49 protein-coding genes, 2 tRNA genes, 1 rRNA gene, 4 pseudogenes and 1 other annotated feature (1 of these 57 only partly in view) are annotated in these 50,830 nt (G+C 37.8%); of the genes and pseudogenes, 4 read left to right on the plus strand and 52 right to left on the minus strand.

What is annotated here, in order from left to right:
* The 21 genes from AC4PG0_RS13425 to AC4PG0_RS13525 all read right to left on the minus strand — a co-directional run.
* A protein-coding gene (locus AC4PG0_RS13425; protein ID WP_194320394.1) for an L-threonylcarbamoyladenylate synthase crosses the window boundary here: on the minus strand, nt 1–127 show its beginning. It extends 911 nt beyond the left edge of the window; 127 of the gene's 1,038 nt are visible here — the first part of the coding sequence; the start codon lies at nt 125–127; the stop codon falls past the left edge of the window.
* 299 nt (nt 128–426) lie between these two features.
* Nucleotides 427–1,278: a peptide chain release factor N(5)-glutamine methyltransferase gene (gene prmC, locus AC4PG0_RS13430; RefSeq protein WP_010991332.1), complete on the minus strand. Its 852-nt coding sequence runs from the start codon at nt 1,276–1,278 to the stop codon at nt 427–429.
* Nucleotides 1,265–2,341: a peptide chain release factor 1 gene (prfA, locus tag AC4PG0_RS13435; protein ID WP_003764009.1), complete on the minus strand. Its 1,077-nt coding sequence runs from the start codon at nt 2,339–2,341 to the stop codon at nt 1,265–1,267. The genes prmC and prfA overlap by 14 nt, the downstream gene beginning before the upstream one ends.
* Before the next feature lie 22 nt (nt 2,342–2,363).
* The gene (locus AC4PG0_RS13440; protein ID WP_003764010.1) at nt 2,364–2,939 is read right to left on the minus strand and encodes a thymidine kinase; all 576 of its coding nucleotides are present in this window, start codon (nt 2,937–2,939) and stop codon (nt 2,364–2,366) included.
* Between the two features lie 121 nt (nt 2,940–3,060).
* Entirely contained in the window at nt 3,061–3,927 is an 867-nt protein-coding gene (gene thrB, locus AC4PG0_RS13445; RefSeq protein WP_003772274.1) for a homoserine kinase, read from the minus strand.
* Nucleotides 3,927–4,982 carry a threonine synthase gene (gene thrC / locus AC4PG0_RS13450; RefSeq protein ID WP_003768378.1) on the minus strand — a complete coding sequence of 352 codons (1,056 nt, stop codon included), beginning with the start codon at nt 4,980–4,982 and terminating at the stop codon, nt 3,927–3,929. The genes thrB and thrC overlap by 1 nt, the downstream gene beginning before the upstream one ends.
* Nucleotides 4,983–4,984: 2 nt before the next feature.
* Nucleotides 4,985–6,271 (minus strand): homoserine dehydrogenase, encoded by a 1,287-nt coding sequence (locus AC4PG0_RS13455; protein WP_003768381.1) that lies wholly within the window; start codon nt 6,269–6,271, stop codon nt 4,985–4,987.
* Nucleotides 6,272–6,497: 226 nt separating this feature from the next.
* Entirely contained in the window at nt 6,498–6,743 is a 246-nt protein-coding gene (locus AC4PG0_RS13460; protein ID WP_003726356.1) for a type B 50S ribosomal protein L31, read from the minus strand.
* A gap of 101 nt (nt 6,744–6,844) precedes the next feature.
* Complete coding sequence (gtcA, locus tag AC4PG0_RS13465) at nt 6,845–7,282, minus strand: cell wall teichoic acid glycosylation protein GtcA (RefSeq protein ID WP_003772268.1); 438 nt, start codon at nt 7,280–7,282, stop codon at nt 6,845–6,847.
* 32 nt (nt 7,283–7,314) lie between these two features.
* On the minus strand, nt 7,315–8,586 hold the full coding sequence (gene rho, locus AC4PG0_RS13470; RefSeq protein ID WP_003772265.1) for a transcription termination factor Rho: 1,272 nt from the start codon (nt 8,584–8,586) through the stop codon (nt 7,315–7,317).
* A 114-nt stretch (nt 8,587–8,700) separates the two neighbouring features.
* Entirely contained in the window at nt 8,701–9,972 is a 1,272-nt protein-coding gene (murA, locus tag AC4PG0_RS13475; RefSeq protein WP_010991336.1) for a UDP-N-acetylglucosamine 1-carboxyvinyltransferase, read from the minus strand.
* A gap of 116 nt (nt 9,973–10,088) precedes the next feature.
* Entirely contained in the window at nt 10,089–11,162 is a 1,074-nt protein-coding gene (locus tag AC4PG0_RS13480) for a lysylphosphatidylglycerol synthase transmembrane domain-containing protein (protein WP_203574115.1), read from the minus strand.
* A gap of 4 nt (nt 11,163–11,166) precedes the next feature.
* Nucleotides 11,167–12,192, minus strand: a complete 1,026-nt coding sequence (locus tag AC4PG0_RS13485) for a glycosyltransferase family 4 protein (protein WP_003772260.1) — start codon at nt 12,190–12,192, stop codon at nt 11,167–11,169.
* Nucleotides 12,185–13,468, minus strand: coding sequence for a glycosyltransferase family 4 protein (locus AC4PG0_RS13490; protein WP_194317613.1), 1,284 nt, complete (start codon nt 13,466–13,468; stop codon nt 12,185–12,187). The genes AC4PG0_RS13485 and AC4PG0_RS13490 overlap by 8 nt, the downstream gene beginning before the upstream one ends.
* 322 nt (nt 13,469–13,790) lie before the next feature.
* Nucleotides 13,791–14,645, minus strand: coding sequence for a class II fructose-1,6-bisphosphate aldolase (fba, locus tag AC4PG0_RS13495; RefSeq protein ID WP_003764027.1), 855 nt, complete (start codon nt 14,643–14,645; stop codon nt 13,791–13,793).
* A gap of 168 nt (nt 14,646–14,813) precedes the next feature.
* Nucleotides 14,814–15,734: a diacylglycerol kinase family lipid kinase gene (locus AC4PG0_RS13500; protein ID WP_194321682.1), complete on the minus strand. Its 921-nt coding sequence runs from the start codon at nt 15,732–15,734 to the stop codon at nt 14,814–14,816.
* A gap of 211 nt (nt 15,735–15,945) precedes the next feature.
* Nucleotides 15,946–17,544, minus strand: a complete 1,599-nt coding sequence (gene pyrG, locus AC4PG0_RS13505; protein ID WP_003772255.1) for a CTP synthase — start codon at nt 17,542–17,544, stop codon at nt 15,946–15,948.
* 365 nt (nt 17,545–17,909) lie between these two features.
* On the minus strand, nt 17,910–18,446 hold the full coding sequence (gene rpoE, locus AC4PG0_RS13510) for a DNA-directed RNA polymerase subunit delta (protein ID WP_003728401.1): 537 nt from the start codon (nt 18,444–18,446) through the stop codon (nt 17,910–17,912).
* Between the two features lie 366 nt (nt 18,447–18,812).
* Nucleotides 18,813–20,483: an arginine--tRNA ligase gene (argS, locus tag AC4PG0_RS13515; protein WP_003772252.1), complete on the minus strand. Its 1,671-nt coding sequence runs from the start codon at nt 20,481–20,483 to the stop codon at nt 18,813–18,815.
* A complete protein-coding gene (locus AC4PG0_RS13520; protein WP_003723610.1) occupies nt 20,480–20,929 on the minus strand; it encodes a YwiB family protein in 450 nt (149 codons plus the stop codon). Before AC4PG0_RS13520 ends, argS begins: the two co-directional genes overlap by 4 nt.
* Nucleotides 20,930–21,006: 77 nt before the next feature.
* Entirely contained in the window at nt 21,007–21,660 is a 654-nt protein-coding gene (locus AC4PG0_RS13525; RefSeq protein WP_033533659.1) for a site-2 protease family protein, read from the minus strand.
* Nucleotides 21,661–21,734: 74 nt separating this feature from the next.
* Here AC4PG0_RS13525 and thmT point away from each other — a divergent pair, with 74 nt between their 5' ends.
* Nucleotides 21,735–21,920 carry a 2-hydroxymuconate tautomerase gene (gene thmT / locus AC4PG0_RS13530; RefSeq protein ID WP_492167776.1) on the plus strand — a complete coding sequence of 62 codons (186 nt, stop codon included), beginning with the start codon at nt 21,735–21,737 and terminating at the stop codon, nt 21,918–21,920.
* Nucleotides 21,921–21,958: 38 nt separating this feature from the next.
* Here the strand turns inward: thmT and AC4PG0_RS13535 are convergent, their stop codons facing one another.
* From AC4PG0_RS13535 to AC4PG0_RS13590, 12 genes are all read right to left on the minus strand, one after another.
* Nucleotides 21,959–23,281, minus strand: a complete 1,323-nt coding sequence (locus tag AC4PG0_RS13535; protein ID WP_492167777.1) for an HD domain-containing protein — start codon at nt 23,279–23,281, stop codon at nt 21,959–21,961.
* A 23-nt stretch (nt 23,282–23,304) separates the two neighbouring features.
* Nucleotides 23,305–24,141, minus strand: a complete 837-nt coding sequence (gene lipL, locus AC4PG0_RS13540) for a lipoyl-[GcvH]:protein N-lipoyltransferase (protein WP_033533660.1) — start codon at nt 24,139–24,141, stop codon at nt 23,305–23,307.
* A gap of 317 nt (nt 24,142–24,458) precedes the next feature.
* Complete coding sequence (locus tag AC4PG0_RS13545) at nt 24,459–24,662, minus strand: hypothetical protein (protein ID WP_003764046.1); 204 nt, start codon at nt 24,660–24,662, stop codon at nt 24,459–24,461.
* A gap of 23 nt (nt 24,663–24,685) precedes the next feature.
* On the minus strand, nt 24,686–25,009 hold the full coding sequence (locus tag AC4PG0_RS13550) for a YxeA family protein (RefSeq protein ID WP_003764048.1): 324 nt from the start codon (nt 25,007–25,009) through the stop codon (nt 24,686–24,688).
* 155 nt (nt 25,010–25,164) lie between these two features.
* Nucleotides 25,165–26,826 carry a peptide ABC transporter substrate-binding protein gene (locus AC4PG0_RS13555; RefSeq protein ID WP_072218672.1) on the minus strand — a complete coding sequence of 554 codons (1,662 nt, stop codon included), beginning with the start codon at nt 26,824–26,826 and terminating at the stop codon, nt 25,165–25,167.
* A 135-nt stretch (nt 26,827–26,961) separates the two neighbouring features.
* Nucleotides 26,962–27,576: a DUF1648 domain-containing protein gene (locus AC4PG0_RS13560; RefSeq protein ID WP_003764052.1), complete on the minus strand. Its 615-nt coding sequence runs from the start codon at nt 27,574–27,576 to the stop codon at nt 26,962–26,964.
* 23 nt (nt 27,577–27,599) lie between these two features.
* Complete coding sequence (locus tag AC4PG0_RS13565; protein WP_492167778.1) at nt 27,600–28,232, minus strand: nicotinamidase; 633 nt, start codon at nt 28,230–28,232, stop codon at nt 27,600–27,602.
* Nucleotides 28,233–28,757 (minus strand): dihydrofolate reductase family protein, encoded by a 525-nt coding sequence (locus AC4PG0_RS13570; protein WP_003768405.1) that lies wholly within the window; start codon nt 28,755–28,757, stop codon nt 28,233–28,235.
* Nucleotides 28,758–28,759: 2 nt separating this feature from the next.
* On the minus strand, nt 28,760–29,758 hold the full coding sequence (locus AC4PG0_RS13575; RefSeq protein ID WP_045552603.1) for a zinc-binding alcohol dehydrogenase family protein: 999 nt from the start codon (nt 29,756–29,758) through the stop codon (nt 28,760–28,762).
* A gap of 96 nt (nt 29,759–29,854) precedes the next feature.
* Entirely contained in the window at nt 29,855–30,127 is a 273-nt protein-coding gene (locus tag AC4PG0_RS13580) for a hypothetical protein (RefSeq protein ID WP_003772239.1), read from the minus strand.
* 48 nt (nt 30,128–30,175) lie between these two features.
* Nucleotides 30,176–31,087 (minus strand): cation diffusion facilitator family transporter, encoded by a 912-nt coding sequence (locus AC4PG0_RS13585; RefSeq protein ID WP_492167779.1) that lies wholly within the window; start codon nt 31,085–31,087, stop codon nt 30,176–30,178.
* A gap of 130 nt (nt 31,088–31,217) precedes the next feature.
* The gene (locus AC4PG0_RS13590) at nt 31,218–32,045 is read right to left on the minus strand and encodes a Cof-type HAD-IIB family hydrolase (protein ID WP_033533662.1); all 828 of its coding nucleotides are present in this window, start codon (nt 32,043–32,045) and stop codon (nt 31,218–31,220) included.
* A gap of 114 nt (nt 32,046–32,159) precedes the next feature.
* Here AC4PG0_RS13590 and AC4PG0_RS13595 point away from each other — a divergent pair, with 114 nt between their 5' ends.
* Together AC4PG0_RS13595 and AC4PG0_RS13600 are read left to right on the plus strand one after the other, a co-directional pair.
* Nucleotides 32,160–33,035, plus strand: a complete 876-nt coding sequence (locus AC4PG0_RS13595; RefSeq protein WP_010991350.1) for an alpha/beta hydrolase — start codon at nt 32,160–32,162, stop codon at nt 33,033–33,035.
* Between the two features lie 12 nt (nt 33,036–33,047).
* The gene (locus tag AC4PG0_RS13600) at nt 33,048–33,332 is read left to right on the plus strand and encodes a putative quinol monooxygenase (protein WP_010991351.1); all 285 of its coding nucleotides are present in this window, start codon (nt 33,048–33,050) and stop codon (nt 33,330–33,332) included.
* 215 nt (nt 33,333–33,547) lie between these two features.
* On the opposite strand, the gene AC4PG0_RS13605 is transcribed toward AC4PG0_RS13600, so the two are convergent.
* The 12 genes and pseudogenes from AC4PG0_RS13605 to fdhF all read right to left on the minus strand — a co-directional run bounded on the left by AC4PG0_RS13605 (nt 33,548) and on the right by fdhF (nt 44,900).
* Nucleotides 33,548–33,745, minus strand: a complete 198-nt coding sequence (locus AC4PG0_RS13605) for an LPXTG cell wall anchor domain-containing protein (RefSeq protein ID WP_231849124.1) — start codon at nt 33,743–33,745, stop codon at nt 33,548–33,550.
* A 123-nt stretch (nt 33,746–33,868) separates the two neighbouring features.
* A pseudogene (locus AC4PG0_RS13610) lies at nt 33,869–34,678 on the minus strand (InlB B-repeat-containing protein); the annotation flags it as partial.
* A 27-nt stretch (nt 34,679–34,705) separates the two neighbouring features.
* A pseudogene (locus AC4PG0_RS13615) lies at nt 34,706–35,773 on the minus strand (InlB B-repeat-containing protein); the annotation flags it as partial.
* Nucleotides 35,753–35,998: pseudogene (locus AC4PG0_RS13620) on the minus strand (InlB B-repeat-containing protein); the annotation flags it as partial. The pseudogenes AC4PG0_RS13620 and AC4PG0_RS13615, both read right to left, overlap by 21 nt.
* Nucleotides 35,981–36,301 (minus strand): annotated as a pseudogene (locus tag AC4PG0_RS13625) (InlB B-repeat-containing protein); the annotation flags it as partial. The pseudogenes AC4PG0_RS13620 and AC4PG0_RS13625, both read right to left, overlap by 18 nt.
* 350 nt (nt 36,302–36,651) lie before the next feature.
* On the minus strand, nt 36,652–37,323 hold the full coding sequence (locus AC4PG0_RS13630) for an ABC transporter ATP-binding protein (protein WP_045554262.1): 672 nt from the start codon (nt 37,321–37,323) through the stop codon (nt 36,652–36,654).
* On the minus strand, nt 37,323–38,411 hold the full coding sequence (locus tag AC4PG0_RS13635; RefSeq protein ID WP_010991354.1) for an ABC transporter permease: 1,089 nt from the start codon (nt 38,409–38,411) through the stop codon (nt 37,323–37,325). Before AC4PG0_RS13635 ends, AC4PG0_RS13630 begins: the two co-directional genes overlap by 1 nt.
* 78 nt (nt 38,412–38,489) lie before the next feature.
* Nucleotides 38,490–39,869, minus strand: a complete 1,380-nt coding sequence (locus AC4PG0_RS13640) for a sensor histidine kinase (RefSeq protein ID WP_492167780.1) — start codon at nt 39,867–39,869, stop codon at nt 38,490–38,492.
* On the minus strand, nt 39,866–40,543 hold the full coding sequence (locus AC4PG0_RS13645; protein ID WP_003768425.1) for a response regulator transcription factor: 678 nt from the start codon (nt 40,541–40,543) through the stop codon (nt 39,866–39,868). Before AC4PG0_RS13645 ends, AC4PG0_RS13640 begins: the two co-directional genes overlap by 4 nt.
* A 46-nt stretch (nt 40,544–40,589) precedes the next feature.
* The gene (gene fdhD / locus AC4PG0_RS13650) at nt 40,590–41,375 is read right to left on the minus strand and encodes a formate dehydrogenase accessory sulfurtransferase FdhD (protein ID WP_112120020.1); all 786 of its coding nucleotides are present in this window, start codon (nt 41,373–41,375) and stop codon (nt 40,590–40,592) included.
* Nucleotides 41,376–41,436: 61 nt separating this feature from the next.
* Nucleotides 41,437–41,913 (minus strand): helical membrane plugin domain-containing protein, encoded by a 477-nt coding sequence (locus tag AC4PG0_RS13655; RefSeq protein WP_492167781.1) that lies wholly within the window; start codon nt 41,911–41,913, stop codon nt 41,437–41,439.
* Nucleotides 41,913–44,900: a formate dehydrogenase subunit alpha gene (fdhF, locus tag AC4PG0_RS13660; protein ID WP_492167782.1), complete on the minus strand. Its 2,988-nt coding sequence runs from the start codon at nt 44,898–44,900 to the stop codon at nt 41,913–41,915. Before fdhF ends, AC4PG0_RS13655 begins: the two co-directional genes overlap by 1 nt.
* Nucleotides 44,901–45,080: 180 nt before the next feature.
* Nucleotides 45,081–45,330: a binding site (T-box leader), on the plus strand.
* A gap of 68 nt (nt 45,331–45,398) precedes the next feature.
* Here fdhF and AC4PG0_RS13665 point away from each other — a divergent pair.
* On the plus strand, nt 45,399–46,241 hold the full coding sequence (locus tag AC4PG0_RS13665) for an SAM hydrolase/SAM-dependent halogenase family protein (protein WP_010991358.1): 843 nt from the start codon (nt 45,399–45,401) through the stop codon (nt 46,239–46,241).
* Between the two features lie 48 nt (nt 46,242–46,289).
* Here the strand turns inward: AC4PG0_RS13665 and mdrT are convergent, their stop codons facing one another.
* The 7 genes from mdrT to rrf form a co-directional block, all read right to left on the minus strand.
* Entirely contained in the window at nt 46,290–47,771 is a 1,482-nt protein-coding gene (mdrT, locus tag AC4PG0_RS13670) for a cholic acid efflux MFS transporter MdrT (protein WP_010991359.1), read from the minus strand.
* A 100-nt stretch (nt 47,772–47,871) separates the two neighbouring features.
* Nucleotides 47,872–48,759, minus strand: coding sequence for a bile-regulated transcriptional regulator BrtA (gene brtA, locus AC4PG0_RS13675; protein WP_003769200.1), 888 nt, complete (start codon nt 48,757–48,759; stop codon nt 47,872–47,874).
* Nucleotides 48,760–48,892: 133 nt separating this feature from the next.
* Nucleotides 48,893–49,540 carry a hypothetical protein gene (locus AC4PG0_RS13680; protein ID WP_409353823.1) on the minus strand — a complete coding sequence of 216 codons (648 nt, stop codon included), beginning with the start codon at nt 49,538–49,540 and terminating at the stop codon, nt 48,893–48,895.
* 16 nt (nt 49,541–49,556) lie between these two features.
* Nucleotides 49,557–50,093: a matrixin family metalloprotease gene (locus tag AC4PG0_RS13685; RefSeq protein ID WP_010991362.1), complete on the minus strand. Its 537-nt coding sequence runs from the start codon at nt 50,091–50,093 to the stop codon at nt 49,557–49,559.
* A 430-nt stretch (nt 50,094–50,523) separates the two neighbouring features.
* Nucleotides 50,524–50,596: transfer RNA gene (locus AC4PG0_RS13690), tRNA-Thr, on the minus strand.
* A 24-nt stretch (nt 50,597–50,620) separates the two neighbouring features.
* Nucleotides 50,621–50,696, minus strand: a tRNA-Asn gene (locus AC4PG0_RS13695).
* Nucleotides 50,697–50,706: 10 nt separating this feature from the next.
* Nucleotides 50,707–50,822, minus strand: a 5S ribosomal RNA gene (rrf, locus tag AC4PG0_RS13700).
* Nucleotides 50,823–50,830: the final 8 nt, after the last annotated feature.

Consider the following 50,830-nt stretch of genomic DNA (forward strand, 5'->3'; position numbering starts at 1 on the left):
CTCCCAGCCCATAAACAGTTTCGGTCGGAAAAGCCACACATTCTCCATTTTGAAGTAGTTCTGCTGCTTTTTGATAGATTAAATTATTTGATTGTTGCTTATTTATTTTCCAATGGATGGTTTGCATGATTTCCAGTCCCCTTTACATAACTTCTATTATATTTTAACGTTTTCTAAGCTATTTTTACAGTATTGTTTTTTATTTTGGAAAATGCTAAGTTTTGAACACGAGTTATCCCCAAACTGTGGATAATAACTTTGTCAATGGGGATAACTTCTTGTGAAATGTGGATAATTCTTAAAACTAAGTAAAAAAGCCATTTTCTTTATTAAGATTTGATTAAAATATTTTTTTGCACAACATTTTATCCACAGTTTTGTGGATAACTTTCATTAAAAAAAGACGTCCCTTTTACAGAAACGTCTTCATACCAGTATATTAGAGCATGTTACGTAACGATCTTTTGAATTAATATCTTTGTGGATAAGGACCGTTGCGTGTGGATAACTTTTTTCAAATAGTTGTTTTACTCGTTCACCTTGTGTATAACCTATCTCCACACCCACCCAAAAGGACGGATTCAGCACATATTTTAAGTTATCCACAAAACGTTCATAAATTGCTAGCCCATCATTTTCGGCAAATAAAGCAATCGATGGCTCATTTTTTAAGACATAATCCGACATTTCTGCTTTTTCGGCTTCAGAAATATATGGAGGATTAGCAACAATCATATCAAATCGCTCGTTATTTTGTTTGAAGGATTCGAGTAAATCAGTTTCTACAAAACGCACATCGGCATTTAGTAATAAAGAATTTTTTTTAGCAATCGCAAGTGCTGCGGCCGATATATCCGAAGCTGTCACTGTCATATCCGGAAATGCTTTTTTTAGCGCAATGGCAATAATCCCGCTTCCAGTACAAACATCAAGCAAACTCCTAAGCGGATGTTGTTTCAAAAAAGCTTCTGCTGTGGCTACAAGTTCCTCTGTTTCAGGTCGTGGAATTAGCACATCTTCTGTTACTAAAAAATCATATCCATAAAAAGGCGCTGTCTTCAAAATATATTGAACCGGTTCTCCCGCTAAATATCTTGCAAAGTCCTCTTGAAACTGTTTTTCGTGATTCGGTTCAAGTTCGCGGCTCATTTCCATCCAAAGTTCAGAACGCGTAAGTCCCATTCTCGTTTCTAGTAAAATTTCCGCTGCATTTTGATCCAATCCTTTTTCAAGAAGGATGGCTTCTGCATTTTTTAGCAATTGATTAATTTGCGTCATTTAAATGCTCCAATTTACTTGTTTGATCTTCTAGGATAAGCGCGTCAATGATTTCATCGAGTTTACCTTCCATAATTTGATCTAGTTTTTGGATAGTCAAGCCAATACGGTGATCGGTTACGCGGTTTTGCGGATAATTGTAAGTACGGATTCGCTCTGAACGGTCACCAGTTCCTACAGCCGATTTACGGTTTGCATCATATTCTTCGCGAGCTTCACGTTCAAATTTATCGTAAACACGTGCGCGCAATACTTTCATCGCTTTATCTTTGTTTTTTAACTGGGAACGTTCATCTTGCATCGAAACAACAATCCCGGTTGGAATATGGGTTAGTCGGACTGCTGACATCGTCGTATTGACACTTTGACCACCTGCACCAGTAGAAGCAAATGTATCTGTGCGAATATCTTTGTCGTGTAGCTCAATCTCCACTTCTTCCGCTTCTGGCAAAATGGCTACTGTCGCTGTGGAAGTATGAATTCGGCCACCAGATTCGGTTTCTGGAACACGTTGAACACGGTGAGCCCCATTTTCATATTTCATGCGAGAAAAAGCATCATTGCCGTTCATCATCGCAATAATTTCTTTGTAACCGCCAATACCAGTTGGGTTAGCGTCCATGATTTCGACTTTCCAACCACGAGATTCAGCGTACTTGCTATACATCCGGAATAAATCGCCTGCAAATAAAGCTGCTTCATCTCCACCAGCTGCCCCGCGAATTTCTAAAATAACGTTTTTATCATCGTTAGGATCTTTTGGAACGAGTAATAGTTTTAGGCGTTCTTCTAGTTCAGCTTTTTCTTTTTGAAGTTCCGCGAATTCTTCTTTTGCCATTTCTCGCATTTCATCGTCTAATTTTTCTCCTAGAAGTTCTCTTGTTTCATCAATTTGTTCATTCACGTTTTTGTATTCACGGTAGGTTTCGACTGTTGCTGTGATTCCTGACTGTTCTTTGGAAAGGTCGCGTAGTCGTTTTGGATCAGATACTACATCTGGATCGCTTAATAATTCATTTAATTCATCGTAACGGTCTTCCACCGCCTGTAATCGATCATACATTGTATTTCAACACCTCTTTACCTTATTTTATTGGTGGATTGGCATGGCATTTGCGACACACTGGATAATAGTGGTCATTTCCGCCAATCATAATTTGTTCGCCTGTATAAACTGGTTTTCCTTTGTCATCCACGCGTAGAACCATCGTTGCTTTTTTTGCACAAAACCAGCAAATTGTTTTCATTTCTTCTAATTTATCCGCGTATAGCAGCAGGTATTTCGAGCCTTCAAATAATTCATTTCTAAAATCATTTTTCAGACCGTAAGCAATTACTGGGATATTTAAGTCATCCACTATTTTTGCTAATTGAAAAACATGTTCTTTTTCTAGAAATTGGGATTCATCTAAAAGAACACAATTTGGTTTCGGTTTAATATTCGCTACGATTTCAAAAATATTTGTGTCACTAAAAATAGGGGTTGCTTCTCGTTTCAGTCCAATTCGACTTGAAATGAAACCTACTTGGTCTCTATCATCAATACCTGAAGTAAAGATAGCGACTGTTTTATTTTGTTCTTCATAATTATGTGCGACTTTTAGAATTTCAATGGTTTTCCCACTATTCATGGAACCATAACGGAAAAATAACTGTGCCATTAAGACCGCTCCCTTTAACTTTATAAACTCTTTTCCTATTTTATCATAGAGCCGTACAAATTGGGACATATAGTTTTGTCTTCATGAAAAAAGCTATGCCGCAAGTGGACATAGCTTGATTTTAACGAAAAACTTCTGCGCCGCTTCCTTCAACATCAAGAAGAAGAACGTCTGCATCAATTTCAAGTGTTTGTAAAGATGTTTGAAGCGTATCTGCAACGTCTCGCGGAGCAAATACTAAGACAGTTGGGCCAGCGCCACTTAAACAAGCAGCATAAGCACCATTGTTTTTAGCAACTTCTCGAATTTGTGTTAAATGTGGCACTAATTTACTACGGTATTTTTCATGCCATAAATCGCGTTCCATCATTTCTCCAGCAAGAGTCATATCATTGCGTAGTATAGCTGCAATCATAACGTTCGCAATACTACTTGCTTTGACCGCTTCTTTGAAAGGAAGTGTTTCAGGAAGAACGCCGCGACTTTCCGAAGTTAACAGTTCTGCTTTTGGAATAAAAGCAATTAAAGCACAATCGGGAAATAAATGACGTACGTAGAAATCTTCTCCGTCCAATTTTGCTCCAACTACCCAGTTTCCAAGAACAGCTGGCGCTACATTATCAGGATGACCTTCTATTTCAGCAGCTATCCGGACTTTTTCCTCTTTTGAAAGGTTAAGTTCAGCAAGTGTATTGGCTAATTCAATTCCCGCAACAACTGCTGCCGAACTACTACCAAGTCCACGAGCGGGCGGAATATCACATGTCATCACTAAATGGTGCGGCGTTAAATTCGGCGCTAGATTTAAGGCAGTTTCGATAATCACATTGGTTTCATCATGCGGAATCCCGCCGCCAATATTATGTTCGATATACCAAGAATCCGCTTTTTCGCCAATGTCTAAAGTAAGATATAACGTTAATGCTAAACCACACGAATCAAAACCAGGCCCAAGATTAGCCGTTGTTGCCGGGACACGAATACGCATTAAGCTTTCACTCCTGAACGTAAATGTGTACGCATTGCTTCAATATCATCTACATGGGAAATCGGAATTTCATGTACGCTCATTGCTGTATCTGGATCTTTTAAGCCATTTCCAGTAAAGACACAAACGACTTTTTCCCCTTGTTTAATTGTTCCATTCGCCACATGTTGAATAACTCCAGCTAGTGATGCAGCAGAGCCAGGCTCGATGAAGACACCATCTTGTGCTGCAATTTTTTTATAAGCATTAACAATTTCATCATCTGTTACAGAATGGATATATCCGCCAGATTCGTCGCGAGCTGCTTCTGCAAGCTCCCAACTAGCTGGATTTCCGATACGAATCGCTGTTGCAATTGTTTCCGGGTTATCAATCGGTTTCCCTTGGACAATTGCAGCCGCTCCTTCTGCTTCAAATCCATGCATCCGTGGAAGTCCAGAAGCTTTGGCCTCATTCCACTCTTTAAAACCTTTCCAGTATGCAGAAATATTTCCGGCGTTACCGACTGGAATTGCAAGAACATCTGGAGCAGAACCTAATTGCTCACAGATTTCGAATGCAGCTGTTTTTTGTCCTTCTAAACGATAAGGATTTACTGAGTTTACAAGCGTTACTGCTTCTGTTTCAGCAAGTTCACGAACAGATTTTAAAGCTTCATCAAAATTACCTTGAATCGAGATAATGTCAGCGCCATACATGACTGCTTGTGCTAATTTTCCTAAAGCAACTTTACCTTCTGGAATAACAATATATGCTTTTAATCCCGCACGTGTTGCATATGCCGCAGCCGCTGCTGAAGTATTCCCAGTCGATGCACAAATAACCGCTTCCGCACCTTCTTCTTTCGCTTTAGCCACAGCCATAACCATTCCGCGGTCTTTAAAAGAACCAGTTGGATTTAACCCTTCATATTTTCCATATAAAGTTACTCCAAGTTCTTTTGATAAGTTTGGTAATGGGATAAGTGGTGTGTTTCCTTCCGCAAGTGAGATCATTGGCGTTTTTTCAGTTACTGGTAGATATTCTTTATATTTTTCTAGTAAACCTTTATACATAATTAACCCTCCACAACGGAATATTTTGCGAGCATTTGCATTTCTGGCTCATTTTTCACTCTAGTAATAGCTTGTTCTAATTGCGCTTGACTTGTTGAGTGTGTGACGATAACAACTGTCGCTGTAAAATCATCATATGGTTGTTGTAAAATTTTATCAAAACCGACGCCTGCTTCTGCAAAAATTTGTGTTAACTTAAGGAAAGTTCCTGTTTTATCATCCATTGTTAGACGTAGATAATATTTTGAGAAAACTTGTTCTTTCGGCGTATGTTTCGTTTCGTGTTTATAACTATTGAAAGCATTGCCGTTTGTACCTAGACGGCTGTTTTTTGCGACGGTAATTAAATCACTAACAACACTGGTTGCTGTTGGTAATTCGCCAGCTCCGGGACCATAAAACATGGTTTCCCCAACGGCTGCACCTGTTACAAATACAGCATTATTTTCATAGTTAACGCCTGCAAGCGGATGTGCTTTTGGTAGTAACACTGGTCCGACATTTACATTAACTGTTCCATTTGTTTCTTCTGCTGTACCTACTAGTTTAATTTTATAGCCTAATTGATATGCCACTTCAATATCTTCTGGAGAAATTCCGCGGATACCACTAGTTTCTACATTATCTAAATTCACATTCATACCAAATGCAAGTCTTGTCATAATAACCATTTTTCTCGCTGCATCAATGCCGTCCACATCATTTGTTGGATCGGATTCTGCAAAACCTAATGCTTGGGCTTCTGCTAAAACTTCTTCATATGACTTTTTCTCTGTCGTCATTTTTGTTAGCATGAAATTGGTCGTCCCGTTGACGATTCCCATTACTTTTTGAATTTTATCAGCTGCAAGGCTATTTACGATTGTACGTAAAATTGGAATTCCACCTGCAACGCTTGCTTCATAAAACAAATCACAGTTATTAGCTTGTGCAACTGCCACCAATTCGTCGCCGTGTAGCGCAATCAAATCCTTATTCGCAGTTACAACATGCTTTCCAGCTTTCAAGGCCTGCAAAATGTATTCCCGCGCAGTTGTGATGCTGCCCATAACCTCGACAACAACAGCAATTTCTGGATCATCCAGTACATCAGACGGATTGGTGGTTAGTTCAAAACCTTTTGTTTCATAACGGCGATTTTTCTCTAAGTCACGAACTAGCACTTTCTTTACAGAAATATGATAGCCAGTTACTTGACTAATTTTTTCTTGATGCTCTTCTAAAATATGAATAACACCGCTACCTACCGTTCCAAATCCTAACACACCTACTTGTAACTTTGCTTCCACTTGAAAACCTCCTTATTATTGTTTAACAAAACAGAAAATTTAACTTTTTTATTACCTACTCATAAAAAAAGTAATTAGTGATATTATACGCAACTTCACAGGGAAAAGTAAACCCTTGAAGGAAAAGTTTTTATTTTTAGTAGTCTCACTCAGGAAATAATTCCATAAAAAAAACACACCCAGCAAAAGCTGAGTGCGCAAATTATTTCGTTCGTTACATACAGTCTTATTTGAGACCGTATTTTTTGTTGAAGCGGTCCACACGGCCGTCTGCAGTCGCATGTTTTTGTTTACCAGTATAGAACGGGTGCGAATCAGAAGAGATTTCGACACGAAGTAATGGATACTCGTTGCCATCTTCCCATTTAATTGTTTCGCTTGAGCTCTTAGTAGAACCTGACAAAAATTTGAAATCAGTACTAGTATCAACAAATACCACTGGACGGTACTCAGGATGAATTCCAGTTTTCATTTCTTTTCAACTCCTTCGCCCTGAATCATCTGAAACAGAGTAATTAAGTGCTTTTACACACAGTATAAATATTATAACAATGTTGAAGCAAACAAGCAAGATTATTTTTGCACTTTAAAGATTATCCATTTGCTAAACACATAGTTCAGTACAAGCACAATAATATTGGTCCAAATTTTCGCCCATAATTCGTCTACAGATAGATAACTGATTAAAAGAATCATGACTAAAATATCTATTATATAAGTTAAACACCGAAAACCAAAAAATGAACTCGCTTCACGAAGACGATCTTTCCAAGTAGGCGTATAACTTTCAAAAACAAATTTTTTATTAGAAAAGTAGGCAAAAAGTACAGACGCGATAAAAGCGATTGTGTTTGCAATACGATAATCCCAGTTCAAGATATACGTACATAACCAAAATGTCACGATATTAATAACTGTTGCAAAACCGCCCATAATTAAGTACATCAAAATACTATGTATCTGATCGGTATACCACGGTATTTTGTTTAATAATTGTCTTATTTTACTCATAAAATAACTTCTTTCTTAGTAAGGTATTTGGTTTATTTTTTAAACATTTCCTCTTGTAATAATTCATAAAACGCTTCATTGTTTTCGGTTTTTTTCAGGTATCTGACAAAGCGTTCTGAAATATCAAGTCCATCGCTTTGTTTTGGCATTGCCTTCCGAATTTTCCAAAGTTGTTCTAAGCGTTCTTTAGATAATAGCAATTCTTCTTTTCTTGTTCCAGAACGGCGCATATCGATGGCAGGAAAGACGCGGCGCTCAGCAAGTTGTCGGTCAAGATGTAATTCCATGTTACCAGTACCTTTGAATTCCTCGTAAATAACATCATCCATTCGTGAACCGGTATCAACTAGTGCTGTTGCAAGGATAGTCAAACTTCCGCCTTCCTCAATATTACGTGCTGCACCAAAGAAGCGTTTAGGACGATGGAAAGCAGCTGGATCAATACCACCAGAAAGTGTACGACCACTTGGCGGAATGACAAGGTTATAGGCTCTTGCTAATCGAGTAATACTATCCATTAAAATAACAACATCTCGTTTTTGTTCTACTAAACGCATCGCACGTTCCAGTACTAATTCTGCTACTTTAATATGATTTTCTGGAACTTCATCAAAGGTAGAGCTAACAACATCCGCTTTTACAGAGCGTTCAATATCAGTTACTTCTTCAGGTCGTTCATCTATTAGTAAAACGATCAGTTCAGACTCAGGATGATTAGTTGTAATCGCATTCGCAATTTCTTTTAATAAAACAGTCTTACCTGCTTTTGGTGGCGCTACAATCAGCCCACGTTGTCCAAAACCAATTGGCGAAATCAAATCAATTGTCCGCGTCGAAATTGGCATTTTTCCAGTTTCCAAATGAATTTGACGATCAGGATAAAGCGGAGTAAGTCCTGGAAAATGCACTCTTTCTTTGGCTACTTCCGGATTTTCACCGTTAACTGCTTCCACATGTAGCAAGCCAAAATAGCGTTCATTTTCTTTCGGAGGACGTACTTTTCCAGAAACCTTATCCCCAGTCCTTAATTCAAAACGTCTAATTTGAGAAGCCGAAATATAAATATCTTCCGAACTAGAAGAATAATTAATTGGCCGTAAAAAACCAAAACCTTCATTTGGAATAATCTCTAAAACGCCTTCCATAAAAAAGAAACCTTCTTTTTCGGCATTTGATTTTAGTAAAGCAAAAATAAGTTCTCTTTTTGTTAGTTTGCTATAATATGCGATTTTATGTTCTTTTGCCAAAGCGTAAATATCTTTTATTGTTAAACTTTCTAAGTATGCAATGGACAGTTTTGCCATATGTGTACCACCTTTTTGAGTTAATAATATTTTATAAGTTTTTAGGAATAAGTGGAAAATGAGGTGAAATCGAGGGAAGGCTGAAGCGAACTGATTCGCTCAGCCTCTCTTTTTTTATAATTTAGTTTCTGCTGCAGTGCTACGAGTGATATCAGCGCCAATTGCAGAAAGCTTTTCGATAATTTTACTATAACCGCGTTCTATATGTTCAACACCATGAATTTCTGTTGTTCCTTCCGCCAAAAGCCCCGCAATAACTAGAGCAGCTCCGGCACGTAAATCAGTTGCTGTAACTTTAGAACCTTGGAGTTTAACAGGCCCACTTACAACCGCCGATCGACCTTCTAACTTGAACTTCCCGCCCATTCGCTCAATCTCAGCTATATGCTTAAAACGGCTCGGGTAAATCGTGTCGGTAACAACGCTGCTACCTTCTGCACGGGTTAAAAGTGCGGTTAACGGTTGTTGCAAGTCAGTCGGAAAACCTGGATACGCATATGTTTTAATATCTACTTTTTTGATTTTTTCTACTTCCCCAACAAAAATAGCGTCTTCTTCAATATCCATCGGAATTCCCATCTCTGTCATTTTTGCGATAATTCCTTCTAAATGAGTTGGGATAACATTCTCAATTCGTACGCCTTTCCCCGATGCTGCGGCAAGTACCATAAAAGTTCCTGCTTCAATTCGGTCAGGGATAATTGTATGATGACAGCCATGAAGATGCTCCACACCAGTGATTCGAATAGTGTCTGTCCCAGCACCTTTAATAATCGCTCCCATATTGGAAAGAAGCGTTGCAACATCAATAATTTCTGGTTCTTTTGCAGCGTTCTCAATAATTGTTTTTCCTTTTGCGCGAACAGCTGCTAACATAATATTTATAGTCGCACCTACACTTACAACGTCTAAATAAATACGAGCTCCTTTTAATTCATCGGCCCGCAAATAAATAGCCCCTTGTTCATTCGTTACTTTTGCGCCTAATGCTTCAAAACCTTTAATGTGTTGATCAATTGGACGCGGACCTAAATAACAGCCACCTGGAAGCCCGATAACTGCTTTTTTAAACCGACCTAGCATTGCTCCCATTAAGTAATAAGACGCACGCAATTTCTTCACATTTCCTGTTGGAAGTGGCATAGAAATCATATCTGCTGGATCAATTACCGCTGTTTTATTATCATAACGGACACTGCCGCCAAGTTCTTCTAAAATATCATAAAGTGTATAAACATCTGAAATATCTGGTAAACCTTCTAAAACTACTTCAGATTCCGCTAAAATTGCAGCTGGAATCAAGGCAACTGCGCTATTTTTTGCACCGTCTACTTGCAAAGTTCCGGCTAATTTTTTGCCACCTTGTATAATCAATTTATTCGTCACAAATGTACCCTTCTTTCCTGAAGCATGTAATACTTTTTCATTATCCATTAAATTGTTTTACTTTGCAAGATTCTTTCTTCAAAAAAAGCCGGGAACAGTTCATTCCAAGCTTTTCATTACGACGAAATATTTTTTACGGGTGCTTTTGTTAATGCTTCTATATGAGGTTTGATTTTTTTAGAAGCTGTATCTTTAATTAATAAGGCTCCTGCCCCAAAAACAATGCAACTATAATAGGTAATAATTCGCCATAAAACGAGCGCCATCAATAGTTTTGCTGGTCCAAGCAACATACCAAACAACAACGTAAATGTATACTCAGCACCACCTGCGCCTCCAGGAGTTGGCATAACAGTAGCAAACATAATAATAAAGGCGTGATAAGTAATCGCCATATACAGCCCAATGCCAGTTACACCAATTGCTTGTAAAATGAAGAAAGGTATTGAGAAATATATCCATAATTGGAGCGTCGTATAAAAACAACAGCGCACAATTAATTTCCAATCTTTCCCAATCCGACTACTTTCTTCATGGAAAGTAATAATTTTTTCGTCTAGTGTATTTTTTAAATTCGCAACTTTTTCTTTTTTCATAAATAATCTAGTCGGAAGTAATAGCACATGTACTAATTTTGTGGTGAATTTCTGACTTCTACCGACTAAAATTAAGGCTACGATAACTACCACGTGGACGCCAAAACCAAGCAAAACAAGAAATTTAAGTTGCGTTACCCCTGTCATCAAGTAATGAATACCGAAAATCAAAATAACTAAAAAATTAAGTACAACCATCGCTTGATAAATAATAAATTTCACGAGTAAAACAGAACTTCCTCGTCCAGCATCCATGCCTTGTTTTGTTAACATTACGAGCTGTGCCGGTTGTCCACCCGTCGCCATCGGAGTAATCGTATTAAAAAATTGACCAATCATCGTTATCCGAAAAGAAGAAAAGAATCGTTGGTCTTTATTTGCAGGCTTTGAAGCGGTTTGTAAAACGACTGCTTCTAAAAACCAATAAATAAACATCGCCGCAAATGCTCCTAGAAGCCACCACGGATTGACTTTTAACATCGAAGCAAAGAATGTGGAAATATCTACGCCTTGAAATTGCCAAATAATGAAGCCGATACTAATCGCCAGTACAATAGCTATATTAAATAGATTCTTCTTCGCGCCTGCACTCATATGCTCACTCCTTCGTTAATAATCCTTGATAAAAGGCAAACCATATTTTTGCCAAACGATCTTCTGAATAATAGGTTGCGCCCTCTTTAGCGGCTTGCAACATTTCGTTATAATAATCAGTATCATGTTCTAAGCGTTCTATAGCCCGTATAAAACCAGGATTATCAACTTCTTTTACATAATAGCCAGTTAAAATTTCTTCATATAATTCTAAATTTCGAAGCAAAATAGGAACATCCGCGCTCATTGCTTCTAAAATCGCCATTGGAAACAGCTCATTATACGATGGCATAAAGAATAAATCCGCCATATTAATACAAGCATTCATTTCTGAACGATCGACAATGCCAATAAATTTCACATTTGCTGGCGGATTATCATAAATTTTCTTAAGTTCTTCATACCCCGAAGTAATCTTCCCAAAAGAAAATCCTCCCGCCCACACGAACTGGATATGCGGTAATTGTTTTGCCACTTCAATAAAGTCGAGTACACCTTTTCGATGTTGAACTTGCCCTATCCCAATTACGGTGAATTTATCAGCCGGAATTCCATATTTTTCACGAGCAAGCTTTTTTTCTGCCGTAGAAATTGGGAAAAAAGTTTTTTTCGAGACAAAATTAGGTATATAATGGATTTTTTCTTCCGGGATGTCATATGCAGTTAATTTTGGAATGAACGAGGGATTAACAACAACTATTTCATCCATTCGCTTATAAAAACTAATTAAATATTTATAAAACACAACGCGAGCAATCCAAGGTAATTTCAAACTACCTTCCATTGTTTCTGGCAAAAAGTGCACATAACCAACTCGGACTCCGCGTTTCTTCTTAAAAAAGGTCGAAAGAAAAAAACGGAAATCAACGGTATGATAATGCGTGATATCCGATTTCTCAAAACTATTAATCTTCATATCAATCTCATTTGTATATCTTTCTTCTAGTAAATTCACAAGTTCGCGATAAGCTGATGCTACACCTTGTCCTTTTACTTTTTCTGCTGAAGATAGCATTGTCAACTTAATCACGCCGCGATGACCTCTCTTTCCTTTGTACATGCGTAGAGGACGAAAGTGAAAATACTTGAGAAGCAATTTTACTTTTTATTAATGTCGGCTTTACTTTAATCGTGCCGTTTTGTCGCTTTACACGGTATATTTCGCGAACCTCATTGTATGTAGACTCAACATTGATGCCAAATTGTTCCGCGGAAATTGATTCTACTTTTACTCTTCCATTTGTAGCTACTAAAGTCGCCATTTCTTTATCAGAAAATATTTTAATTAATAGGCTTGCTAGTTCGTCATCTTTATCGAATAAAAAGGCTGTTTCTTTATCTGCTAAAAAGCCTTCAATACTTTCATCGCGTTTTGCAACAACTGGTAACGAGGCCGCCATTGCTTCTGCGTAAGTTAAACCTTGTGTTTCTGTCGTTGAAGCACTAACAAATAAATCACCTAATTGATAATATAAACTAATGTTTTCCCAGTCAACTGCCCCTGTGAAAATAACATGATTTTCTAATTGTTTGGTTTCTACTAATTTTTCTAAGTCTTTGCGTACCGGCCCGTCTCCAACAATCACTAGTTTTGCATTAGGTTTCGTTTCAAGGACTTCTGGCATCGCATTAATAATGGCATCGATATTTTTTTCATGAGCAATTCTTCCAAGCGAAAGAATTACAGAATCATCTTCTTCAATTCCAAGTGATTGTTTCAAATCCAGAATTCGCTGTTTTTCAACCGGAGCAAATGACGAAATATCTGTACCAGTTGGAACTGTATACATTAATTTATGAATGCCTTGCTCTTCTAAGTGATGTCTTACTTTTGCAGTTGGAGTGATTATGGCATCATAGCTATCACAAAAAGATTTTGTCATTTTGCCAACCATTGAAGGCGTTAAAATTTTACCTTTTGCGATATAGTGCAAGTAATCAACATACATTGTATGGTAGGTATGGATAGATGGAATATTATATTTTTTAGCAATTCGCTTACCCAAAAGACCTAATGAAAACTCTGTATGTGTGTGGATAATATCTAAATTTAAGCGACCTACTAGCTTAATAAACTTATTCATTCCTGCAATTGCTACGCGACGTTCCGGAAAAAAGACAAACGGTATACTAGGTAAACGAAACACACGTCCTTCTTCGCTTTCTCTATCAGCGTTAGGATCCGTCGTTGTAAAAATATATACAGTGTGCCCTTGTTTTCTTAGTTCGTTTTCCATAATCATTATCGATGTAGCTACACCGCTAATTTGCGGACTGTAGGTATCCGTAAAAATCCCTATATTCATTACTATCGCCTACTCTCTTCCTCGTTGGTTCATTCATCATTTAATATACTATTATAACATAACTATAGTAAGTCGTATCACATAACTAACTACATTATGGCTCATTTATCTAGATAAAACATGCGCCTGAAGCATGATTTTTAATCGGGAAATTACAAATCTTGATTTCTTTTGACCGAAAGCTATAGTTATCATACCATATTCATCTTGATAACGATAATTAATTTCCTTCTATAAGTACTTAAACTTTACATAAAAAATAACTGGCCAAATCAACAAGTGATTCTAACCAGTTATTTTTTATATCATCATAAAGTTCGTCTTACGCTTTACCGTTAGAACCAAACTCTTGAATTTTTTCTGTTACAGTTTTGATAATCGCGTCCACACCAGGGCCGATTACTTTACGTGGATCATAAACTTTGTCATCAGTAGCTAATTTTTCGCGAACAGCTGCAGTCCAAACGATTTGGCATTCAGTGTTAACGTTGATTTTGCTGTGACCAAGTTCAATTGCTTTTTTAATTTGGTGTTCAGGAATTCCAGAACCGCCGTGAAGTACAAGTGGAGCACCTGTAAGTTCGGAGATTTCTTTCATTTCGTCAAAACCAAGAACTGGTTCGCCGTGGTAAGGACCGTGAACAGAACCTAATGCTGCAGCAAGTGCATCAATGTTAGCTTCTTTAACAACACGTAAACATTCTTGTGGATCAGCATAGTTGATTCCACCAGTAACGCCGTCTTCATCTCCACCAACAGTTCCAATTTCAGCTTCTACAGATACACCTTTAGCATGCGCATAATCAACAACTTGTTTAGTCATTGCAATATTATCATCAATTGGGTGGTGAGAGCCGTCGATCATTACAGAAGAGAATCCTGCATCGATAGCTGCTTTACAAGAATCAAAGCTTGAACCATGGTCAAGGTGAATCGCAACAGGTACAGTGATTTTCAGGTCTTCTACAAGTCCTTCAGTCATTTTTACAACTGTTTTGAATCCTCCCATGTATTTAGCAGCTCCTTCAGAAACTCCTAAAATAACTGGTGATTTTTCTGCTTCTGCAGCTTTCAAAATAGCTTGAGTCCATTCAAGGTTGTTGATGTTGAATTGACCAACAGCATATTTTCCAGCTAATGCTTTTTTCAGCATGTCTGTCATGTTAACGATAGGCATAATACAATTTCCTCCCTCAGGAATTTAGGAAAACCATTTTTGATTTCCCCTAAGATTTGAATTTCCGCCGTGAAAAATAGTGGCAGCTATTTTCCCCTAACAAACTTATGATAACAGATTTGTGATGAATTTACCATAAAAACTAGAAAATTTTCTGGTGAAAACGCTTTAGCCTCTAAGACGGGCTGAAATTCTTTTTTCATCAGCAAATACTTCTAACGCTTCTGGAATCACCTCTAACGTATAAGGCGCTTTTCCACCATAAACCCCATCGTAACTTACATTTAAATCTGCGTCACTTTTAATAGTAACTTTATTTGTACGGGCATGAATAACATGAGGACTATTTAGATGTGTCCCTTTTTTTATAGAAGCAAATAATTGGAATAATTTTTTAGGAGAAACCTTCTTTAAAATTAAAAGCTCAAACATACCGCTATTTAATTGAGCTGGTGGACATAACGTTTCCATCCCGCCAACAGAATTGGTTTTATTTACGAAAAATAGTAATATCTCACCTTTAAAAGTTTCTTCATTGTAAGTTATTTCAACGTTAACAGGGGACAACTTAGGAAGAACGGTTAATCCACTAAAGAGATATGCAAGTCTGCCCCATTTAGACTTCATTGATTCTTTTACCGCATAAGTTATTTCCGTAATTCGTCCACCTGCTGCATTATTAATAAAAAATTCCGTCTCATTTGCTTTTCCAATATCTACTCGGATTGTTTCTTGCTTAGCTATTATTTGAAGCGCTTCTAGCGGATCTTTTGCAAAATTTAGTGCTCTTGCGTAATCGTTTGTTGTACCTACTGGCAAGATACCTAATTTTGGTCTTTTCTCTACTTGCATTAGTCCGTTAACAACTTCATTCACAGTTCCATCTCCACCTGCTGCAATCACTACTTCATACCCTGCTTCTGCTGCTTGTTTCGCGATTAAAGTTGTGCTTTTTAGCGCTGGTGTTGACGGGACTAAAGTTACTTCAAAATCCGCATTTGTTAAAATTTTTTCGGCATCTGGAAGTAATTTTCTGAATTTATTTTTCCCCGCTGCTGGGTTATATATAATCATCGCTTTCTTCTGCAAATTGCTGCTCCCTCTTTCCTTTAGATATTGTTTAGTTTCCTATTTTAAATGGGCGATGTCAACTTGTTTGACTGGATGTGGGAGCAAATTTTGCCAAAAACGATCTAAAAAATCCACATTATTCACGAAGTCCTAGTTTATTTAATATAAAAACGACTTATTTTCTGTCAAAATCAGAAAATAAGTCGCTAAAATAAATGCTTCTATTATTTTATTTATTATTAAGTGATGCGCCAACAAAATCTTTAAACAGGCTTTGTGGACGATTTGGACGGGAAATGAATTCTGGGTGATATTGACAAGCGACAAACCAAGGATGGTCAGCTAATTCAACTACTTCAACTAGGCGGCCATCTGGGCTCGTTGCAGACACAATCATGCCAGCTTCTTCCATTTGTTCTCTATATTCGTTATTAAACTCATAACGATGACGGTGACGCTCTTCTACAAGAGTTGTACCATAAGCAGCCTCAGCTTTAGTGCCTTGCTTAATACGTGCTGGATACAGTCCTAGACGAAGTGTTCCACCCATGTTTTCGATGTTCTTTTGTTCTGGTAATAAATCAATGATATTATGTTTTGTTTCAGGTTCGATTTCTGCTGAATGTGCTCCTTCAAGGCCAAGCACGTTACGAGCAAATTCGACTGTTGCTAGTTGCATACCTAAACAAATACCAAAATAAGGCACTTTATTTACGCGTGCATATTCGATAGCAGCAATTTTACCTTCGATGGCACGATCTCCAAAACCACCAGGAACTAAAATACCATCAACGTCTTTCATGATTTCAGCAACATTTTCTTTTGTTACTTTTTCGGAATCAATCCAGTCGATTTCGATTTCCGCATCGTGCTCATATCCTGCATGACGAAGTGCTTCTGCTACAGAAAGATAAGCATCTTGTAATGATACATATTTACCAACTAGACCGATACGAACTTTTTTGGATAGATTTTTCACGCGGTGTACTAAGTTTTTCCAATCAGTCATTTCAGCTTGCGGTGCTTCTAATTGCAAGTGTTCTAGGACAATATCATCCATTTTTTGTTTTTGTAAAGAAAGCGGTACGTTATAAAGTGTTTCTTCATCACGAGATTCAATAACCTCTGAAGCTTTAATATCACAAAATAGCGCAATCTTATCTTTCATTTCTTGAGAAACTGGTTGCTCTGTACGAACAACGATAATGTTTGGTTGAATTCCTAGACTGCGAAGTTCTTTAACGCTATGTTGAGTTGGTTTAGTTTTCATTTCACCAGCTGCTTTGATATAAGGAATTAAAGTTGTGTGGATGTAAAGTACGTTTTCCGCACCAACATCACTTTTAATTTGACGAATTGCTTCTAAGAATGGTAATGATTCGATGTCTCCAACAGTTCCACCAATTTCTGTGATAATAATATCTGAATTGGTCATGCGAGCTGCACGGAAAACACGATCTTTTAATTCGTTTGTAATGTGTGGAATAACTTGCACTGTTCCACCTAAGTAATCCCCGCGACGTTCTTTTTTAATAACTTCTGAGTAAACTTTCCCAGTTGTTACATTGCTGTATTTATTTAAGTTAATATCGATAAAACGTTCGTAATGGCCAAGGTCTAGGTCTGTTTCTGCGCCATCATCTGTCACATAAACTTCCCCGTGTTGGTATGGGCTCATTGTTCCTGGATCCACGTTGATGTATGGATCAAATTTTTGAATGGTAACACTAAGTCCACGATTTTTCAGCAAACGTCCGAGCGATGCTGCTGTGATTCCTTTTCCGATTGACGAAACTACGCCACCTGTAACGAAAATATACTTTGTCATGTTAAAAAAATCTACTCCTTCCTGAAATGAAAAACTTGCAGGGTCTGACGATTTTCCTGCTGGGGTGGGAAATTGCCAGATAAAACAATATTGTGATTATCTTGCTAGCGTACTAATCACAATTTCAAGTATTTTGTAAACCAAAATAAAAAACACTCCGCCTACTTTTTAAAAGTAAGGGAGCGCTGATTCTCATAAATATCCGTCCCTATAAAAGGGAGCCCAAATAAAATACTACTAATGATAGCGAGATAAGTCAAGCCTTTATTTTTTGAAACCGCCATCAACCCATTAAACACGTTAAAAAAAATCAGATAGACGCTTTCCATAAAAATGGATGTATCTATCTGATTAACATTTAGTTATTATTTATCTTCTGGGTCTTCTGTGTAATCCCCATCAGTATAATCATCTTCTACTGTAGCTAAATCGCCTTCGATACCGTCTGGCAAGTGGTCATCGTCATCTTCGTCTTCATCAAGTAAGACATCCGCAAGAGAGATTTCTTCTTCACCAAGTTCTTCCACGATTTCTTCATCATCGTAGTCCACGTCATCATCCAGGATTTCTTCATCTTCATCGTCATCATCATCTGATTTACGTTTTTTCTTCGGAGTTGTTTGCGTTTGAACTTCCTCATCAATTGCATCCATTGGATACCATGCACGAAGTCCCCACGTATTATTTCCTAGTGAAATGAAGTTACCATCAATATTCATATCTGTATAAAATTGAACAAGACGCTCCCTTATTTCTGCATCTTTCAAACCTAGGAACGCTTGAATCTCTTTCACTAATTCAGGGAAAAGAATGGTTTCTTTCCGCTGTTCCAAAATAAAATGTGCAACATCAATTAAAGATAGTTCACTACGTTCTTCTTGCGTTAAGTTCTTTAAATCCAAAACTGGCACGCCCTTTCTATCGTAATTCCAATTTATTTAGCTGTTATTTTTTCGTTCAGCCCAACTTCACTATTTTACATGTTATTTCTGGCAAGTACAACCTAAATTTTCTTAATTACATCAATTCTTCTTGACTATTTTATATCCGATGTAAAAGAATAGGATGGCCATTAAAAGAATTGGGATTGATCCAAGTTGAAAGTCGTAGAGAATATAGACTGCGACGCACAGAAACACGAAAAGCAGCGCCAAAATTATTAATCGCTTCATCATATGCTCTCCCCGTTTTTTTCAATTACCTATGTTTCTTTTAACTTTAGTACATTTTGGTTATGACGTCAACGAGTAACCTATATTTTTAGGATATCACATTTTTTCTGGTGCAGATACACCAAGAAGGGTCAAACCATTTCGAAGGGTAATTTGTGCTGTTTTAATCAGTGCTAGTCTCGCTTTTGTAACTTCTAGGTTATCCATATCGAGCACTTTATTACTATTATAAAAACGGTGGAATGCTGTCGCTAAATCATTTAAGTAGCGAACGATACGGTGTGGCGCTCTTTTTACTGCGGCTTCAGCAACAACATCTGCGAACTCACCTAATACTTTTAATAAGTCATATTCTGCCTCAGTTTCTAAAAGGCTCATATTAGCATCTTTTGAAACTTCCAAGCCTTGCTCTTTGCCAGAACGTAAAATACTAGAAATTCTCGCATGGGCATATTGTACATAATAAACAGGATTATCATTGGACGTTGATTTTGCTAAACTCATATCGAAGTTCATATGAGTATCAGAACTACGCATTGCAAAGAAATATCTCGTCGCATCCAGACCAACTTCTTCAATTAAGTCACGCATTGTAACAGATTTACCAGTACGTTTACTCATTTTAACTTGCACGCCATCTTCAAACAAGTGGACTAGCTGAATGATTTCTACTTCTAATTGATTCGGTGAGTAACCAAGCGCTTCAATCGCAGCACGCATCCGCGGAATATAACCGTGATGATCCGCTCCCCAAATATCAATTAATACGTCGAAACCACGCTCTAATTTATTTAAATGATAAGCAATGTCTGGTAAGAAATAAGTGTAGCTACCATCTGATTTGATTAAAACTCGATCTTTATCATCTTCAAAATCAGTTGTTCTTAACCAAGTAGCTCCATCTTGCTCATAAATATAGCCATTTTCGCGTAAACGTTCTAAGGCAGGTAATACTTTGTTTTCTTCATATAATGACGTTTCTGAAAACCACTCATCAAAAGAAACACGGAATTCTTCTAAGTCTGCCCGTAGTTTTCCTGTTTCAAATGCAAGTGCATCTACACGGAAAACGGAACGGCGCTCTTCTTCGCTAGCATTCACATATTTATCGCCGTATTTAGCGGCTAAATCTTTCCCAAGTGCGATAATATCTGAACCGCGGTAACCATCCTCTGGAAATTCAGATTCTAAGCCTAACGCTTCAAAATAGCGCGCTTCTGCTGAAAGAACTAAATTATTAATTTGATTCCCAGCATCATTAATATAATATTCTCTGGAAACATCAAATCCGGCCATTTTCATAATGTTTGCAAGAGAATCTCCAATTGCAGCTCCACGGGCATGTCCAAGGTGTAAGTCGCCAGTTGGGTTAGCGGAAACGAATTCAATTTGGAATTTTTCACCTTTACCAAAATCTGATTCTCCGTACTTCTTATCCTCAGTTAAGATGACTGGTACTAAATCGGTTAAATAAGCATTATCTAAATAAAAATTAATAAAACCAGGTCCAGCAATTTCTACTTCTTTAATTAATTTGCTGTCTTTTTTTAGCTCAGGAACGATACTTTCGGCAATTTGACGAGGCGCTTTCTTAGCAACTCTAGCAAGCTGCATCGCAATATTAGTCGAATAATCTCCATGCTTCTTGTCTTTTGGTACTTCGAGTAAAATTTCTGGTACTTCTGTTTCTTCTAAACCAACCGCTTGAACAACTGCTTGTTTGATATGTTCAATTAGTTTGATTTGGTTCTCTTGCATGACATTCATTCTGCGTCCTCCTCTATTTTCATTAAAACAGTATATGAGCCGATGTATTCGCCGTGACTAAGCAAATCATATTGAAATGCAACTTCACTAAGCACATCCGGCTTATTTTCATATAGTTCTTCCATTGATACTAGTTCTGATTCTAATTGTAATTTCCCCGCCCCTGAATCAACAGAAGCAGTACTTCTCCTATTATCTCGGAAAAAGTGCATTCTCATATTTACAGCACCGCTTCTCATTAAAAGCAGCTCGTTGTCAGCAATTTTAAGCACTGTTCGAATCGTTCCAGCTAATTGTTTTTCCTCATAATGCAGATAGCGATTCCCTTTATCGCGGTAGAAAACACCCGAAACAGACATATCGGATTTCTCTTCTGCATCCATCTGACGGATGACATTGGTGATATGAATAGTTACTTTTTTTCGTTCCATTTGATTGGCTGTCATATCGCTTATTTACCCCTTTCCGGTCAGAAGAATAGACGCATTATATTATAGTGAAAAATAGCATGAAAAGCAACAGGTTAAAATGCTGATAGTCCGAAAATCATCAATATTATATCAAAAACAAACGGAATAACAGTGTCGAAAATTGGTTGAATAGTAAAATTGGAAATTGGTGTTAAAGCTATAACTAAGAAAATAAGCATGCCGTAGCGTTCCACTGGCTCAAGTTTAGCTCTAGCTGACATCGGTAAGAATTCTACTAATATTTGGTAACCATCTAACGGTGGAATTGGAATTAAATTAAATACAAATAAAACAAGATTTAATTGCACAAAAATCATTAAAAACGTTTCCGTCACTGAACCGTAAGTGAAAAATGCATAGTTCAGAAAAAGAGCGTACAAACCAACACCAATCATTGCTAGTAGAAGGTTACTTACCGGACCAGCAAGAGTGACAAGAATACTACCAAGACGTCTTTTCTTTAATTTAAAACGATTGACTGGGGTTGGTTTCGCCCAACCGAATCCAGCAATTAAAATCATTAATAAGCCAAACAAATCAATATGTACAAGTGGATTTAGGGATAAACGACCTTGATTTTTTGCGGTATCATCCCCAAACGCTAGAGCTACTAACGCATGCGCCCATTCGTGAATCGTAAAGGCAATTAAAAGTGTAACTACAACATAAGGTATCATTTCAAGTGGATAAGCGAGAAAACTAGGCATAAGCGCCTCCTTTATCTTTTATAGAGTAATTTTTATGTGCTATAATGAAAAAAAACTTTTATCGAGGTGAGAAAATGCCATTTATTACCATTCAATTCTTAGAAGGTCGTAGTGATGACCAAAAGAAAGCTTTAGTCAGCGAAGTAACTGACGTAGTTTCTAAAAACCTAAAGGCGCCAAAAGAAAATATTCACGTAATTTTAGAAGAAATGAAAAAAACTGATTACGGTGTTGGCGGCGTAAGAAAATCTGATATTTAAGCATTACTAGAAGCAAGGTTTTAATCGCCTTGCTTCTTTTATTTTTCTTTTAATGAATGCGCATGAATTAATGAAATCATTCTTTCTGCTATCTCCGGCTCCACTCGTCCGCTTTCAATGAAGTCAAGCGGATAATATAGCTTGATGTCTGTTCGACGTTCCCGCCCGATTGCCTCAACAACTGGTGATTCAGTCGACAGTTCACGCAGTTCGCCATTTCCCATAAGCAGTTTTATAGGTTCTTTTCCACCACCAACGCCTGGAAGATAATAATCATACGGCAGGTCACTAGAGGAATCAACTACTAAATAGTACGAGGGATCGATATCAGCTTTTTCTAACAATCCTTTTAATTCAGCGTATAGTTCGGCATCTTCTTTCGGATTATAATTAAGATACCTGAGCAATCTTCTATTTAAAAAGCGGCTGCATAAATCGCTCAAAATCGGATCCGTTTCCTCTTGCCAAATCGAGAAATAATACATTAAAACAATATCATCAAGCACAATATAGTCTTTTAAACTCACTTCATTTACAAAAAACGGTAAAACTTGTATTGGAGGAACTTTAAAATCATAACCCGCGCAATACAACTTCTTCGCTCGTTCGAGGATTTTCCATAACAATACTTCCCCACTACGGCTCACTGGATGAAAATACACTTGCTGATACATTTGGTAACGACTCATAATATAATCTTCCACAGCATGCATTCCGGAGTACTTCACAATAACTCCATTACCATCAGGGCTAGGTCGAAGCACTCGTAAAATCCGTTCTAAATCAAACTTCCCATAACTAACCCCTGTATAATACGCATCCCGTAGTAAGTAGTCCATTCGGTCAGCGTCAATTTGGCTTGAAATCAACTTAACTAGCGTTTGATTAGGATAGTTTTTCTTAATAATCGAGGCCACCCTGAGCGGAAAATCATCGCTAACTCGTGAAAGCACTTCGCTAACTTCTGTATTGCCAATAATAATCGCTTGTGTATACTCCTCATGATCCGTGCCAAAAACCTTCTCAAACGCATGAGAAAACGGACCATGACCTAAATCGTGTAAAAGTGCGGCACATAAAGCAACCATTCGTTCTTCAGAATCTAATTGTGGTTCTTTTGCAAAAGTCACATCAATAATTTGCCGAACAATCTCATACACACCTAAAGAATGATTGAAACGACTATGTTCGGCTCCGTGGAACGTAAGCGAAGTCGTGCCTAATTGGTGTATTCGTCGCAACCGCTGAAATTCTTTTGTTGCAATTAAATCCCAAATTAACTTATCAGAAACATGTACGTAACCATGAACAGGATCTTTGAACACTTTTTCTTCAATTAACTTTTCCGTTAAATAACTCACGCTACCCTCTCCTTTTATGTAATTTAAGAAAGCACTTTATCATTTCGGGCAATTAAACGTTCATAGTAGGCTGGAAATAAATCGAGTTCTTCTGAAGTCAGAGTGCCTGATTCAAGTTTTCCTGCATAATGACGCAAACTATTAAATAATCGTACTAAACATCCATTAACAGTCATATTCTCTTTCATTAAATCTGACAATGTACCCATAACTTCTGGCTTTACGTCTGGAAAACTGTATTTGATTTGCTTATCTTTTCCGCTGATTGTATAGAAATCACGAATTAGTTCCGAGCGCGCGGCTTGATCGCCTTCAACAGCTAAATAAATTTGAACAGCGACGCCTTTAGCCATTCTGCGCTGTGAAATACCAGCAAATTTCTGCCCTTGAATGCTAAGATCATAACTTCCAGGACAATAAGAATTCACGATTTCTTTCGCTTCAATTACTTCATTACAATCTACAAACATATCTTTAATTAGGGTAAACATGGTTTCGTAACCTCGTTCAATCGCAATTCCACGTTCGGCATCTGGAAGTACCATTGACAAGTTAAGCACTCCTGAATCAAGCACAACCGCTAAACCACCGGAATTGCGCACAACGACTCGATAACCTTGTTCTTGCAAAAAAGCAATTCCTTTATCTATATCCGGTAACTTGGAATCTTGTATTCCAAGGGAAACTGTTTTTTCATGAACCCAGCCTCGAACAGTGGGCGGCACCATTCTTGCTCCAACTGAACGACATAACGTATCGTCAGTCGCAAAAGATTGAATAGCATCAAAAGCTGGATTGATTGTCGTGTTATCAATGAAACGCCATGCTTCTTGCTTTAGTAGTGTATTTTCAATGTCCATCTCTATGTCCTCCAAGAATTTCTTTTTGTTATTATAGCATATCCGTTCCGACTTTAGTTACAAACGGCTTAAAATAGCCATTTAATCGTTATTTTTGATTTTTCTGTACTTATTTTACTTTTTTACGTCTGATGTTGAAAACTAGGGCAGTAATGATTGATATAACAATAGATTTGGTAATTATATCTTTTTTCATTTTCATCGCCTCATTTCCTTTACCTTATTATAACAAACTTACCATACAAAAAAACCTAACTTCTGTAAAAGAAATTAGGTTCTGTCTATCTAAAAGCCTAGGGAGCTTATTTAGCAAAAGATTACCAGTCGTAACGGTCTTTATTGTCGCGTTGACTTGTATGTTTCGGGGAATTTCCCCACATGCGATAAAGTAAATATCCAATTCCACCTAATACAAGGACTGGGAATAAGAAGTGAAGTGTAATTCCAACAATATCAAGTACGATATTAAGTGCAATAAATCCTAAAATAACTGTAAAAAATATTTTCCAAAAACTATTCATTTTCAATTCCTCATTTCTAATTTTTATTTACTACTTGCAAGTGGAACACTGTTTATTTCCTTGGCTTGAACGAGTAGTTCGTTGTCTTGAACGACGATTTTATACTGTTTGTTCTTTTTAAGTTGTGTAGTTGACATGAAGTTAACTTTGTGACTGTTTCCTTGATTATCTAGACACGATTCGCGGAAAGAATACCCTTTGAACTTTGACTTGGTAACTTCTTTTCCATCGTTTTTGATTGTAACGTAATATGTATTTGCTGCTGATCCAACTGGTGCCGAAAATTCAATTACAACCATTGTTAATACAAAAATTGCAGCCAGTAAACCGAAAAGTCCCTTTTTCATTGTTTTTACCGTCCTTTTTTGTTGATAGGTTTATTATAGGGGAGATTCAAAAAAGGAACGAACGGCTCTAGGCTGAAAATTGGTACATCCTAAGTCTTATTTTCATTCGGGTACAAAAAAATGAGTCTAGTAAAGTTAACTAGACTCATTTTAAATTAATTTTTTTCAATCCATTTGTAGTTTTCTGATCCAATTGGATAGGTTGTATAGTTTTTAAGATTGCTTTTTTGCAAGTATGCTCGGCCGCCTTGATATAGCGGAATGAGTACGGCGTTATCTTTCAGCAAGATTTGTTCGGCTTCTAGTAGGGCTTGCCATCTTTTTTCCGGATTTGCTGAGAGTTTACCTTTCGCACCAAGGACTAGTTCATCGTATTTCGCGTCTGAGAAGCCTGTATGGTTTCCTGGGCTATTTGTAAGGAATAGGTTGAGATATGTTAGTGGGTCTTGATAATCGCCTCCCCAACCTCCTAGTAGTAGTTCAAAGTCTTGCGTAACGTCCGCTTGGAAACTAGCTTGGTTCGTAACATTTTTTAGTTTGATAGTTAGTCCAGGAAGGTTTTCTTCCAATTGATTTTGGATAAATTCTGTTTGTTTGCGTTGTAGAGATGTATCACCACTTGTTAAAGTCAGTGTTAATTCTGATTTCCCAATTTCTTTTAAGCCTTGTTTCCAAGCGCTTATTGCTTCTTGTTGATCAAATTTGAGTAAATCACCATTTTGTTTACGGAAATCTTCTTTTGTTTCTGGATCAAACATAATATCAGCAGGAACGTCGCCATTTAAAGCTTTAGAACCGTTAGCAAGAAGTGTGTTGACCATGCCTGTTTTATCAATAGCCATTGCTAGAGCTCGACGTAAATTCAAGTTGGCTAAATCCGTTTTCACGCCATCTTTACCTTGATTCATCTTCATATAGACAGAGCGTCCAGTTGCTTCTTTATGGAAATTTTTATCATCTTTATATTGTTTAACAAATTCGCCGTCAAGCTCTACTCGGTCTAATTTATTTGTGTTGTATAAATTTAAGGCCGCATTGGTATCTTTGACGACAGTTACATGGATTTTCTCTGTAGGAACATTCTTTTTATCCCAATAAGTTGGGTTTTTAACGTAATCCCAAGTCATATTTGTGCCATTCCAATTTTCTAGTTTGTAAGGACCATTTGAAATTAAAGTGTCGCTTTTTGTTCCATAACGATCACCTTGTTTTTCCACGAATGCTTGGTTTTGTGGGAAGAACGTGCCAGTCGTTAAGAGCTCTTTGAAAATTGGTACAGGATTTTCTAATTCGATTTGAAGTGTTTTGTCGTCTAGCGCTTTAATTCCAAGTTCATCCGGGGACATTTCACCTTTTAAAATTTGGGTTGCGTTTTTGACAATTTCTTCCATTTGCGGTCCGTATGCAGCTGCTGTTTTTGGATCAACTACTTTTTTCCAAGCATACTCAAAATCATGAGCCGTCACTGGGTCGCCGTTAGACCACTTCGCATCATCGCGAATTTTGAAAATAAGTGTTTTCCCGCCATCTTTTTCTTCAGGTTCACTGGCAGCTAGTGCTAGCGCAGGTTTCCCATTTTTATCTAATCGATATAATCCTTCAAAAATCTGATTGATTACTCGAAAACTTACGCTATTGTCTGCGAGTGTTGGACTTGCATTTGGAATTCCACTCGTTTCCATGATGTTAACAACTTTTGCTTTCTTTTCTGATGTTACTTTTTCACTTTCCCCTTTATCGCCAGACTGACATGCTGTAAGTACTAGTAAACATAACAAACTGAGTGCCACTACCATTTTTCTGGCTGTTTTATGCAAAATTTCTCCTCCTCTTTTTGTAAGCGCTTTTTGATTACGCAAAAAAATGACGGACTTCCTGCCAAATTCGCGCAGAACTTCCGCCACCATTATAAACCGAAACTGTATCAATTGTAAATATAAACTGTTATATTTTTATTTCTTATTAAGATAAACTCCAGAGCCAACAACAATAACACACATCGTCATTAACATTGCTAACATTAAGTAGCTGGGATCATTTCGCATGAACAAAGCTAGGATAAAACAGATTGTACCAGCTATATTAAGTGTAACAGTTGTAATTTTTCTAAGTAGGTTTCTTGACCATGCATCAATCTTTTTAAAACCAATCATCGTTAAAAATTTAAAGAGTTTTTTAGAGTATTGAATGTAAGCTGCGACAACAAACATAAATGCTCCTGCTGTCACTAGCGATAGTCTGCCAGTTGGGATATCATAACCTAGCGCATATACAATTATACTCATTTGAATAATCGTAAGTAACACGAGTAACAGTCTAAAACAGTATTCAAATTCTAATAAACTCTCTTGATTCACTTTTTCTTTCCCGTAGTATTCCGTTCCTGTAAACATAATCATTAAAAAGGGAATCAGTATTAAGCCGAGCCACTTTTGCATAAACATATCTGGGGAGAAGTCCGTACCGAAATGCACCGCCACTTCAGAAGGTAGTAGCGGATATAACACAGCAGAAATTCCTACTGTGAAAAGAATTATCATACTAGGAAATAAACCAACTTTCCTCATTCCCCTCACCTCTTCCAATATAATTACTGGCAGTAGGCGACAAGTTCCTCCCTTGTTTCGATAAGTTGAACTTTCTCGGTATTCGCTAATTGCTCTTTTGTTTCATCAAAACCTTGTTCAGATAATGCACGTGTCGCTGGTAAATAAACTAATACAGAAAAGCCTGCCCTACTTAACTGTATAACCGTAGTTTTCACACAAAAATCAAATGCTAAACCTCCAACAAGAACTAAATCCACCTGTTGTTCTCTTAAATATTCTAGTACACCTGTTGAAAGCTGTTCGACAATATCGTGATAACAAGCGCCGTACGGATGAATGACTGGCTCCATGCCTTTCCAAATAAAGTAATCATAATCCGTCACAACTGGCAATCCGTCTAATAATTCAAAACCTTTCGTACCGGGTTCGCAGTGTCTAACCCAAGTCCGGTCCGCATTTGGATATTCGAGTTCAGCCAGCATTTCGTCTTTGGAATCAACTACCCATACGGCATTATGCGGATGCGCGTCTTTACTACCAATTCGTAGAGTAGCAAGACTTGCCATAAAATTAAGCTCCGGCACAATTTTGTCACCGCCCGAAACTGGTAATTCGTCGGGACAAAGTGGTGTAAAGCCTTTTTGTGCATCAATATCAAAAGCTGCAATTTTCATTTACTTTTCCTCCAAATTTTTATAAGTAAGTTGAGCAAACTGTCCGAAACGAGTCACTTCTTCAAGTTCTAACGCATGTTCTTGATCTTCTTCAAATAACGGAATTCCTTTTCCTAAAATGATAGGCGCAATCGTAATTACAAACCGATCAATCGCCTTTTCTTTTAAAAATTGTTTCACTAACTGCGCGCCGCCGACAAGCCAGACTTTTTCACCATCGATGTTGTTTAGCCACGTATCTACTGTGCCAGCGACAAAATCAGCGTATTCGTCTTTTGTCCCTGCTTTTGTGTTAGAAAAAACGTAGACATCTTTTTTACTATATGGAAAAGTATCTGTAAGCGAGAAAATTTGTTGATACGTAGTTCGTCCCATTACGACTGTATCCACGTTATCAAAGAAGGCCTCATAACCTGCATCGCCTTCACTATCAACAGATTCTAGCCATTCTACGCTGCCGTTTTCATCCGCAATGTAGCCGTCCAAACTCACTGCGATATATAGCGCAACTTGTTTTTCACTCATAATCACTCAAATCCTTTCACTACTAATTTTCCAATCATTTTTCCGGATGAGATAATTTTGTGAGCTTCTTCTATCGTTTTTGCATTTACAGGAGATAAGACTTTATTTAATGTTGATGTTAAGTCTCCTTTATCTAGCATGCGCGCCGCTTCTGTAAGAATTTCATGCTGTTTGATTTTATCTTCTGTATTGTATTTCGAACGAGTAAACATAAATTCATAGCTGAAAGTAGCACTCTTGTCTTTTAAAAGAGACATCTTCACTGGTTCTGCAAGTTCCACAATCGAACAAATTTTTCCTTGTGGTCGAATTGCTTCTTGCATGTCATCCCAGTGAGCATTTGTATTATGCAAACACAAAATAAAGTCGACACCTTGTTCAAAACCAAGTTCTTTCAATTGTTTTGTTAAATTTTCTCGGTGATTAATGATGTGATTTGCACCGTGTTTCTTCGTCCATTCTATTGTTTCTTCACGTGATGCTGTAGCGATGACATTAAGTCCAATGTTTGCAGCTAGTTGAGTCGCAATCGAACCCACTCCACCAGCTCCATTAATAATTAAAATGGATTTTCCTTTATCGGCTTCAACAATTCCCATACGTTCAAAAAGAGCTTCCCATGCAGTAATAGTTGTCAGTGGCATCGCAGCGGCTTCTTCTAAACTTAAATGTTTGGGTTTTAAACCGACTAGCCGTTCATCAATTAATGTGAATTCGGCATATGCGCCAGGCCTTGTAACATCGCCAGCGAAATATACTTCTTGTCCTGTTTTAAATAAAGTCACTTCTGAACCAATCTCCACTACTTCACCAACTGCATCCCAACCTAAAATCCTTACTTCATCTCCGGTTAGTTTGGTTGCTTCGCGTTGTTTAGTGTCTACTGGATTGATGGAAATCGCTTTAATTTTTACTAATAAATCATGATTTTCTGGCACTGGTTGTTTAATTTCCATATCCACGAAATCAGTTGATGCCTTTGTTAATCCTACCACTTTCATTTGACAACACCTCTCGTTTCCTTTTCCCGAATTTCTTAAAATAATGCACATTTACATAAAAAAGCCTCCTCAATTTTATAGAGAAGGCTTTAAAAGTTATTTTTCGTCGAGTATTTCGCTATCTTTGAATTTCATTTTTGCATTACAAGCTGGGCATTTTATTTTTAATTTGCCGCCGTGTGAATGAGTATGGTCGCTATCTTCTTTTTTAGTAAGAAGCATTCTGCCAGCTTTTTTTAGTAGTGGGATAGCGATAATAACACCGATGATTGTGAACATTGCTAGAACCCCGATAAATACTAAGGTTACGGCAACTACAGCGATAAAAGTTTTTTTCAAAAAATGACCTAAATCAACTTGTTCTTCCATCTAAACCAACTCCTCTAATTGATATAGTAATCATATCATGAAGTTGTATTAATTGCAGTGATGATGGTGAGCATGACTTCCTTCTAATTGAATCGTACTATGTTCTAGCGAGAAGTTTTCTTGTAAATAATGCTCAATATCAATTAAAATTTTATCTCGGTCTGCGTCTTCAGCTACGGTTAAATGAGCTGTAAGAGCGTTAAAATCAGAAGTAATCGCCCATACATGTAAATCATGCACTTCAGTCACGCCATCTTGTTCTTGGAAGAAAGTTTTGATTTCTTCTGTATCAACATTCGCAGGTTTCCCTTCCATCAAAATATGGATAGCGTCTTTTAACACGCGCCAGCCACTAACTAAAATTAGCGCTGCAACGATAACACTAGCGATTGGGTCAGCGATATTCCAGCCGAAGAAAATAATGAGTAGTGCAGCAGTGATAGCACCAACAGATCCAAGCAAGTCACCTAGCACATGCAAGAAAGCACTACGCATGTTCAAGTTTTCGCTCGTATCACCTTTCATTAAAATCCAAGCAACTAAAATATTAATAAGCAATCCAATGACAGAAATAGTCATCATTCCTGCTCCAATTACTTGTGGTGGATCAAAGAAACGTCCAATTGCTTCATAGAAAATAAAAACAGAAATCCCAACGAGCGTCAATCCATTTAGAAATGCTGCTAAAATTTCAAAGCGTTTATAGCCATAGGTTTTATCAGAACTTGCTGCTTTTTCACCGAACTTAAATGCAGCCAAACTTAAACCTAATGCCACAGCATCAGAAAGCATATGTCCAGCATCAGAAAGCAGTGCCAAACTATTGGTCATAATTCCACCAATAACTTCAACTATCATAAAAGTAGCGATTAGGATAAAACTAATAAATAATGATTTTTTGTTGGCATTATGCGTATGGTTATGGTTGTGACCATGTGCATGATCGTGATTATGTGCCATATGATTACTTCCCCTCTGTAAAGACCTAATTTCTTTATATGCATATGTTAGCATATATACATTTTTAACGCAAGCTTTCTTCAAAGAAAAAACTTCCACTCTTGATTTAAGTGGAAGTTTCACACATATTTTATAAAATTTCTTCTTGCATAAATAAGCCTAATCCACCAATATCATGATGTTTTGCAATTTTATCAGCTTTTTCTAAAGCAAGCGGAATACCGTTTTCCATAGCTACGCCAATCTCTGCTAGTTCAATCATGCCAACATCATTTTCATTATCACCAAAAGCGATAGTTGAATTTAAATTAATGTAACCATTATCTGCTAGGTATGTAAGGCCTTTTGCTTTATCAATACCTTCATTCATAATATCAATTAAATTAGATGCAGAAGCTAGGACAGATAGCGGTAAACCTTGCAGAGCTGCTTTGATTTCTGCTCGTTTTTCTAAGTCAGACTCAATTACGAGAACTTTTAGCGGGAACTCACCTTCGCGGAGCACACTGAAAGGATCTGTTGTTAAAGTAATTGGAACCTGCTCGTTTTCTGGTAAAGTTTTATTTAGCTCATTGAAGAAAGCGATTTTGCCAGTATTTGTTGGTCCAATAATTCGTTCTGTTGTATAAATATGGTAGTTAACACCTAATGGTTCAAGCGTTTCTAATACAGTATGCACTAGGTCTAACTCAATATTACTTTTATATAAAATTTCTCCAGTCGTAAAATCACGTACTAATCCACCATTACAAGAAATAACAGGTGTTTTAATATTGAGTTCATGGATAAATGGCAAAATAGCTAAGTCTAGTCGACCTGTCGCAAGGAAAAGTTTTTTTCCGTCTGCTTGCCAATTTATTAAAACTTCTTTATTTAGGGGATGAATTTGATCTCCTTTTTTTACGAGTAATGTTCCGTCCATGTCTGTAATAACTGTATCAATCGCTACATTTGCCAATAGTTTTCGCACCTTTCTATAATTCCGTTAGTATGTATTTTGATTATAGACGAGTTTCACATGATTGTCACGTCGATTTTTGGTATAATAATTTGGAATGGAGGAAGATACTTAGTGAAGAAATATTTTATTACAATCATGATTTTGCTTTTTGGTACGCTAATTCTTGCTGCATGCCAAAATAGCGATGAGGCAGATAATTACGAGCCTCCTAAAGTAGATTTGAAAGATCAAATACCAATTATTTTAATTCATGGGAGCGGCGGTAATGCAAGTTCTCTTGATAAAATGGCAGACCAACTAATGAACGAATATAGAAGTTCTAATGAAGCATTGACTATGACTGTTAATTCAGAAGGAAAAATCAAGTTCGAAGGTAAGCTTACAAAAGATGCCAAACGCCCAATTATAAAATTCGGCTTCGAGCAAAATCAAGCAACCCCTGACGATTGGTCCAAATGGTTAAAAATCGCGATGGAAGATTTAAAATCACGATATGGCTTTACACAAATGGACGGTGTAGGGCATTCCAATGGAGGTTTGGCACTAACTTATTACGCGGAAGATTACGCGGGAGATAAAACCGTACCTACTTTGCGTAAGTTAGTAGCAATTGGTTCACCATTTAATGACTTAGACCCAAACGATAACGGAATGGATCTATCATTTAAAAAATTGCCAAATAGTACTCCTCAAATGGATTATTTTATTAAAAATCAAACAGAGGTAAGTCCTGATTTAGAAGTACTTGCAATTGCAGGTGAATTAAGCGAAGACAACCCAACAGACGGGATTGTCCCAACGATTAGTTCACTCGCAACCAGGCTCTTTATGCCAGGAAGTGCCAAAGCTTATATAGAAGATATTCAAGTTGGAGAAGACGCGGTTCACCAAACATTACACGAAACACCTAAGAGCATCGAGAAAACATATTGGTTTTTAGAAAAATTCAAAACAGATGAAACAGTTATCCAATTAGATTACAAATAGGAGGTATAGCAGTTGATACACATAGAAGCGAAAATCCAAGTGAAACCAGACTTTATAGAATCATTTTTAAAAGAAGTGGAGCTAGTCATCCAAAATTCGCTCTCAGAAGCCGGAAACCATGGCTATGAATTAGTTCGTTCTGTAAAAAACGCATCTACCTTCTATCTCTTAGAAAAATGGGCAGATGAAGCTGCTATTCAATTCCATAATTCAACAGAGCACTATAAACGATTTAAACGGGAAATTCCTGCATTTTTAGCATTCCCGACCGAAGTGGATGTACTCACTAAAATTTAAAAATGATTTTATCAAAAAAGATGGGCTCTATTTTCATAGAGGCCATCTTTTTTTGTAAGCGAAGCATTTTACAAGAATTAGAAACTTTCCAGGGGCACGAACACATTTGGTGCCAAACTAGTTTTCCCGACAATTCCCTACAGAGACTAATTTAACTAGTAAAAGAGAAAGAAAGCCGCATATGAACATCATGCTTCATACGCGGCTTTCAATTTTTATTTATGAGACATTTTTTTGAAAAAGCCAAACGTTCCAGCGATTAGTAATAATCCTATTAATAAATAAAGGATATTTTCTTGGTCGCCTGTTTTTGGTAATTCTTTACTTTGTTTTGTTTTCTTAACAGGGTCATTAGCTGGTTTTATCGTAGCAGTAATGTTTGTGTTCTCAGTTGCCGGTAAGATGTCATCCATTAGATCGTCTTGATGTGCTGGATCTGCTGGTTGAATCGGATTTACTGGGTTTACTGGGTTTATCGGATTTACCGGGTTTACTGGATTTACCGGGTCTACCGGAACTACTGGATTTTGGGTAAAGCGCGCATATAAGGCTAAATCATTAGCAGGCATTTTGTTTGTAGCAAAATCCCATTTATTACCACCTGTTTCGGCATCATACCAACCATCAAATGTATAACCAGCTTTTGTAAGTGCTGGCGGTTCTTGTAGTAATCCTTGGTAGTCAACTGTTTGTGTTGTAACTTCTTCACCATTAAGTGTGGCAGTATATGATTTAACGGTAAAACGGGCATATAGCGTAACGTCTTTTGCTGGCATTTTATTTGCTGCAAAGTCCCATTTGTTTCCACCTGTTTCCGCATCATACCAACCATCAAATGTGTGGCCTTCTTTTGTTGGCGCTGTCGGTTCTGTAAGCAGACTGTCGTAATCAACAGCTTGTGTCGTTGTTGTTCCGTCTTTATCAAATGTTGCTGTATAAGCATTTGTGCTAAAACGGGCATATAATGTAACGTTTTTCGCTGGCATTTTTTTCGCTGCAAAATCCCATTTGTTTCCGCCTGTTTCGGCATCATACCAACCATCAAATGTGTAGCCGTCTTTAGTCGGTGCTGTTGGTTCCGTAATCAGACTGTCGTAATCAACGGCTTGTGTCGTTGTTGTTCCGTCTTTATCAAATGTTGCTGTATAAGCATTTGTGCTAAAACGGGCATATAATGTGATGTTTTTCGCTGGCATTTTTTTTGCTGCAAAGTCCCATTTGTTTCCACCTGTTTCGGCATCATACCAGCCATCAAATGTGTAGCCGTCTTTTGTTGGCGCTGTTGGTTCTGTAATTAGACTGTCGTAATCAACAGCTTGTGTCGTTGTTGTTCCGTCTTTATCAAATGTTGCTGTATAAGCATTTGCACTAAAACGGGCATATAATGTGACGTTTTTCGCTGGCATTTTTTTCGCTGCGAAATCCCATTTGTTTCCACCTGTTTCGGCATCATACCAACCAGTAAATATATAACCGGCTTTTGTTGGCTCTGTCGGTGCTTGAATCAGGCTATCATAATTGACTGTTTGTGTCGTTGTCGTTCCGTCTTTGTCAAATGTTGCTGTATATGATTTGACTGTAAAACGAGCGTACAGTGTGACGTTCTTGGCAGGCATTTTTTTGGTTGCAAAATTCCATTTGTTTCCGCCTGTCTCCGCATCATACCAACCATCAAATGTGTAACCCTCTTTTGTTGGCGCTGTCGGTTCTGTCAGAAGACTATCATAATTAGCTGTTTGTGTCGTTGTCGTTCCGTCTTTATCAAATGTCGCTGTATAGGATTTGACTGTGAAACGAGCGTACAGTGTGATGTTCTTGGCAGGCATTTTGTCAGTTGCAAAATTCCATTTGTTTCCGTCCGTCTCCGCATCATACCAACCATCAAATGTGTAACCCTCTTTTGTTGGCGCTGTTGGTTCTGTCAAAAGACTATCATAATTAGCTGTTTGTGTCGTTGTTGTTCCTTCTTTGTCAAATGTTGTTGTATAAGATTTAGCGCTATAACGAGCATATAGTGTGATGTTGTTCCCCGGCATTTTATTCGTCGCGAAATTCCATTTGTTTCCGCCAGTTTGTGCGTCGTACCAACCTTCAAACGTATAACCATCTTTTGTCGGTTCAGTTGGTTCTGTTAGCGCTTCTTGATAATCGACTGTTTGCGTTGTCGTTGTTCCATCATTATTAAAAGTCGCAGTGTAATTATTCATTGTAAAACGGGCATATAAAGTTACTGGATTTGCAGGCATCTTATCTTGAGCAAAATTCCACTTTTTACCGCCTGTTTCTGCGTCATACCAACCATCAAATGTGTAACCAGCTTTCGTTGGCGTTGTTGGTTCTTCTGCAAGACCATCATAGTCCACTGTTTCTGTCGTTGTTACCCCGCCATTATCAAAGGTCATAGGATATGTTTTAGAAGCAAATTGAGCATATAATGTGATGTTTTTCCCCGGCATTAAATCGTTAGCAAAATCCCATTTTTTACCGCCTGTTTCTGCATCATACCACCCAATAAATGTATAACCATCTTTTACTGGTTTTGTAGGTTCATTAATTTTCTTTTGATAAACAACTGGTTGGGTAGCTGTTCTTTCTTCAGAGATTAATGTAGCTGTGTAGGTCTCTATTGTAAAGTATGCGTATAAAGTTACATCATGAGCCGGCATTTTATTATCCTGAAAATACCATCTTATTCCGTAACCATTTGGTTCTTCATACCATCCCCAAAACTTATACCCTTCAATAACTGGATTTGCTGGGGCAGATTTAATTACTTCGTCTGCTTCATATTCTCCCATTAAATTATCACGTTTAGGGGTTGATAATATCAATTTGTATTTTGTCGTCTCTGTTTCTGCCGCATTTACGTTGTTTCCATTATTTTCTGAAGCCCATATAGCAAATGGGTCTGCGTTTAATTGTAAAAGGATTACTCCTACTGCAATTAGTAAACATATTTTTCTTTTCATATGATCCTCCTCATCTAGGTTGCAAAATTAGATTTATAATTAATTTTATTTCATTGTTCATAATTAAATAGCACCTGTATTTTCGTTAAAGGCGTCCAATTATTTATTCACTTTAAGATTATATCTTGAAGGACGTTGTTAAAGAATACTAAAAACAGACTTATTGCTATGTTTTTTGTGACGGTTCAGTGACGAAATAAGCTATTTTTAAGCAAATAGTGCAAAATCGGTTATTTTCGTGTACTATTTCAAGACTTTTTGCTAGTACTCTTACATTTTATAGCCTGTTTCTAAGCTAGGATTTCTATAAATAACTAAAAAAATTTGGCCCCCACAAGAGGACCAAATTTTTATTCTGCTTTTAAATAGCCATCTTCAATTCGAATTACACGATCGACTAAATCTAACACTCGTTCGTCATGTGTAACCATGATGGCAGCTTTATTTTTCCGTTTTACTTCATCTGCAATCATTTGAACTACCTTGTGCCCGCGATTTGCATCTAAACTAGCTGTTGGTTCGTCTGCTAAAATAATATCGGGGTCGTTCATCAGCGCTCTAGCAATAGCAACACGTTGTTTTTCGCCGCCGGATAAGCTTTCTGGATAATTGTTTTGGCGCGCGGTTAAGCCTAATTCTTGAAGCAATTTATCTGCTCTTTCTTTCGCAGCGCTACCTTTTTCACCGGATAATTCCGCAATGACGAGTAGTTGGTCGCGAACATTTAGGTAAGGAATTAAGTTGGCACCTTGGAAAATAAAGCCAACTTTGTCGAGTCGCACCTTCGTTAATGCTTTTTCAGACATGTTATTTAATGTCGTTCCACCAATGGCAATTTCGCCTTCTGTCGGTGATAATAAAGCTCCTGCAATGGATAAAAATGTACTTTTCCCTGCGCCAGATGGGCCGACGATTGCAACAAATTCTCCTTGCGCTACTTCTAAAGAAACATTTTTCAATACTTCGATGACTTGCTCGCCATCTTGATAATTTTTAGAAATATTTTTCATCATTAAAGTCATTAGTTTGCCCTCCCAATTGCTTCTAACGCGTCCACTTTGGCTACACGATAGAGTGATAACATTGATCCGATGACTGCTACAACTAGGAATAATGCGGAACAACCGATTGCAAGTATTGGACTAAGTGTAAACGGCATGCTAGCTGGCAAAATTGCCGCCAGTCCAAATGTTAGGCCATTTCCAATCAATAAGCTGACGACTGATAAGAAAACAACTTGGGTAACGATGCTCCGACCTAAATAGGCTGTTCGTGCGCCAACTGCTTTTAAAATACCAAATTGATTGATTTTTTGAATCGTAATGACATAAAAGAAAGCAGCTAGAACAAATGCAGCGATAACGAATAAAAAGGCAATCATCATCAGTAGCGAACCTTGTTCTTCTGAATAACCCGGAATGCCTTGGAGTACTTCTTTACTTGAGGACAATTCCATCGAGCCGATTGATAGATTTTTAGCAGTATCCCGAGAGACATTTAGTGCTACAGCGTTATATTCTCCTTCTGCGGCTTGATTTGTTTGGTGAACTAATTTCCAAGCATCCCAATCAACGAAAATAACCGGGGAATGGCTAAATGTGTTATTTTTGGTGAAAGCAGTAATAGTGAACGTTTCTCCTGTTGCGCTGTCTTTGAGTTTGCTGCCTAATTTATAACCAGACTCTTTTAAAGAAATATCAGCTACAACTTCTTTTGTTTTCTCTGGCTCTGTTCCTTCTGAGATGGTCGGTTTCATAAAGCCCGTTTTATCTATACCGAAATAAGTAATGTCTGTTTTTTTGTCTTTATTGGGTGGTGTGATTGTTCCCATCTGTACACCTAAGTTGGTGCTTTCTGATTTTTTAAGTTGCTTTGCTACGCTTTCTGTTTCAGCTGCGGTTAAATTGGACCTCGTTAAGCGATTATCTGAGTCTTTTTGCAGTACATAATAAGTTGCTTTATTTGATGAAATCGCTGCTCCGTTATCATTTGCGAGTCCATTCGCTAGTCCTGTAACAAACAAAACGAGCCAAGCAATTAATACCATAATTAATCCGATTAAAATATAGCGTAGTTTTGAGTGTTTTAATTCTCTTAATGCCAAAAACATTCCGTTCAACTCCTTCTAAGATCATATACTTAGTTTAAAGAAGTTTTGTAAACGGAATGTGAATCGGATTTTACAAATTTAGTTTTTAGGTAGTCTAACAATAAATGTGGTGCCTTTTTCAGTATTACTTTCAACAGTGATTTCACCATGATGTAACGTAATTATTTTTTTGCAAATGGATAAGCCTAAGCCGCTTGAACCTTCTTCTCGGGTGCGACTTTGACTTGCTTTATAAAAACGGTCGAAAATCTTCGCCATATCTTCTTTGCTGATGCCAGCGCCACTATTCCAGACTTCAACAAAAACATTGGTCGTTTCTTCATAAAGGCGCACCTGAATATCCCCGCCCTGTGGTGTATATTTAATTGCATTGTTTAATAAATTAGACCAGACTTGATAAAGTAATTCGGCATCTCCAGAATAGTTTATATCAGCTAACTCTAGATTTATTGTTAGTTCTTTCTCTCGCCAACTCCATTCAGTCATTTGGATTAGTTGGCGCCACTGTTCTGCTAATTGCACTGGTTCTTTTTTCCGTAACTCAGATTCTTGGTCAAGTGAAGCAAGTGTAAGTAACTGTTTCGTTAAAGAAGAAAGGCGTGTCGTCTCCTCGGATAAAACAGTTAAATATTCTTTTTGTTCTTTTTCGGTTAGTGTTCCTGAACCTAAAAGTCTGGCGAAACCTTGCATCGATGTAAGTGGTGATTGTAGTTCATGAGAAACATTTGCGACAAATTCCTGACGGGCAGCTTCAGATTTTTCGAGTTCGCTCGCCATTTTGGCAAACGAGTCCGCCAGCTGACCAATCTCGTCTTTACGCCGGACTTCGAGCGCCACATCGTAATTTCCTCTCCGGATTTTTTTCGTAGCATTCGTAAGCTTCACAACTGGTTTCACTATGTATCGGCCACTAATAAGCACAAATAAGATACTAATAATAGATGTGAAAACAAGTATCATCGCGAAAAAGATTCTAAGTTCACCGAATTGCTGTTCCGGATCTTGACGTATAAAAAGCGCCAGTTGCTCCCCGTCCGCCTTAACTGGAACACCAATTGTATTCCTGACATCATTATCAAAAAATCCTGTGATAAAAATGCCCGTATCAAACGTATCAATCCCGTGATAAGTCTCGCCCGCTAACACTTGTTGAACTGTTTTGTTAGGTAAATCTTTTTTTCGAAACGCACCACCGAAATAACTCGATTGATCTTTGCCATCCGTCAGATACAGTTCATAGCCAAGTTCGCCTACATTTTCCAAGTAATCTTTTAGAGAAATCACCCCATTCGATTGATAAAATTGTTGGACTTCCTGCGCTATCTTAGCCGTTTTTTCATCATTAAAAGGTTTTAATTTTATCTGGTAATAAATGTTCGCAAAGAAAAAACCGAGCAGGCTACTGGAAAGAATGACAACTAGCATCGTCACAACTATTCGACTATATAATGACTTCATGTTGTTTCCTCCAATTTATAGCCAACACCGCGAACCGTGACAATCCGAATCCCGTCCTTTTCCTCATCAAAATGGTCGCGCAAACGTTTAATATGTACATCTACTGTTCGGTCACTGCCGTCGTAATCGCGTTGCCAAATCCGTTCAATTAATTCTTCCCGAGTAAAAATCCGACCGGGATAGCTCGCTAATTGATATAACAGTTCAAATTCTTTTACAGGAATCATCCGTTCTTGGTTGCCAATTTTTATGCCGTAACTTTTTTGGTCGATGGTGATATTTCCGATAGTAATTTTCGCTTCACTAGCCTGATTGGAACGTCTAAGTAAAGCCCGTATTCGAAAAATCAACTCCTCGGGTTCAAAGGGTTTAGTGACATAGTCATCCGTCCCCACTTCAAAACCGCGCGATTTATCCGCAAGTGCATCTTTGGCTGTCAGCATAATAACGGGGATATCAGGATAGCTTATGCGCAGTTTTTTGCATAGTTCAAAGCCATCCATGTTGGGCATCATCACATCAATCACTGCCAAATGAACCTGCTCCGTTTCCACTATCTTTTCTCCTTCTACGCCATCACTAGCTTCTAACACATGAAAACCTTCTGCCCGGAGATAGTGCCCTACAAGTTTAAGAATGTGCCGGTCATCATCTACTACTAAAATTTGTTTCATTTTCTCTATTCACCTTACCGTCCTATTTTACTGCATCATATCAAACTTAAGTGATTCGTTCAAATCCAGAATAGACATTTAACCTGTCCCCGCGGATGAAGCCAACTGTCGTAATGTTCAATTCTTCTGCCATATTAATCGCCAGTTCAGTAGGTGCAGAGCGAGATAAAATTATTCCGCATCCTAATTTAGCTGTCTTAACGAGGATTTCTGAGGAGATTCGCCCGCTAAAAATAATCGCTTTATCATCTGTAGCTGTCCCATCTTTTAAAGCGCGACCATATATTTTATCAAGTGCATTATGACGTCCAATGTCCATCCGGCTATAAATAATATCCGCCGAACTGCATAGCGCCGCATTATGAACCCCGCCTGTTTGGTGAAACGTTGCGGAATTTTGCTCAAATTTTTCCATTAGGCGGAAAATCCTGTCTGTTGTGAGTTTCAGATTTGAGTTTTGCTTCACGTTGACGAGTGAGGCATCTGACTGAAAGTAGAAATTTTCCCGCGACTTGCCGCAACATGAGGTAATATAACGTTTGCCGCGGTATTTGGCATTGAATTTGTTCACAAAGTTGGCGCTAACTTTGGCATGACCAGTCGCTTCAATAATATCCACAGAATCAATGTCGCCTGGTCCGCGAACAATGCCTTCCGATGTTAAAAAACCTACGACTAAATCTTCTAAATGCTCGGGCGTGCAAACGATGGTCACGAGTTCTTGGTCGTTAACATAGATAGTTAGCGGATACTCGGTCGCAACACTTGATTCAATTTCTTGAAAAGTGCCAGCTTCAAAACGGCGGATCTTTTGACGCGATACAATATCCATCAAAAACCACTCCTTTCTAAGCCGAAACAGCGATACTAGGAAGTCTCGCTGTTTCAGATGATTATTTTAATGTTTTCCCTACTTCTTTCAAAAAGGTCATGCCGTAACGGAGCGCGCGGTTAATATCTGGGTCTTTCAGCGCCTTCATAATCGCTAACATACCCATGATTTCGTCGTTTTTTGCACTTTCTTCTGCTTTTTTCGCTGCATCCTTTAAATTTGAAATCATTTCCTCGGTTTGCTCTGGTTTTGTATCGGTTAGCAGTTTACTTGAAATCATCATATTATTTATCGCATTTGTCATTGGTTCTTTACGCCATTCATTTAAAAATGTTTTCGTAATATCCCCCCGTGCCTTAATCGCGCTATTTAAAGCTTCTAGCGCTCCAGATTCTTGCAATAATTTTACCGTTTCTACTATTTCGATAAAACCAGAATCTTCTTCAGCAATGTCAGCTTTCATTTGCGCTAAACGTTCTTGCTCCAGTTCTTCTGGTGTCTTTTTTGTATCACGAATCGTTGAAATTGGTTCCGCCATCAATGATTCCTCCCTTTCCCCCCACATCCGCAGTTTCCACCACAGGCGCAGTTCACTTTAGAAATCGGTTGATAATCTTCTCTTGACCACTTGCGCTCCACCTCAGCCCCGTTTTGCGGGAATCTTTTACGGTTACGCGGATTGTGATCTGGGAGTGGATTTTTCCCAGTTTTTTCAAGTACAGTTAGATTTACTTTGGTTTGTTTGTATGCTGGTGTTTTTGTCCGAACGTCCCCAGCACTTGAAGTTAAAAGGTTTACCGCTGTTTCGCTACTCACTGAATGCATCGGTACATAGACTTCATTGCCTTTCATCCGCTCAGTAACAACCGCCCGAAGCTTGATGCGACCATACGGCGAACTTAAACGAACGAGCGAACCACTTTCAATATCGCGTTCTTTAGCTAATTCATGAGAAACCTCCACAAATACTTCCGGTAATTTATAATCCAAGCCTTTTGATTTATCCGTCAAATTACCCTCATGGAATTGTTCCAATAAACGGCCATTATTAAGCGTTAAATTAAATTCTTCCGGGAAAGTAATCGGCGCAATATATGGCAATGTCGAAAACTGTGCTTTGCCATCAGGGAAATTAAATCGTTCTTCATAAAGTAGCGGCATATCCTTCCCGTCCGCACTAACTGGCCACACAAGGCTATTAAACCCTTGCATCCGATCATAACGAACACCTGCAAAAAATGGTGCTAAACTTGCAATTTCGTCCATAATTTCACTCGGGTGGTTATAATTCCAGTCTGTTCTTCCGCATGCTCTTGCCACTTCTTGAATAATCCACCAATCTGGTTTAGAATCTCCAAGCGGCTCTAAAACTTCATAAAGTCGTTGTACACGGCGCTCTGTATTGGTAAATGTTCCTTCTTTTTCAAGTGATGGAGCAGCTGGGAAAACAACATCGGCAAATTGAGCCGTTTTTGATAGAAATACATCTTGAACAACAAAGAAATCAAGGCTCGAAAGGATTTCTTGCACGTGATTAGAGTTAGAGTCAACCCAAGCCATTTCCTCACCAATGACATACATAGAATGAAGTGTGCCTGCTTCAATTGCATCAAGCATCTCGTTATTTTTCAATCCTGGTTCTGGTGAAATTGACACCCCATAAGCTTCTTCAAAACGAGCGCGAACTTCATCATTTCCAAGTGGCTGAATTCCTGGTAAAACATTTGGTAATGAGCCCATATCACAAGCGCCTTGAACATTATTATGACCTCTAAGTGGATAAGCGCCCGCACCGTGTCTTCCGAAGTTTCCAGTTACAAGAAGCAAGTTAGCAATAGCTGACGATGTATGTGATCCCGCAATATTTTGCGTAACTCCCATTCCCCAACAAACCGCTGTCCCATCTGCTTCATGAATCATTTCCGCCACTAATTTGAGCGTTTCAACCGGTAGTCCCGTTTCTTTTTCCGCATATTCTAATGTAAATGGTTCTAAAAACTCTAGATAATCTGCCACATTACTAATTCGATTTTCCATAAAGACCCGATCATGCCAATTTTGGTCAATAATATATTTAGCGACAGCTGTTAACCAAACAAAGTCAGTTCCTTGTTTTGGATGAATAAATAAATCTGAGCGCTCCGCCATTTCGTGTTTCCGCAAATCTGAAACAATCAGTTTTTGACCGCGTGTTTTTTGTGCTCGTTTAATTCTGCTGGCAAGTACCGGATGGCCATCTGCTGGAGATGCGCCAACAATAATCACGAGTCCCGCACTTTCAATATCTTCTACAGTCCCTGAATCCGCGCCAATACCAACTGTACGAGTGAGTCCATCCGAAGCAGGCGCCTGACAATAACGCGAACAATTATCAATATTATTCGTCTCAAAGACTTGGCGCGCTAATTTTTGCATCAAATAATTTTCTTCGTTGGTCGTTTTCGAGGAGCTAATAAAACCAAGCGAATCATTTCCATATTTAGCTTGAATTTCACGTAGTTTGGTTGCAACTAGGTGAATAGCATCTTTCCAACTCGCTGGCACAAATTCATTTCCTTCGCGAATCAGTGGTGTCGTAATCCGTTTTTCACTATTAACAAAATCCCAACCAAATTTCCCTTTCACACACGTAGCAAATTTGTTCACAGGACCTTCCCCAGTTGGCTCGACTTTCAATATTTTGCGGTCTTTCGTCCATACTTCAAACGTACAACCAACCCCGCAAAATGTACAAACTGTTTTTGTTTTTTTCGTCCGAGTTTCCCGCATCGCCGCTTCCATTTCCGACACTGCAAAAACGGTTTGATAATTCGGCTCGACTTTTTTCACCATATCAATCATTGGTTCTAACATGTCTTCATCAAGTCCCGTCATAAAGCCAGCTTGACCAAGCATTGATTTTTCCATTAAAGCGTTACATGGGCATACTGTCGCACAAAGTCCGCACGAAACACAAGATGATAAATTCGCTGGACGATCATCATCCCAAATAACCCTCGGCTGACTTCTCTCCCAATCAATCGAAAGTGTCTCATTCACTTGAACTTGTTGACAAGCCTCCACACAGCGCCCGCAAAGAATACATTGATCCGGATCATAGCGATAAAATGGATGCGAAAAATCATTTAAGTAGCCCTTTTCCCGGTATGGGCGGTCTTGTTTTTCCACGCCAAGCAGTTCTGTTGTATTATGTACTTTGCAATTGCCATTATTATTATCACAAACCGTACAATACAGTAAATGATTTTCCAAAATCCGGTCCATTGCTTCTAACTGAGCATCTTTAGCTAGTTCTGAATTTGTTTTAATTTCCATCCCATCTGTAAGATTCGTGCTGCACGCCCGCATGAGCTCCCCGTCAACCTCACACATACACGTGTCACAAGATTGAATAGGACCGATTTGCTCACTATAACAAATATGCGGATGCTGTATTCCTTCTGCATTTAAATAGTCCAGTATTCGCGTTCCTTCCACCACATCCCGCGCCTCACCATTAATTCGCACTGATACTTTTGCGCCCATCACATTACCTCCTAAATAGAGAAAGCGTTTACAATTTTCGCTTATATTATAACAGTTCTTACTTAAAAATCACAGTAAAAAGACAGTTGATAATCGTTCTCAAATAGCACTACTATGCGATTTCCCTCACAAATCATGCTATATTCATTGACACTTATCCAACTTTTCTGTATTCTTTATAACAAAGCTATGATGAGAAAAGTACGACATCCGTTTTTTCAAAAAGAGAGTTCCCACTGCTGAAAAGGAACAAAAAACAATGTCCGAAAATGGCCTCTGAGCTTTGTCGCTGAAAATAAGTAAGCTACAACGGATTTGGCGTCCGTTATCAAACGCCCTAAGTATTTTACATAAATGCTTATTTGAGGTTTTCAGTGTAAGCTGAAAATAAATTAAGGTGGTACCGCGTGAAATTTTTCTCGCCCTTATTCCAAGAGTTTCTTGGACGAGGGCGAGTTTTTATTTTGCCCTAAATTGCCCGAAATGGAGGAGTTTAAAATGACAAAACAGCTACTTGTTTTACAATCTGATTTTGGTATTAGTGATGGTGCAGTTAGTGCTATGTATGGTGTGATTAATAGTGTTAGTAGTGATTTACAAATATACGATTTAACGCATCAAATTCCTCAATTTAATATTTGGGAAGCTTCTTATCGTCTTTTACAAACTGTTCCTTACTGGCCTGAAGCTACGATTTTTGTATCTATTGTCGACCCAGGTGTTGGTTCAAAACGTCGCAGTGTAGTTGTTTTAACAGAGGATGGTCATTATATTATTACACCAGACAACGGAACTTTAACACATATTGCCCATTACGGAACGATTAAAGCGGTTCGTCTGATTGATGAAGAGAAAAATCGCCTTCCAAGGTCAGGTGCTTCTCATACATTCCACGGTAGAGATATTTTTGCCTATACTGCGGCAAGACTTGCTGCTGGTGTGATTAGTTTTGAAGATATTGGTCCTGAAGCCACACCTGAATCCATTGTTTCGTTAAGCCTAAGTGACTCTTATTTAGAAGATGAACAGGCTTATGGAACAATTGATATAATCGACCGCCCATTTGGCAACCTTTGGACAAATATTCGTCGGACTGATTTCCTGCAACTTGGCGCAAAATACGGCGATTCCATCGAAGTTCTAATCAAACACCACGACCGCGTAGTTTATAAAAATTTCGTTACCTACAGCCGCTCATTCGCAGACTTACGCATTGGTGAAGCACTCATCTATGTAAACTCACTTGATAATCTTGGGCTCGGCATCAATCAAGGTTCTTTCGTAGACGCATATTCGGTAGGAACAGGCACCAGCTGGAAAGTTTCTCTTAAAAAAGTATAAAAAAACAGGGTCATTTATCCAAATTGGATGTTTGACCCTGTTTCGATATTATTTGGTGTATTCTTTGACGATTGGCTCTTGTTTTTTATTTTTAAGGAATAAACTTAAGATCATGCCTAAAGCCGCAAAGATTGCTGCAACCATAAACGCCGCACGCATTCCGTCCAGACTAGCATCTTGTGCTTTTTGAGCAAAACTAGCTGGATCAGTCGCCATAAGCGCTTTACCAGGCATATTATCTTTCGTCACATTCGTTAGCACAGTGATCAGTACCGCAGTCCCAATCGAACCAGCGATTTGACGAATTGTATTATTTACCGCTGAACCATGGTTAATTAAGTGGTTAGGAAGTGCATTCATCCCCGCAGTCGAAACTGGCATCATCGCCATCGAAATCCCGAAGAATCTCACGGCATAAAACACAACAATATACCAAAGCGGCGTATCCATTGTTAAAAACATAAATGGTATCGTACCGATAGTCAAAATTGTAACCCCGGTAATCGTTAACCATTTCGCTCCAATTTTATCAAAAATAATCCCTGTAATTGGACTCATTATACCCATAATAATCGCACCTGGAAGTAATAGTAGCCCAGATTGAAGCGCAGACTCCCCGCGAATCGTTTGAATATAAAGTGGTAATACAATCTCCGCACCAATCATTGCCATCGTTACAATTGAACCAAGAATAACAGACAATGAAAATACTGGATATTTAAACACATGCAGTTCAAGCATTGGATTTTCAATAACAAGTTGGCGCCACACAAATAACGCAATAACAACGACACCAATGATTAATGTCGTAATAACAGTCGCGTCTCCCCAGCCATCATTACCAGCTGAACTAAATCCGTAAAGCAATGCCCCAAAACCAATAGAAGACATCACGATGGAAAGAAAATCAATTTTTGTATCAGTTAACTTCACTACTTTTTTCATTCCAAAAAAGGCTAAAATAATATCAATAACCGCAATTGGAATTAAAATAATAAATAATACTCTCCAATCATATGAATCCACAATCCAACCTGATAACGTTGGACCAATCGCTGGAGCAAACGCAATAACAAGTCCCATCAGCCCCATCGCTGCCCCACGTTTTTCACGAGGGAAAATCAGCAAGAATATTGTTTGAAGTAAAGGCATCATAATACCCGCACCAGCCGCTTGAACAATACGACCAGTAAGTAAAATCGGGAATGAACCCGCCACAGACGAAATAATTGTACCAATTGTAAATACAGTCATCGCCGTAATAAATAACGTTTTTGAACTAATTTTTTCAATTAAAAGTGCTGTAATCGGAATCATAATCCCATTTGTCAGCAAGAAAGCTGTTGTTAACCATTGCCCTGTTGCTGCTGTAATATGCAAATCATCCATAATCATTGGAAGCGCCGTTGCTAGTAACGTCTGATTTAAAATCGCTACAAATGCCCCAATAATCATTGTTACTACTAATAAACTTCTACTATAAGATTTCCCATTAACATCAACGGGCCGTTCTACTGCTGTACTATTCAAAATTAATACCCCTTCCCATGTGGAAATTTCCAGATGAATAATAGAAGTATAATAAAAAAAGACCAACAAGTCAATAAAAAGTGACTAGTTAGTCTAAAATTTATAAAAGCCCGTTCACGCACGCTTCTAATTTATTCACTTCTTTGGTTAAAGTCGCCGGTACATGCTGTTTAAGATATAAAAGCGTTCCTTGAACCATGAAATCTCTCGGCGCCTCATTATTATTAATTTCACCAACAAGTGCATTCATCGATTCTTTATATTGCCACTTGTCCGAATCAGCAATATCCGCATTCTCAATCCCAACATTAAGCTCCTCAAGCGCTTCTCGTAGCTTAGCAAGACGCTTCTTACGGATCATCGTTTGATCTGGCACCAAATTCTCTGTATCAGCCTCAGTAAAAATAATTTCTCCGCTTTCCAATATATCTTTAACAAGCGCATCTAGCCTTCTCACAACATACGGAATGGCTCTTTCAATTAAACCTGAATCGACATTTTTACTACCGCTCGCAAAGACATACATCGCCGCCATCCCACTCAAGAGCATCGTAATATCGTTAATATAAGGCTCCGTTTCCTTTCCATAAACCTCTAAAAGCTGATTTTTAACCCATTCCATATTCTTAAGTCGGACATTCTGTAAGAACGCATTAAAGTCATCATCAATCATCGTTTGCGAAAAAGTAATATTCAATATCTCCCCATTTTCCGTATAAAAATGAATAATAATTTTCAAGCATTCCGTAAAATTATCTTTCTTCGTCCCATCTAGCGCCATCGTATATTCCAAACGCTGATGCAATACAGAATACTCCTGCTTAAAGATGACAATGGCCAGCTCCTCTTTCGAAGTAAAATAATTATAGAAAGTCCCCTTAGAAATCCCAGCCGCATCCACCATATCTTGTACAGAAGTCTTCAAGTACCCTTGCTTTTGAAACACCTCTTTAGCTGACTTAATAATCCGCTGCTTCTTCTCCTTCAAAAAAACACCCCATCCGTCCTTGTATTTATACCCCTAGTATAATCTATTTATACGACCTATTCAAGATATGTAATAAAGCCTCCATAAAAATAGACCCCAGTTTTATTCCCAGGGTCATAAGATATATATTTTTTTAGTTATAATCACTTAGAACTTCCTTATATATATCCTTATACGTATCTTTCATATCTATCGCTTCTTCCTTGTTTTCCTCATTTTCAAGGAACAGCTCACTTTCACTCAACTCAGCAACAGGATATTTACTTAACATAGCATTTGTAAGTACATAATTATCTCCAGATGTACTTTTCCTTATAAATAGCGTATATTCTTCGTCTTCTTTCATATTTTTATACCCATCAATCGTTAAATCGTATTCTTGTCCATCGATTTTAACATTTTCAACACTATCTTCTAATACCTTAATCGTTTTATTTTCTTCTAAGGTCTTCGTTTCATCTTTTTCTATATTATTTATAACTACTTCACTCATAGTATAAAATTCTGTAGGCACATTGCTATTTTTTGATTCTTTTGTAATAGATTTTTTTTCAGAGCGTTTCGTTACAGTAACAATAATAGGAGAACTTTCTTCTAGTTCTTCAATATTTTCTGCAAGATCCAGATACTTTCCATCACAAGAAACTATACTACTTTTTTGTTCAACTTTTTCGATTTCTTTTCCTACTATTTGTTTTTCATTTATATTTTTATCATTAGTACAGCCCATCAATCCAACTATGCTCAGTAATCCTATGATAACTATAATACTTTTCTTCATTTTTCAATCCTCCTTTTTATTTATATATTGCTTTAATACCGTTTAAATCATCCCTTTGTGGTTTTATTTTCTTTGTAAAACCAACATCTAGCATGATTGCATTCTTCGTTTTCACATGTCCTAAACCAAGGCCATGGCCAAATTCGTGAGCTATAGTTTCAGTCTTATCACCTACAGATAAAGATCTAAAAGCTTTAAAAGTAGTTATTTCATTTTTGGCTACTAACTTAGACCCTTTATATGCCCAAGTTTCGCAGACAGCAACAGTTGCCCCTCTGTCTATAGTTGAACTACTAATTATAAAGTGAGGGTTTGCATCTCGTCCCTTACTTACCGTATTTAAATATGGAGAAGCATTCCAAGATTTTGCTCCATTAATAATTATATTTTTATAACCCATCGCCGACCCATTAATATAAAATTTAAAATTCTTAGCATTTGATTTACTTAAAGAATAACCTAATTTAGTATAGGCATTTGCATTCGTTGGCATTAGAATCGTTGTCAATAGTACAATAAAAAGCAAAATTGTTACCGCAGTTTTTTTTCTCATGATGTTATCTCCTTTTTAAAATTTTCTTACACATATATAAGGTATCATAATAATGCGATGTATGACCGAAAACGAAAGAAAAGGGCTGTTTCTTGTAACGGACTACTAAAAAATAAAGAAAATTTTGTTTTATTTCCACACAAATTGACTTTTATAATTGTTTCATTGTTAAAATCCTACACGTATTAGCTTGTTATTCATATTTTATACAACCAATCTTTTAATTATGTCGAAAAATACATATTTCCCTCAATATAATAATAATAAATCCAAGAGAATTCGATACTTATTTAATTACTTAACATTTTCTATAAAAACAAATTGAATAATAATGCATATGTATACTCTGATAAGGTGTTTATCATTTTTAGACAAATAAAAAAAGCCTCGCATACTAGCGAAACATTCTAAGTACAAGTATATTATATTAAGCCACTTGTCGGATTTGAACCGACGACCCCTTCCTTACCATGGAAGTGCTCTACCAACTGAGCTAAAGCGGCAGCAAAGCCTTTCAAATAAAAAAATGGCTCCACAGGCAGGACTCGAACCTGCGACCGATCGGTTAACAGCCGATTGCTCTACCAACTGAGCTACTGTGGAATAATAAATTGCCCGGCAGCGACCTACTCTCGCAGGGGGAAGCCCCCAACTACCATTGGCGCAGAGAAGCTTAACTACCGTGTTCGGGATGGGAACGGGTGTGACCTTCTCGCCATAACTACCAGACAATATGC

Source organism: Listeria sp. MAN/IMW/UF464, assembly GCF_058683955.1.

Bases quoted from the DNA above. Each gene is read 5' to 3' on its own strand.
- prmC (WP_010991332.1), bottom strand. From the start codon at position 1,278: ATGACGCAAATTAATCAATTGCTAAAAAATGCAGAAGCCATCCTTCTT.
- prfA (WP_003764009.1), bottom strand. From the start codon at position 2,341: ATGTATGATCGATTACAGGCGGTGGAAGACCGTTACGATGAATTAAAT.
- AC4PG0_RS13440 (WP_003764010.1), bottom strand. From the start codon at position 2,939: ATGGCACAGTTATTTTTCCGTTATGGTTCCATGAATAGTGGGAAAACC.
- thrB (WP_003772274.1), bottom strand. From the start codon at position 3,927: ATGCGTATTCGTGTCCCGGCAACAACGGCTAATCTTGGGCCTGGTTTT.
- thrC (WP_003768378.1), bottom strand. From the start codon at position 4,982: ATGTATAAAGGTTTACTAGAAAAATATAAAGAATATCTACCAGTAACT.
- AC4PG0_RS13460 (WP_003726356.1), bottom strand. From the start codon at position 6,743: ATGAAAACTGGAATTCATCCTGAGTACCGTCCAGTGGTATTTGTTGAT.
- gtcA (WP_003772268.1), bottom strand. From the start codon at position 7,282: ATGAGTAAAATAAGACAATTATTAAACAAAATACCGTGGTATACCGAT.
- rho (WP_003772265.1), bottom strand. From the start codon at position 8,586: ATGGCAAAACTGTCCATTGCATACTTAGAAAGTTTAACAATAAAAGAT.
- AC4PG0_RS13480 (WP_203574115.1), bottom strand. From the start codon at position 11,162: ATGAGTGCAGGCGCGAAGAAGAATCTATTTAATATAGCTATTGTACTG.
- AC4PG0_RS13490 (WP_194317613.1), bottom strand. From the start codon at position 13,468: ATGAATATAGGGATTTTTACGGATACCTACAGTCCGCAAATTAGCGGT.
- fba (WP_003764027.1), bottom strand. From the start codon at position 14,645: ATGCCTATCGTTAACATGACAGACATGCTGAAAAAAGCATTAGCTGGA.
- pyrG (WP_003772255.1), bottom strand. From the start codon at position 17,544: ATGACAAAGTATATTTTCGTTACAGGTGGCGTAGTTTCGTCAATCGGA.
- argS (WP_003772252.1), bottom strand. From the start codon at position 20,483: ATGAATGTCATGCAAGAGAACCAAATCAAACTAATTGAACATATCAAA.
- AC4PG0_RS13520 (WP_003723610.1), bottom strand. From the start codon at position 20,929: ATGACAGCCAATCAAATGGAACGAAAAAAAGTAACTATTCATATCACC.
- AC4PG0_RS13525 (WP_033533659.1), bottom strand. From the start codon at position 21,660: ATGCCTAGTTTTCTCGCTTATCCACTTGAAATGATACCTTATGTTGTA.
- thmT (WP_492167776.1), top strand. From the start codon at position 21,735: ATGCCATTTATTACCATTCAATTCTTAGAAGGTCGTAGTGATGACCAA.
- lipL (WP_033533660.1), bottom strand. From the start codon at position 24,141: ATGGACATTGAAAATACACTACTAAAGCAAGAAGCATGGCGTTTCATT.
- AC4PG0_RS13545 (WP_003764046.1), bottom strand. From the start codon at position 24,662: ATGAATAGTTTTTGGAAAATATTTTTTACAGTTATTTTAGGATTTATT.
- AC4PG0_RS13550 (WP_003764048.1), bottom strand. From the start codon at position 25,009: ATGAAAAAGGGACTTTTCGGTTTACTGGCTGCAATTTTTGTATTAACA.
- AC4PG0_RS13560 (WP_003764052.1), bottom strand. From the start codon at position 27,576: ATGAGGAAAGTTGGTTTATTTCCTAGTATGATAATTCTTTTCACAGTA.
- AC4PG0_RS13565 (WP_492167778.1), bottom strand. From the start codon at position 28,232: ATGAAAATTGCAGCTTTTGATATTGATGCACAAAAAGGCTTTACACCA.
- AC4PG0_RS13570 (WP_003768405.1), bottom strand. From the start codon at position 28,757: ATGAGTGAAAAACAAGTTGCGCTATATATCGCAGTGAGTTTGGACGGC.
- AC4PG0_RS13575 (WP_045552603.1), bottom strand. From the start codon at position 29,758: ATGAAAGTGGTAGGATTAACAAAGGCATCAACTGATTTCGTGGATATG.
- AC4PG0_RS13580 (WP_003772239.1), bottom strand. From the start codon at position 30,127: ATGGAAGAACAAGTTGATTTAGGTCATTTTTTGAAAAAAACTTTTATC.
- AC4PG0_RS13585 (WP_492167779.1), bottom strand. From the start codon at position 31,087: ATGGCACATAATCACGATCATGCACATGGTCACAACCATAACCATACG.
- AC4PG0_RS13605 (WP_231849124.1), bottom strand. From the start codon at position 33,745: ATGGATGACATCTTACCGGCAACTGAGAACACAAACATTACTGCTACG.
- AC4PG0_RS13630 (WP_045554262.1), bottom strand. From the start codon at position 37,323: ATGACTTTAATGATGAAAAATATTTCTAAAAATTATCAAGATGGCGAG.
- AC4PG0_RS13635 (WP_010991354.1), bottom strand. From the start codon at position 38,411: ATGTTTTTGGCATTAAGAGAATTAAAACACTCAAAACTACGCTATATT.
- AC4PG0_RS13640 (WP_492167780.1), bottom strand. From the start codon at position 39,869: ATGAAGTCATTATATAGTCGAATAGTTGTGACGATGCTAGTTGTCATT.
- AC4PG0_RS13645 (WP_003768425.1), bottom strand. From the start codon at position 40,543: ATGAAACAAATTTTAGTAGTAGATGATGACCGGCACATTCTTAAACTT.
- fdhD (WP_112120020.1), bottom strand. From the start codon at position 41,375: ATGGATATTGTATCGCGTCAAAAGATCCGCCGTTTTGAAGCTGGCACT.
- AC4PG0_RS13655 (WP_492167781.1), bottom strand. From the start codon at position 41,913: ATGGCGGAACCAATTTCAACGATTCGTGATACAAAAAAGACACCAGAA.
- fdhF (WP_492167782.1), bottom strand. From the start codon at position 44,900: ATGGGCGCAAAAGTATCAGTGCGAATTAATGGTGAGGCGCGGGATGTG.
- AC4PG0_RS13665 (WP_010991358.1), top strand. From the start codon at position 45,399: ATGACAAAACAGCTACTTGTTTTACAATCTGATTTTGGTATTAGTGAT.
- AC4PG0_RS13680 (WP_409353823.1), bottom strand. From the start codon at position 49,540: ATGAAGAAAAGTATTATAGTTATCATAGGATTACTGAGCATAGTTGGA.
- AC4PG0_RS13685 (WP_010991362.1), bottom strand. From the start codon at position 50,093: ATGAGAAAAAAAACTGCGGTAACAATTTTGCTTTTTATTGTACTATTG.